General features: G+C 70.9%; 57 protein-coding genes and 1 pseudogene (2 of these 58 cut by a window edge). 36 read left to right on the forward strand and 22 right to left on the reverse strand.

Annotated features, from left to right (window positions below; genetic code table 11):
• Nucleotides 1-1,719, forward strand: the 3' portion of a protein-coding gene (locus ACZ4WQ_RS37810) for an ABC transporter ATP-binding protein (RefSeq protein WP_311724645.1). The gene continues 180 nt to the left of window position 1, outside the view; only the last 1,719 of its 1,899 coding nucleotides appear in the window; its start codon lies off the left edge, out of view; it ends in the stop codon at nucleotides 1,717-1,719.
• Nucleotides 1,720-1,761: 42 nt separating this feature from the next.
• Here ACZ4WQ_RS37810 and ACZ4WQ_RS37815 read toward each other — a convergent pair whose 3' ends face one another.
• Nucleotides 1,762-2,718 carry an alpha/beta hydrolase gene (locus ACZ4WQ_RS37815; RefSeq protein WP_398377650.1) on the reverse strand — a complete coding sequence of 319 codons (957 nt, stop codon included), beginning with the start codon at nucleotides 2,716-2,718 and terminating at the stop codon, nucleotides 1,762-1,764.
• Between the two features lie 304 nt (nucleotides 2,719-3,022).
• On the opposite strand from ACZ4WQ_RS37815, the gene ACZ4WQ_RS37820 reads away from it, so the two are divergent.
• From ACZ4WQ_RS37820 to ACZ4WQ_RS37845, 6 genes are all read left to right on the forward strand, one after another.
• Entirely contained in the window at nucleotides 3,023-3,826 is an 804-nt protein-coding gene (locus ACZ4WQ_RS37820) for a response regulator transcription factor (RefSeq protein ID WP_398377652.1), read from the forward strand.
• A gap of 24 nt (nucleotides 3,827-3,850) precedes the next feature.
• Complete coding sequence (locus ACZ4WQ_RS37825; RefSeq protein WP_311724565.1) at nucleotides 3,851-4,873, forward strand: LacI family DNA-binding transcriptional regulator; 1,023 nt, start codon at nucleotides 3,851-3,853, stop codon at nucleotides 4,871-4,873.
• A 110-nt stretch (nucleotides 4,874-4,983) separates the two neighbouring features.
• Entirely contained in the window at nucleotides 4,984-6,108 is a 1,125-nt protein-coding gene (locus ACZ4WQ_RS37830) for a S1C family serine protease (protein WP_398377654.1), read from the forward strand.
• Between the two features lie 106 nt (nucleotides 6,109-6,214).
• The gene (locus tag ACZ4WQ_RS37835) at nucleotides 6,215-6,958 is read left to right on the forward strand and encodes a response regulator transcription factor (protein WP_311724563.1); all 744 of its coding nucleotides are present in this window, start codon (nucleotides 6,215-6,217) and stop codon (nucleotides 6,956-6,958) included.
• A complete protein-coding gene (locus tag ACZ4WQ_RS37840; protein ID WP_398377657.1) occupies nucleotides 6,955-8,379 on the forward strand; it encodes a sensor histidine kinase in 1,425 nt (474 codons plus the stop codon). The genes ACZ4WQ_RS37835 and ACZ4WQ_RS37840 overlap by 4 nt, the downstream gene beginning before the upstream one ends.
• Nucleotides 8,380-8,443: 64 nt before the next feature.
• Nucleotides 8,444-9,196: a response regulator transcription factor gene (locus tag ACZ4WQ_RS37845; RefSeq protein ID WP_385347031.1), complete on the forward strand. Its 753-nt coding sequence runs from the start codon at nucleotides 8,444-8,446 to the stop codon at nucleotides 9,194-9,196.
• 64 nt (nucleotides 9,197-9,260) lie between these two features.
• Here ACZ4WQ_RS37845 and ACZ4WQ_RS37850 read toward each other — a convergent pair whose 3' ends face one another.
• From ACZ4WQ_RS37850 to ACZ4WQ_RS37870, 5 genes are all read right to left on the reverse strand, one after another.
• Nucleotides 9,261-11,207, reverse strand: coding sequence for an ABC transporter ATP-binding protein (locus ACZ4WQ_RS37850; protein ID WP_468022754.1), 1,947 nt, complete (start codon nucleotides 11,205-11,207; stop codon nucleotides 9,261-9,263).
• 171 nt (nucleotides 11,208-11,378) lie between these two features.
• Nucleotides 11,379-11,504: a hypothetical protein gene (locus tag ACZ4WQ_RS37855; protein ID WP_311724559.1), complete on the reverse strand. Its 126-nt coding sequence runs from the start codon at nucleotides 11,502-11,504 to the stop codon at nucleotides 11,379-11,381.
• Between the two features lie 268 nt (nucleotides 11,505-11,772).
• Complete coding sequence (locus ACZ4WQ_RS37860; protein WP_311724558.1) at nucleotides 11,773-11,895, reverse strand: hypothetical protein; 123 nt, start codon at nucleotides 11,893-11,895, stop codon at nucleotides 11,773-11,775.
• Between the two features lie 155 nt (nucleotides 11,896-12,050).
• Nucleotides 12,051-13,169, reverse strand: coding sequence for a DUF2993 domain-containing protein (locus tag ACZ4WQ_RS37865; RefSeq protein WP_398377662.1), 1,119 nt, complete (start codon nucleotides 13,167-13,169; stop codon nucleotides 12,051-12,053).
• A gap of 80 nt (nucleotides 13,170-13,249) precedes the next feature.
• The gene (locus tag ACZ4WQ_RS37870; protein WP_385347093.1) at nucleotides 13,250-13,504 is read right to left on the reverse strand and encodes a hypothetical protein; all 255 of its coding nucleotides are present in this window, start codon (nucleotides 13,502-13,504) and stop codon (nucleotides 13,250-13,252) included.
• Here ACZ4WQ_RS37870 and ACZ4WQ_RS37875 point away from each other — a divergent pair.
• The 3 genes and pseudogenes from ACZ4WQ_RS37875 to ACZ4WQ_RS37885 form a co-directional block, all read left to right on the forward strand.
• Nucleotides 13,436-13,852, forward strand: a pseudogene (locus ACZ4WQ_RS37875) (alpha/beta fold hydrolase); the annotation flags it as partial. The gene ACZ4WQ_RS37870 and the pseudogene ACZ4WQ_RS37875 sit on opposite strands and share 69 nt — an antisense overlap.
• 5 nt (nucleotides 13,853-13,857) lie before the next feature.
• A complete protein-coding gene (locus tag ACZ4WQ_RS37880; protein ID WP_468022755.1) occupies nucleotides 13,858-14,619 on the forward strand; it encodes an SDR family oxidoreductase in 762 nt (253 codons plus the stop codon).
• Nucleotides 14,620-14,654: 35 nt separating this feature from the next.
• Nucleotides 14,655-15,044, forward strand: coding sequence for a hypothetical protein (locus ACZ4WQ_RS37885; protein ID WP_385347019.1), 390 nt, complete (start codon nucleotides 14,655-14,657; stop codon nucleotides 15,042-15,044).
• Here ACZ4WQ_RS37885 and ACZ4WQ_RS37890 read toward each other — a convergent pair.
• Nucleotides 15,041-15,736: a TetR/AcrR family transcriptional regulator gene (locus ACZ4WQ_RS37890; protein ID WP_385347017.1), complete on the reverse strand. Its 696-nt coding sequence runs from the start codon at nucleotides 15,734-15,736 to the stop codon at nucleotides 15,041-15,043. The genes ACZ4WQ_RS37885 and ACZ4WQ_RS37890 overlap by 4 nt on opposite strands.
• A gap of 146 nt (nucleotides 15,737-15,882) precedes the next feature.
• Between ACZ4WQ_RS37890 and ACZ4WQ_RS37895 the strand changes: the two genes are divergently transcribed.
• Nucleotides 15,883-16,401, forward strand: coding sequence for a hypothetical protein (locus tag ACZ4WQ_RS37895; RefSeq protein WP_385347015.1), 519 nt, complete (start codon nucleotides 15,883-15,885; stop codon nucleotides 16,399-16,401).
• 99 nt (nucleotides 16,402-16,500) lie between these two features.
• Entirely contained in the window at nucleotides 16,501-16,920 is a 420-nt protein-coding gene (locus ACZ4WQ_RS37900) for a RidA family protein (protein ID WP_361194235.1), read from the forward strand.
• A gap of 49 nt (nucleotides 16,921-16,969) precedes the next feature.
• On the opposite strand, the gene ACZ4WQ_RS37905 is transcribed toward ACZ4WQ_RS37900, so the two are convergent.
• Nucleotides 16,970-17,416, reverse strand: a complete 447-nt coding sequence (locus ACZ4WQ_RS37905; RefSeq protein WP_311724551.1) for a DUF1772 domain-containing protein — start codon at nucleotides 17,414-17,416, stop codon at nucleotides 16,970-16,972.
• Between the two features lie 91 nt (nucleotides 17,417-17,507).
• On the opposite strand from ACZ4WQ_RS37905, the gene ACZ4WQ_RS37910 reads away from it, so the two are divergent.
• Entirely contained in the window at nucleotides 17,508-18,086 is a 579-nt protein-coding gene (locus ACZ4WQ_RS37910; protein ID WP_311724550.1) for a TetR/AcrR family transcriptional regulator, read from the forward strand.
• 65 nt (nucleotides 18,087-18,151) lie between these two features.
• On the opposite strand, the gene ACZ4WQ_RS37915 is transcribed toward ACZ4WQ_RS37910, so the two are convergent.
• Both ACZ4WQ_RS37915 and ACZ4WQ_RS37920 read right to left on the reverse strand, forming a co-directional pair.
• Nucleotides 18,152-19,171 (reverse strand): LLM class flavin-dependent oxidoreductase, encoded by a 1,020-nt coding sequence (locus ACZ4WQ_RS37915; protein WP_311724549.1) that lies wholly within the window; start codon nucleotides 19,169-19,171, stop codon nucleotides 18,152-18,154.
• Between the two features lie 82 nt (nucleotides 19,172-19,253).
• Nucleotides 19,254-21,278, reverse strand: coding sequence for a transposase (locus ACZ4WQ_RS37920; RefSeq protein WP_468022756.1), 2,025 nt, complete (start codon nucleotides 21,276-21,278; stop codon nucleotides 19,254-19,256).
• 389 nt (nucleotides 21,279-21,667) lie between these two features.
• Between ACZ4WQ_RS37920 and ACZ4WQ_RS37925 the strand changes: the two genes are divergently transcribed.
• Nucleotides 21,668-22,318, forward strand: coding sequence for a transposase (locus ACZ4WQ_RS37925; RefSeq protein WP_468022757.1), 651 nt, complete (start codon nucleotides 21,668-21,670; stop codon nucleotides 22,316-22,318).
• Between the two features lie 21 nt (nucleotides 22,319-22,339).
• Here the strand turns inward: ACZ4WQ_RS37925 and ACZ4WQ_RS37930 are convergent, their stop codons facing one another.
• Nucleotides 22,340-23,218 carry a helix-turn-helix transcriptional regulator gene (locus ACZ4WQ_RS37930; RefSeq protein ID WP_468022758.1) on the reverse strand — a complete coding sequence of 293 codons (879 nt, stop codon included), beginning with the start codon at nucleotides 23,216-23,218 and terminating at the stop codon, nucleotides 22,340-22,342.
• A 118-nt stretch (nucleotides 23,219-23,336) separates the two neighbouring features.
• On the opposite strand from ACZ4WQ_RS37930, the gene ACZ4WQ_RS37935 reads away from it, so the two are divergent.
• The 4 genes from ACZ4WQ_RS37935 (at nucleotide 23,337) to ACZ4WQ_RS37950 (ending at nucleotide 26,099) form a co-directional block, all read left to right on the forward strand.
• Nucleotides 23,337-23,987, forward strand: coding sequence for a short chain dehydrogenase (locus ACZ4WQ_RS37935; RefSeq protein WP_468022759.1), 651 nt, complete (start codon nucleotides 23,337-23,339; stop codon nucleotides 23,985-23,987).
• A complete protein-coding gene (locus ACZ4WQ_RS37940; protein WP_468022760.1) occupies nucleotides 23,944-24,633 on the forward strand; it encodes an isochorismatase family protein in 690 nt (229 codons plus the stop codon). Before ACZ4WQ_RS37935 ends, ACZ4WQ_RS37940 begins: the two co-directional genes overlap by 44 nt.
• 100 nt (nucleotides 24,634-24,733) lie before the next feature.
• Nucleotides 24,734-25,417, forward strand: coding sequence for a DUF4232 domain-containing protein (locus ACZ4WQ_RS37945; RefSeq protein WP_468022761.1), 684 nt, complete (start codon nucleotides 24,734-24,736; stop codon nucleotides 25,415-25,417).
• A gap of 112 nt (nucleotides 25,418-25,529) precedes the next feature.
• A complete protein-coding gene (locus tag ACZ4WQ_RS37950; RefSeq protein WP_468022762.1) occupies nucleotides 25,530-26,099 on the forward strand; it encodes a hypothetical protein in 570 nt (189 codons plus the stop codon).
• Between the two features lie 5 nt (nucleotides 26,100-26,104).
• On the opposite strand, the gene ACZ4WQ_RS37955 is transcribed toward ACZ4WQ_RS37950, so the two are convergent.
• On the reverse strand, nucleotides 26,105-27,196 hold the full coding sequence (locus tag ACZ4WQ_RS37955) for an epoxide hydrolase family protein (protein ID WP_311724541.1): 1,092 nt from the start codon (nucleotides 27,194-27,196) through the stop codon (nucleotides 26,105-26,107).
• A 99-nt stretch (nucleotides 27,197-27,295) separates the two neighbouring features.
• On the opposite strand from ACZ4WQ_RS37955, the gene ACZ4WQ_RS37960 reads away from it, so the two are divergent.
• Nucleotides 27,296-27,772, forward strand: coding sequence for a MarR family winged helix-turn-helix transcriptional regulator (locus tag ACZ4WQ_RS37960; protein ID WP_468022763.1), 477 nt, complete (start codon nucleotides 27,296-27,298; stop codon nucleotides 27,770-27,772).
• A 278-nt stretch (nucleotides 27,773-28,050) separates the two neighbouring features.
• Entirely contained in the window at nucleotides 28,051-28,242 is a 192-nt protein-coding gene (locus tag ACZ4WQ_RS37965; protein ID WP_468022764.1) for a transposase, read from the forward strand.
• Nucleotides 28,243-28,332: 90 nt separating this feature from the next.
• Here ACZ4WQ_RS37965 and ACZ4WQ_RS37970 read toward each other — a convergent pair whose 3' ends face one another.
• From ACZ4WQ_RS37970 to ACZ4WQ_RS37985, 4 genes are read right to left on the reverse strand one after another with little or no spacing between them, the layout of a single operon-like run.
• Nucleotides 28,333-28,920 (reverse strand): class IV adenylate cyclase, encoded by a 588-nt coding sequence (locus tag ACZ4WQ_RS37970; protein WP_468022765.1) that lies wholly within the window; start codon nucleotides 28,918-28,920, stop codon nucleotides 28,333-28,335.
• Nucleotides 28,917-29,585 (reverse strand): class I SAM-dependent methyltransferase, encoded by a 669-nt coding sequence (locus tag ACZ4WQ_RS37975; protein WP_468022766.1) that lies wholly within the window; start codon nucleotides 29,583-29,585, stop codon nucleotides 28,917-28,919. Before ACZ4WQ_RS37975 ends, ACZ4WQ_RS37970 begins: the two co-directional genes overlap by 4 nt.
• Nucleotides 29,522-30,145 (reverse strand): P-loop nucleotide/nucleoside kinase family protein, encoded by a 624-nt coding sequence (locus ACZ4WQ_RS37980; RefSeq protein WP_468022767.1) that lies wholly within the window; start codon nucleotides 30,143-30,145, stop codon nucleotides 29,522-29,524. The genes ACZ4WQ_RS37975 and ACZ4WQ_RS37980 overlap by 64 nt, the downstream gene beginning before the upstream one ends.
• Nucleotides 30,138-31,040: a radical SAM protein gene (locus tag ACZ4WQ_RS37985; protein ID WP_468022768.1), complete on the reverse strand. Its 903-nt coding sequence runs from the start codon at nucleotides 31,038-31,040 to the stop codon at nucleotides 30,138-30,140. The genes ACZ4WQ_RS37980 and ACZ4WQ_RS37985 overlap by 8 nt, the downstream gene beginning before the upstream one ends.
• Before the next feature lie 264 nt (nucleotides 31,041-31,304).
• On the opposite strand from ACZ4WQ_RS37985, the gene ACZ4WQ_RS37990 reads away from it, so the two are divergent.
• Both ACZ4WQ_RS37990 and ACZ4WQ_RS37995 read left to right on the forward strand, forming a co-directional pair.
• Nucleotides 31,305-32,078: an XRE family transcriptional regulator gene (locus tag ACZ4WQ_RS37990; protein ID WP_468022769.1), complete on the forward strand. Its 774-nt coding sequence runs from the start codon at nucleotides 31,305-31,307 to the stop codon at nucleotides 32,076-32,078.
• Nucleotides 32,065-32,532: an NUDIX hydrolase gene (locus ACZ4WQ_RS37995; protein ID WP_468022770.1), complete on the forward strand. Its 468-nt coding sequence runs from the start codon at nucleotides 32,065-32,067 to the stop codon at nucleotides 32,530-32,532. The genes ACZ4WQ_RS37990 and ACZ4WQ_RS37995 overlap by 14 nt, the downstream gene beginning before the upstream one ends.
• Here ACZ4WQ_RS37995 and ACZ4WQ_RS38000 read toward each other — a convergent pair.
• The gene (locus ACZ4WQ_RS38000) at nucleotides 32,520-33,095 is read right to left on the reverse strand and encodes an HD domain-containing protein (RefSeq protein ID WP_468022771.1); all 576 of its coding nucleotides are present in this window, start codon (nucleotides 33,093-33,095) and stop codon (nucleotides 32,520-32,522) included. The genes ACZ4WQ_RS37995 and ACZ4WQ_RS38000 overlap by 13 nt on opposite strands.
• 60 nt (nucleotides 33,096-33,155) lie before the next feature.
• The gene (locus ACZ4WQ_RS38005; protein ID WP_468022772.1) at nucleotides 33,156-33,677 is read right to left on the reverse strand and encodes an ATP-binding protein; all 522 of its coding nucleotides are present in this window, start codon (nucleotides 33,675-33,677) and stop codon (nucleotides 33,156-33,158) included.
• 126 nt (nucleotides 33,678-33,803) lie between these two features.
• Here ACZ4WQ_RS38005 and ACZ4WQ_RS38010 point away from each other — a divergent pair, with 126 nt between their 5' ends.
• Both ACZ4WQ_RS38010 and ACZ4WQ_RS38015 read left to right on the forward strand, forming a co-directional pair.
• On the forward strand, nucleotides 33,804-34,655 hold the full coding sequence (locus ACZ4WQ_RS38010; protein ID WP_468022773.1) for a helix-turn-helix domain-containing protein: 852 nt from the start codon (nucleotides 33,804-33,806) through the stop codon (nucleotides 34,653-34,655).
• Between the two features lie 11 nt (nucleotides 34,656-34,666).
• On the forward strand, nucleotides 34,667-34,858 hold the full coding sequence (locus ACZ4WQ_RS38015) for a DUF397 domain-containing protein (RefSeq protein WP_468022774.1): 192 nt from the start codon (nucleotides 34,667-34,669) through the stop codon (nucleotides 34,856-34,858).
• An 83-nt stretch (nucleotides 34,859-34,941) separates the two neighbouring features.
• Here the strand turns inward: ACZ4WQ_RS38015 and ACZ4WQ_RS38020 are convergent, their stop codons facing one another.
• Complete coding sequence (locus tag ACZ4WQ_RS38020; protein ID WP_468022789.1) at nucleotides 34,942-36,669, reverse strand: bifunctional metallophosphatase/5'-nucleotidase; 1,728 nt, start codon at nucleotides 36,667-36,669, stop codon at nucleotides 34,942-34,944.
• 277 nt (nucleotides 36,670-36,946) lie between these two features.
• Here ACZ4WQ_RS38020 and ACZ4WQ_RS38025 point away from each other — a divergent pair, with 277 nt between their 5' ends.
• The 5 genes from ACZ4WQ_RS38025 to ACZ4WQ_RS38045 all read left to right on the forward strand — a co-directional run bounded on the left by ACZ4WQ_RS38025 (nucleotide 36,947) and on the right by ACZ4WQ_RS38045 (nucleotide 43,495).
• A complete protein-coding gene (locus ACZ4WQ_RS38025) occupies nucleotides 36,947-38,020 on the forward strand; it encodes a PDDEXK nuclease domain-containing protein (RefSeq protein ID WP_311724533.1) in 1,074 nt (357 codons plus the stop codon).
• 62 nt (nucleotides 38,021-38,082) lie between these two features.
• Complete coding sequence (gene mshD, locus ACZ4WQ_RS38030; protein ID WP_385346927.1) at nucleotides 38,083-39,018, forward strand: mycothiol synthase; 936 nt, start codon at nucleotides 38,083-38,085, stop codon at nucleotides 39,016-39,018.
• Nucleotides 39,019-39,256: 238 nt separating this feature from the next.
• Entirely contained in the window at nucleotides 39,257-41,521 is a 2,265-nt protein-coding gene (locus tag ACZ4WQ_RS38035) for an RNA degradosome polyphosphate kinase (RefSeq protein WP_398374848.1), read from the forward strand.
• A gap of 85 nt (nucleotides 41,522-41,606) precedes the next feature.
• Nucleotides 41,607-42,983: a CHAD domain-containing protein gene (locus ACZ4WQ_RS38040; RefSeq protein WP_468022775.1), complete on the forward strand. Its 1,377-nt coding sequence runs from the start codon at nucleotides 41,607-41,609 to the stop codon at nucleotides 42,981-42,983.
• Between the two features lie 38 nt (nucleotides 42,984-43,021).
• The gene (locus ACZ4WQ_RS38045) at nucleotides 43,022-43,495 is read left to right on the forward strand and encodes an NUDIX hydrolase (protein ID WP_311724529.1); all 474 of its coding nucleotides are present in this window, start codon (nucleotides 43,022-43,024) and stop codon (nucleotides 43,493-43,495) included.
• Between the two features lie 22 nt (nucleotides 43,496-43,517).
• On the opposite strand, the gene ACZ4WQ_RS38050 is transcribed toward ACZ4WQ_RS38045, so the two are convergent.
• Nucleotides 43,518-44,564, reverse strand: a complete 1,047-nt coding sequence (locus ACZ4WQ_RS38050; protein WP_468022776.1) for an aldo/keto reductase — start codon at nucleotides 44,562-44,564, stop codon at nucleotides 43,518-43,520.
• Between the two features lie 167 nt (nucleotides 44,565-44,731).
• On the opposite strand from ACZ4WQ_RS38050, the gene ACZ4WQ_RS38055 reads away from it, so the two are divergent.
• Nucleotides 44,732-45,580: a helix-turn-helix transcriptional regulator gene (locus ACZ4WQ_RS38055; protein WP_468022777.1), complete on the forward strand. Its 849-nt coding sequence runs from the start codon at nucleotides 44,732-44,734 to the stop codon at nucleotides 45,578-45,580.
• 43 nt (nucleotides 45,581-45,623) lie between these two features.
• On the opposite strand, the gene ACZ4WQ_RS38060 is transcribed toward ACZ4WQ_RS38055, so the two are convergent.
• Entirely contained in the window at nucleotides 45,624-46,832 is a 1,209-nt protein-coding gene (locus ACZ4WQ_RS38060) for an ROK family transcriptional regulator (RefSeq protein ID WP_311724526.1), read from the reverse strand.
• Between the two features lie 54 nt (nucleotides 46,833-46,886).
• Between ACZ4WQ_RS38060 and ACZ4WQ_RS38065 the strand changes: the two genes are divergently transcribed.
• Nucleotides 46,887-48,464 carry an APC family permease gene (locus ACZ4WQ_RS38065; protein WP_468022778.1) on the forward strand — a complete coding sequence of 526 codons (1,578 nt, stop codon included), beginning with the start codon at nucleotides 46,887-46,889 and terminating at the stop codon, nucleotides 48,462-48,464.
• Here the strand turns inward: ACZ4WQ_RS38065 and ACZ4WQ_RS38070 are convergent.
• Nucleotides 48,433-49,257, reverse strand: a complete 825-nt coding sequence (locus ACZ4WQ_RS38070) for a class I SAM-dependent methyltransferase (protein ID WP_468022779.1) — start codon at nucleotides 49,255-49,257, stop codon at nucleotides 48,433-48,435. The genes ACZ4WQ_RS38065 and ACZ4WQ_RS38070 overlap by 32 nt on opposite strands.
• Nucleotides 49,258-49,438: 181 nt before the next feature.
• On the opposite strand from ACZ4WQ_RS38070, the gene mshA reads away from it, so the two are divergent.
• From mshA to ACZ4WQ_RS38095, 5 genes are all read left to right on the forward strand, one after another.
• Nucleotides 49,439-50,800 carry a D-inositol-3-phosphate glycosyltransferase gene (gene mshA / locus ACZ4WQ_RS38075; RefSeq protein WP_358846065.1) on the forward strand — a complete coding sequence of 454 codons (1,362 nt, stop codon included), beginning with the start codon at nucleotides 49,439-49,441 and terminating at the stop codon, nucleotides 50,798-50,800.
• Nucleotides 50,793-51,335: a type III secretion system chaperone family protein gene (locus tag ACZ4WQ_RS38080; RefSeq protein WP_468022780.1), complete on the forward strand. Its 543-nt coding sequence runs from the start codon at nucleotides 50,793-50,795 to the stop codon at nucleotides 51,333-51,335. Before mshA ends, ACZ4WQ_RS38080 begins: the two co-directional genes overlap by 8 nt.
• A 171-nt stretch (nucleotides 51,336-51,506) precedes the next feature.
• A complete protein-coding gene (locus tag ACZ4WQ_RS38085) occupies nucleotides 51,507-51,782 on the forward strand; it encodes a hypothetical protein (protein WP_468022781.1) in 276 nt (91 codons plus the stop codon).
• Nucleotides 51,775-52,401 (forward strand): RNA polymerase sigma factor, encoded by a 627-nt coding sequence (locus ACZ4WQ_RS38090; protein ID WP_311724519.1) that lies wholly within the window; start codon nucleotides 51,775-51,777, stop codon nucleotides 52,399-52,401. Before ACZ4WQ_RS38085 ends, ACZ4WQ_RS38090 begins: the two co-directional genes overlap by 8 nt.
• Nucleotides 52,398-53,755: the 5' portion of a M48 family metalloprotease gene (locus ACZ4WQ_RS38095; RefSeq protein ID WP_468022782.1), read on the forward strand. Its footprint extends 637 nt past the window's final position; 1,358 of the gene's 1,995 nt are visible here — the first part of the coding sequence; it begins with the start codon at nucleotides 52,398-52,400; its stop codon lies beyond the right edge, outside the window. Before ACZ4WQ_RS38090 ends, ACZ4WQ_RS38095 begins: the two co-directional genes overlap by 4 nt.

The following is a 53,755-nucleotide window of genomic DNA, read 5'->3' on the forward strand; positions in this document are numbered from 1 at the left end:
GGCATCATCGGGCGGCAGCTGCCCGCCGACGTGACGAAGGCGGAGGCGGTCGAGGGGCTGCGGCGGCAGGGCCAGGACACGGTGGCCGACATGGTCGCGTCCATGGACGTGGTCCCCGGCCAGGGCATCGACTTCGGCGCGGTCGGGACCGTGCTGATGTGGGTGACCGCGATTTACGTCATCTCCTCGCTGTTCAATCTCTTCCAGGCGCGCGTCGCCACGGTCGTGGTGCAGCGCGCGGTCTTCCGGATGCGCGAGGACGTCGAGCGGAAGCTGGCCCGGCTGCCGCTGTCGTACTTCGACAAGCAGCCGCGCGGCGAGGTGCTGTCGCGGGCCACCAACGACATCGACAACATCCAGCAGACGCTTCAGCAGACCCTCAGCCAGCTCATGGCCTCGCTGCTGACCATCGTGGGCGTGCTGGCCATGATGTTCTGGATCTCGCCGCTGCTTGCGCTGGTCGCGCTGGTGACCGTGCCGGTCTCGGTGGTGGTCGCCACGAAGGTGGGCAAGCGGGCGCAGCCGCAGTTCGTGGCGCAGTGGAAGACCACCGGCAAGCTCAACGCCCATATCGAGGAGATGTACACCGGCCACTCGCTGGTGAAGGTCTTCGGCCGCCAGAAGGAGTCCGCCGAGCTCTTCCGGGCGCAGAACGAGAAGCTGTACGAGGCGGGCTTCCGCGCCCAGTTCATCTCCGGGATCATCCAGCCCGCGATGATGTTCATCGGCAACCTCAACTATGTGCTGGTCGCCGTGGTCGGCGGGTTGCGGGTGGCGAGCGGGGCGCTGTCGATCGGCGACGTCCAGGCCTTCGTCCAGTACTCGCGCCAGTTCAGCCAGCCGCTCACCCAGGTCGCCTCCATGGCCAACCTGGTGCAGTCGGGTGTCGCGTCCGCCGAGCGGGTCTTCGAGCTGCTGGACGCGCCGGAGCAGGAGGCGGACGCGTCGCCGTCGGCGCGGCCGGAGCAGGTGCGCGGCCGGGTCGAGTTCGAGGACGTCTCCTTCCGCTACGAGCCCGACAGGCCGCTGATCGAGGAGCTGTCGCTGGCGGTGCGGCCGGGCCAGACGGTGGCCATCGTCGGCCCGACCGGCGCGGGCAAGACCACCCTGGTCAATCTGCTGATGCGGTTCTACGAGGTCAGCGGCGGGCGGATCACGCTGGACGGGGTGGACATCGCCGCCATGAGCCGGGAGGAGCTGCGCTCCAACATCGGCATGGTGCTCCAGGACACCTGGCTCTTCGGCGGGACGATCGCGGACAACATCGCGTACGGGGCGGAGGGCGCGTCGTTCGACAAGATCGTCGAGGCGGCCAGGGCCACGCATGTCGACCGCTTCGTACGGACCCTGCCGGACGGCTACGACACGGTGATCGACGACGAGGGCTCCAACATCAGCGTCGGCGAGAAGCAGCTGATCACCATCGCCCGGGCGTTCCTGGCGGAGCCGGCGATCCTGGTCCTGGACGAGGCGACGAGCTCGGTCGACACCCGTACGGAGGTGCTCATCCAGCACGCGATGGCCTCCCTGCGGACCGGCCGCACCAGCTTTGTGATCGCCCACCGGCTGTCGACGATCCGCGACGCGGACGTGATCCTCGTGATGGAGGCCGGGCGGATCGTGGAGCAGGGCACGCACGAGTCGCTGCGGGAGGCGGGCGGAGCGTATGCGCGGCTGTACGAGGCGCAGTTCGCGGAGCCGCTGGCCGAGGCGGAGTGAGCCGGGCCGGGCCGGCTGAGGTGGAGCGAGCCGGCCCGGGGGTCAGACGCGGCTTGTCGCCCAGGCGGCGATCCGGTCGAGCAGCTCGGCGTCGGCCGCGTTCTCCGCGTGGCCGAAGCCCGGCTCGATCCACAGCTCTGTGGATGACGGATCCGCCGCCTCCGCCAGCGACCGCGGGTGGTCCAGCGGGAAGTACGGGTCCCGGTCGCCGTGGACGATCAGCAGGGGCGTGGGCGCGATCAGCGGGGCGGCGGCGACCGGCGGGAGCGGTTCGGGGTCCCAGCCGCGGGCGTCGATGCGGGTGCGCAGCCCGTAGCGGGAGACCAGCCGCCCGGCCGGCCGGGTGATCGCCCAGTGCACCCGGCGCATCGGGGCGGTTCCCCGGTAGTACCAGCGGGCAGGTGCGCTCACCGCCACTGCGGCGTCCGTGTGCGCCCCTTCGCGCTCCCTCGCGCCCCCTTTCGCTTCGAGTGCCCCCGTGCCCGCCCCTTCCTCGGTGCCTGCCCCGTACAGCGCCGCGTGCCGCAGCACCACCGAGCCGCCCATCGAGAACCCGACCGTGGCGACCCGCCGGTGTCCGAGCCGGCGCGCCCACCGCACCGCGGCGGCCAGGTCCAGGACCTCCCGGTCGCCGACCGTGGAGCGCCCGCCGGACCGGCCGTGGCCTCGGAAAGAGAAGGTCACCACGGCCGCGTGCCCGCCCAGCGCCGCCGCGGCGCGCCGCAGCGCGGGGCGCTCCAGGGCGCCCGTGAAGCCGTGCGCGACCACGATCGCCGGGCCGCTCACGCCCGCGGCCGGAGCGGATGGGGACGGCCCGGCAGGGGGCTCGGCAGGGGGCGCGGCGAGGGGCCCGAACGGCTCATACGCGGCCTCGATCGGCACCCCGTCGTCCGTCAGCAGCACGGCCCGCTGCCAGGCCTCTTGCCTGGTCCGGCGCCCCCGGTCGGTGATCAAGGAAACAGAAGACGGCGCGGATGCAGCCTTAAGCCCACGTGTCATGTGGGTTATTCTTCTGGGAAGAGGATCCGGGCAAAGCAGCCCCCGGGTCCTTTTGTGCTTTCAAGCGCGTTCTGCGCGTTTGAGCGCACACGCGCTCCAGGGCGCGGAGCCGCAGCCGACACGACGTAGTGCCGAGCCGCAAGAAGTGCAGTACGAGCCAGTCAGGTACGAAGCAGTAGCCGCATACTCCCCCAGGCTCGGGCCTGGGAGGTGCCCCCTCTCGCAGGGACCGAGGAGGAACCGACGTAATGGGCGAGCGAAGCGTGTCCGACCGCAAGACGACGGCCAGGGCGGGTGATGACCGATGAGCTCCCTCCTGCTGCTGACCAACGCGCTACAGCCCTCCACCGAGGTGCTCCCCGCGCTGGGACTCCTGCTGCACAGCGTGCGGGTGGCTCCGGCCGAGGGCCCGGCTCTGGTCGATACCCCCGGCGCCGATGTGATCCTGATCGACGGCCGGCGCGATCTGCCCCAGGTGCGCAGCCTGTGCCAGCTGCTGCGCTCCACCGGGCCCGGCTGTCCGCTGATCCTCGTGGTGACCGAGGGCGGCCTCGCCGCCGTCACCGCGGACTGGGGCATCGACGATGTGCTGCTCGACACCGCGGGCCCGGCCGAGGTCGAGGCCCGGCTGCGGCTGGCGATGGGCCGCCAGCAGATCACCACGGACGACAGCCCGATGGAGATCCGCAACGGCGACCTGTCGGTCGACGAGGCCACGTACAGCGCGAAGCTCAAGGGCCGTGTGCTGGATCTCACATTCAAGGAGTTCGAGCTCCTCAAGTACCTGGCGCAGCACCCCGGCCGGGTCTTCACCCGGGCGCAGCTGCTCCAGGAGGTCTGGGGCTACGACTACTTCGGCGGCACCCGCACGGTCGATGTGCACGTACGGCGGCTGCGGGCCAAACTCGGCCCGGAGCACGAGTCCTTGATCGGCACCGTGCGGAACGTGGGCTACCGGTTCGTCGCCCCGGAGAAGGGCGACCGCGGCACCGAAGAGGCGAAGCGGAGGGCGGACACCGCGAGGGCGGCGCGCGAGGAGGCTCCGGCCGACGGGGCGCCGCTCGCGGAGAACGTGAAAGCCGGTGCCGCACGCTCGGCCAACACATAGCTGGACCCGCGTAGACTGCCGCGCGTGGCCAAGGTGACGCGGGATGATGTGGCAAGGCTGGCGGGGACTTCCACCGCGGTCGTCAGTTACGTCATCAATAACGGACCAAGGCCGGTCGCCCCGGCCACGCGCGAGCGGGTACTCGCAGCGATCAAGGAGCTCGGCTACCGGCCGGACCGGGTCGCGCAGGCGATGGCCAGCCGGCGGACGGACCTCATAGGACTGATCGTCCCGGACGCGCGCCAGCCGTTCTTCGGCGAGATGGCGCACGCCGTCGAGCAGGCCGCCTCCGAGCGCGGAAAGATGGTGCTGGTCGGCAACTCCGACTACCTCGACGAGCGCGAGGTGCACTATCTGCGCGCCTTCCTGGGCATGCGGGTGTCCGGGCTGATCCTCATCAGCCAGGGCCTGAGCGAGAACGCCGCCGCCGAGATCGAGGCGTGGGACGCCCGCGTGGTGCTGCTGCACGAGCGCCCCGAGGCGATCGACGACGTGGCGGTGGTGCTGGACGACATCGGCGGCGCGCAGCTGGCCGTGCGGCATCTGCTGGAGCACGGATACGAGTACGTGGCGTGCATCGGCGGCATCGAGATCACCCCGACCGTCGGCGACCCGGTCACCGACCACGTCGAGGGCTGGCGCCGGGCGATGCTGGAAGCCGGGCGGTCCACGGAGGGACGGCTCTTCCAGGCCCCGTACAACCGGTACGACGCCTACAAGGTCGCCCTGGGGCTGCTGTCAGGACCCGACCGGCCGCCGGCCATCTTCTGCGCGACGGACGACCAGGCGATCGGCGTCCTGCGGGCGGCGCGCGAACTGCGCATCGAGGTGCCCGGAGAGCTGGCGGTCGCCGGCTTCGACGATGTGAAGGAGGCGGGGCTCACCGATCCGCCGCTGACGACGGTCGCCTCCGACCGGCCCGCGATGGCGCGTGCGGCCGTCGACATGGTGCTCGACGACGCGGTACGGCCCGCGTCCTCGCGGCGGGAGCGGGTGCGGCAGTTCCCGTCGGCGCTGGTGGTACGGCGGTCCTGCGGCTGCGCGTAACCTCCGCGCGATCCGGCCCGGGCCGTCTTTATCTCGGGCATACCGACTTCTGTCGGGCTTCTCAGCGGGCACTCAGAAAGTTCTCATACTCGCTGAGCACAGTCATAGGCATGACGGAGAACACGCCCCGCAGCGGCGATCACGAGCCCCCGCAGCACCCGCAGCCCCCCTACGGCGGGCACTCGTACGGCGCCTGGTCCGGTGGCTACCCCACGCCGCCCCCGCACGCGCCCCAGCAACCCGTCACCACCCCCTCGGGGATCACCGTGTGGCCCGGGAGCGCTGACGGGAGCGGCGGCGGGAGCACCGGCGGGAGCGGCGGTCGCCGCAAGCGGCGCGTCCCCAGGTCCGCCCTGCTGATCGCGGCGGTGGCGGCGGTCTCGGCGCTCGTGGGCGGCGGGGCGGCGGCGCTGGTCACGAACGCGGCCCAGAAGTCGGACAGCTCCACCACGACCACCGTCGTCAACGCCACGTCCAGCAAGGTCGGCGGGGTCACCGCCGTCGCGACGGCGGTCAGCCCGAGCATCGTGGAGATCAGCGCCACGTCCAACAGCGGTCAGTCCACCGGCTCCGGCGTGGTCATCACCAGCGGCGGCGAGATCATCACCAACAACCACGTCGTCGCCGGTGCCGACACCATCAAGGTCACCTTCAGCGACGGCAGCAAGAAGAGCGCGACGGTGGTCGGCACGGACAGCGGCAAGGACCTGGCCCTGATCAAGGTCTCGGGCGCGAGCGGACTCAAGCCCGCCACGCTCGGCGACTCCAGCGCCGTCCAGGTCGGCGACCAGGTCGTGGCCATCGGCTCGCCCGAGGGGCTGACCGGCACCGTCACCAGCGGCATCGTCTCCGCGCTCGACCGCGATGTGACCGTCTCGACGGACGAGAGCCAGGGGCAGGGGCAGGGGCAGGGGCCGGGCGGCAACGGTCGCGGGCAGTGGCCGTTCGAGTTCGGGGGCGGCCAGTACAACGGCGACGTCGGCTCCTCGACCACCACCTACAAGGCCATCCAGACGGACGCCTCGCTCAACCCCGGCAACTCAGGCGGCGCGCTCATCAACATGAAGGGCCAGATCATCGGGATCAACTCCGCCATGTACTCCTCCGCCGCCGACCAGGGCTCCAGCAGCGCGGGCAGCATCGGCCTGGGCTTCTCCATCCCCATCAACACCGTCAAGGCCGACCTCGACAACCTGCGCAGCGGCGGCAGCGGCGGCGGCACCAGCAACAGCTGACCGGCCCGCGCCCGTCCGCCCGTGCGAGGCTGAAGGCAGCGGATCCACCCACCGCTCCGCCCTACCGCTGCCGCGTTCCGTCGACTCCGAGTGAGGAACCCGTTCCATGAGCCCCGCCGAGCACGGCGACCAGCCCGCCCGCATCCTGATCGTCGACGACGAGCCGGCCGTCCGCGAAGCCCTTCAGCGCAGCCTCGCCTTCGAGGGCTATGTGACCGAGACGGCCCTGGACGGGCTCGACGCGCTGGAGAAGGTCGGCGCGTACGACCCCGAGCTGATCGTGCTCGATGTGCTGATGCCCCGTATGGACGGGCTGACCGCCGCCCGGCGGCTGCGCGCCACCCAGGTGACCGTGCCCATCCTGATGCTCACCGCGCGCGACACGGTCGGCGACCGGGTTACCGGGCTCGACGCGGGCGCCGACGACTACCTCGTCAAGCCGTTCGAGCTGGACGAGCTGCTGGCCCGGATCCGCGCCCTGCTGCGCCGCAGCTCGTACGCCGCGGCCGCGGGGGCCGTCCCGGAGACCGGCGACAACGAGCTGACCTTCGCCGATCTGCGGATGAACCTCGCCACGCGCGAGGTGACCAGGGGCGGGCGCCGGGTCGAGCTGACCCGCACCGAGTTCACGCTGCTCGAGATGTTCCTGGCCCATCCGCGCCAGGTCCTCACCCGCGAACAGATACTCAAGGCCGTCTGGGGCTTCGACTTCGAACCGTCGTCCAACTCGCTGGACGTGTATGTGATGTATCTGCGGCGCAAGACCGAGGCGGGCGGTGAGCCGCGGCTCGTGCACACCGTGCGCGGCGTCGGCTATGTGCTGCGCGCGGCCGGGGGCGGCACACCGTGACGAACCGCTTCCGCAGGCTTCCGCTCCGCTCGCGGCTGGCGCTGCTGACCGCGGTGGCGGTGGCGGTGGCGGTCGCGGTGGCGGCCTTCGCGTGCTGGTTCCTCACCCGTCAGGAGCTGACCGGCGCGCTGGACCAGAAGCTGCGCGACAGCGTGTCCCCGGACCGCATCCAGCGACTGGTCGGCCTGTCTTGTTCGTCTCAGCCGCAGACCAGCGACCACCTGGGGCCCGGCGCCGCCGGGGTGCAGTTCGTCAGTCAGGACGGCGAGCGGTGCGTCATCGGCTCGACGGCGGTGAAGGTGACGGACAAGGACATCGCCGTCGCGGCCGGCCGGCTGCGGGAGGTCATGCGCAACGGCACGACCACATCCGGCGACGCCGTCCGCGTCTACACGAGGCAGATGCCGGTCCGGGTGGACGGCGGCCCCGGCGTGCTGACCGTGTCCGTCTCCCGTCCCCTCGACGAGGTGACCGGTCCCCTCAACACCCTGGCGCTGGTCATGCTCCTGGTCGCGGGCGCCGGTGTCGTCGGGGCCGGGGCGGCCGGCCTGTGGATCGCCAGGACCGGACTCAAGCCCGTGGACCGGCTGACCGAGGCGGTCGAGCATGTGGCCCGCACGGAGGACCTGGCCGTACGCATCCCCGCCGAGGGAGACGACGAGATCGCCCGGCTGTCCCGCTCCTTCAACTCCATGACCGCCGCCCTCGCCTCCTCCCGCGAACGGCAGCAGCAGCTGATCGCCGACGCCGGCCACGAGCTGCGTACGCCGCTCACCTCGCTGCGCACCAACATCGAGCTGCTCGCGCGCAGCGAGGAGACCGGCCGTCCGCTGCCGCCCGACGACCGCAAGGCGCTGATGGCCAGCGTCAAGGCGCAGATGACCGAGCTGGCCGCGCTCATCGGCGACCTCCAGGAGCTGTCCCGCCCGGACGCCCTGCCCGGCGCCGGACCGCTCCAGGTGGTCGGGTTGCACGAGGTGGCGGGGGCCGCGCTGGAGCGGGCGCGGCTGCGCGGCGCCGACCTCACCATCAACGCCTCGCTGGCGCCCTGGTACGTACGGGGAGAGGCGGCGGCGCTGGAGCGGGCCCTGGTCAATCTGCTCGACAACGCGGTGAAGTTCAGCCCTTCGGGTGGTGTGATCGACATCGTGCTCAAAGACGGCGACTTCACCGTTCGCGACCATGGCCCCGGCATCCCCGCCGACGAACTGCCGCATGTCTTCGAACGGTTCTGGCGCTCGCCGTCCGCCCGCGCCCTGCCCGGCTCCGGCCTCGGCCTGTCCATCGTGGCCCGCACCGTGCAGCAGTCCGGCGGCCAGGTGGGGCTCCAGCCCGCGCCGGGCGGAGGGACGGTGGCCTGGATCCGGCTCCCGGGCGCGCCCACGGAGCCGCCGGAGGGACTGGAGCCTTCGGGGCCCTGACCTCTCAGCCGCCGTACACGCCTGACTCAGCGTGCGCACAGGCTCGGGCGCGAGGTTGGAGCCCATGCATGAGACAGCCCGGATTCTGGTCGTGGACGACGATCCCGCGGTGCGGGACACGCTCGGCAGAACCCTGAGAACCGAGGGGTACGCGGTCGACACAGCCCAGGACGGCCTGGAAGCCCTGGACCGTCTCGAACAGGGACCGCCCGACCTGGTGCTGCTCGATGTGATGATGCCCGGCCTGGACGGGCTGACGGTCGCCCGCCGCATCCGGGCCGCCGGCGACACCGTGCCGATCATGATGGTCACCGCGCGGGACTCGATCGGCGACCGGATCGTCGGCCTCGACAACGGCGCCGACGACTATCTGACGAAGCCCTTCGCGGGCGAGGAGCTCCTGGCCCGGGTGCGCGCCCTGCTGCGCCGCGGCGCCCACCGCCCCGCCCCGGCCCCCGCCCTCGCCTCTGCCCTCGTACCGGCGGCCGGTGCCGCGCCGCAGCCGCCCGCGCGGCTGTCCTTCGAGGACGTGATGCTGGACCCGGGCACCCGCCAGGTCACCCGGGCCGGGCGGCTGCTGGAGCTCACCAAGACCGAGTACGCGCTGCTGAAGCTGTTCCTCACCCGCCCCCGCCAGGTGCTCACCCGGGCGGTGATCCTGCGCGATGTGTGGGGGTTCGAATTCGAGCCGGCCTCCAACACCCTGGACGTGTATGTGATGTACCTGCGGCGCAAGACGGAGGCGGGCGGCGAGCCGCGGCTGCTGCACACGGTGCGGGGGGTTGGCTATGTGCTGCGCGCCCTGGTGGGGGAGTAGCGAACGCCGAACGCCGGGCGGGCTGGATGGTTCTCATCCAGCCCGCCCGGCGTTCGGCGGGGCGTCAGCTCCCCGCGAGCGGGGCGGGGAACTGCCCCGTGTCCGTGGGTTCCGCGAGTCCCGTGCCGTTCTGCGAGCCGTGCAGCCGCGCGTACGCCCCGCCCAGGGCCAGCAGCTCCCGGTGCGTACCCGTCTCCACCACCCGCCCGTGGTCGAGGACGAGGATGCGGTCGGCGTCCGGGGCCAGGTTCAGATCGTGCGTGATCATGATCGTCGTACGGCCGGACATCAGCCGCCTCAGCGGCCTGACCACCCGCCGGGCGGCCAGCGCGTCGAGCCCGGTGGTGGGCTCGTCCAGGACCAGGACGGGCGCGTCCCGCAGCATCGCGCGGGCGATCGCCACCCGCTGGAGCTGGCCCCCGGACAGCCGGGCGGTGTGCGGGTCGATACGGGTGTCGTAGCCCTCGGGCAGGGCGGTGATGAAGTCGTGGGCCGCCGCGTCGCGGGCCGCCTGGACGATCTCGTGGTCCGTGGCCCCCGGCCGGCCGCAGGCGATGTTCTCGCGGAGGGTGTCGTGCAGGATGAGCGTCTGCTGCGGCAGGAGCGTGACGTTCTCGCGCAGGAAGGCGAGCGGCATGGTGTGCAGCGGCACCCCGTCCAGGCGTACGGAGCCCTCGGCGGGGTCGTAGAAGCGCAGCAACAGCTTCGAGACGGTCGACTTGCCCGCCCCGCTCGCGCCGGTGATCAGCACGAACTCCCCCGGCCGGGCCGTGAGCGAGACCGCGGCCAGGGTGCGCTTCCCGGCGCCCGGGTAGCGGAAGCCGACCCCGGCGAACTCCACCGTGCCGTGCACCCGCCAGGGTGCGACGGCCGCTCCCGGCGGCGGGTCGGCCACGGCGGGCTCGGCGTCGAGGATGTCCAGCAGCCGCTCGGCGCCCGCGGTGGCGGCGGTGAGGTTGAGGCCGAGCTGCCCGAGGTTGCGGATCGGCGGGTAGAGGTAGCCGAGGAAGGCGGCGAAGGCCAGCAGCTGTCCGATGGTCATCCGGCCCTGGGAGATCTCCCAGGCGCCGAGCCCGATGACGGCGAGGACGCACAGCGTCTCGATGACCTCGACCAGCTGCTCGTACAGCTCGCTCATCCGCGCCCCGGCCACCGACGCGCGCATCCAGGCGCGCGCCTCCCGGCGCAGCCGCTTCTCCTCGGCGGCCTTCCGGTTGTAGGCCTGGGTCAGCACGATGTTGCCCAGCGACTCCTCGACGACCGAGGTGATCGCGCCGTCGGCGACGCGCTCCTCGCGCGCCACGGTCTTGATCCGCCCGGAGAAGCGCCGGGCCGCCAGCCAGAACAGCGGCGCCAGCACAAAGGTGGCCAGCGCCAGATCCCAGCGCAGCCAGAAGGCGGCGGTGGCGAAGAAGACCGTGCTGAACAGGGCGGACACGGTGCCCACGACGCCGGAGACCACCATCTGCTCGATGGCCTCGACGTCCCCGGTGAGGCGCTCGACCAGATCGCCCTGGCGGTGGCGCTGGAAGAAGTGCGGCGGCAGGTCCTGGACATGGCCGAAGACGCGGGCGCGCAGGCGCAGCACGAAGCGCTCCGCGGTCCACACCGCGAGCGAGTTGCCGGTGTATCCGACCGCCGCGCCGATGACCGCCACGGCGAACCACTGCCCGGCGGGGGACCAGAAGGCGCTGAGCGAGCCCTCCTGGAGGGCGTGGTCGGTCAGGTCGGAGAACAGCAGGATCGCGGCCGTCTCGGCGAGCGCGGCGGCGACCACGCAGGCGCAGATCAGCACCAGCCAGCGGCGGTCGCCGCTGGTCAGCGGCCAGAAGCGGCGGAAGGCCTGGCGCGCGGGCAGCTGGGGGGTGGTCTGCTCCGTCGGCTCCTCCTCGCCCGCGCCGCCCTCGTAGGCGTACGGCTCGGCGTGGCGGCCGTACGGGCGGGGCCGTCCGGAGCGCCGGTGGCGGCCGCGCCCGGGGGCGGGCTCGGCTCCGACCGCCCGCAGCCGCATCGTCGGCTGGTCCGGCGGTTGTACTGAGGGTTGTGCTGGGGGCACAGTCGAGGTCACTGTCTCTCCCGCTCCTGGCGTCGGTCGGCTTCCGAGTCGGTGGCCGTGCCGGGGCCGGACACGGCCGAGGCGGGCCCGTGGCACAGTGCCGCGGGCCCGCCTCCGGTATGTGGGTCAGCCACCGATCGGGCGCCGGTGCTGGTGCTTCTTGTGCTTCTTGGGCGCCGGCTTCGCGGGCTGGTGCTTCTTGTCCTCGGGCTTGCGGGCGGGCTTGACCGGAACGACCTTGCGGATGCTCATGGTGATTTCCTTTCGGGTTCTTCTTTTTCGGTGTCTCGCCGTTCGGCTTCGACACGGAAAACATTAGGAGGGGTTTCCGTGAGTGGGATCGGAGGAGCCTGTGTGTTTGCCAAGACCCGCATGAACAAATTCTCAGACGATTCCTGGAACCGCGGGCGGGGCGGCTGTGTCCACGCGTGTACGCGCACGTCGAAGGGGCCGGTGGCGTGTGCCACCGGCCCCTTCCGTGACCTGTCCCGACCTGGGTTCAGATCGGCCCTGCCTGTGCTCAGCCCTCGATCGGACGGCGCGGGGGCTTCTTCGGGCCCTTCTTCGGCTTCGGCAGCGGCTTCGGGAGCGGCTTGCGCGAGTGCTTGGGCTTGGGCAGCGGGGCGACCTTCTTGAAGCTCATTTCAATTCCTTTTCCGTGTTCCTCTGCCGCACCTGTCCGGCGCGGCAAGAAAGACACTACCGAGGAATTCGGCAACGGAAAGCCAAATGCGATGAGACCTGGTTAAGGAAACAATGAGCTTCCTTCATGTGCTGTTTGAGAATCCTCATCGAGGGTCAGCCGTCCGCCCGGCGGGCGGTGCCCACGGCCAGCCCGGAGCCCGTCAGGTCGGCCCGGATGCCCTCGCGTTCGACGGTGATGTTCCGCAGCCGCAGGCCCTTGGCCTGCTTGGGGAGGTGGAAGGAGAACGCGACCCGCTCCGACAGCTCCCGAACCGGCAGCCGCATCAGGGCCCGGGCCGCCACTGGGTCGACGCCCGCCCCCTCCAGCGCCTCGGGGTGGTCCGAGACCAGGTCCACGAGGTTGGCCCGCATCAGCCTGTCCGTGAACCCCGGCCGTTCCATGATCCGGCTCAGCGCCTTGTCGTCCCGCAGCGCCAGGCGGGTGGCCTCGGGCGCGACGCCGAGCTGCCGCGCCACCGACGGCACGGCGAGCAGCGCCCGCGCCTTCGTCCTGTCGCGGCTGATCCGTTCCGCCGCCTCCGAGTGCAGCCGCAGCCGGGCGGGCCGTCCGGGCCGGTAGGTGGCGATGCCGGGGACGTCGAGCCACATGCCGCTGACGCTGGTGGCGACCCCGCGGTCGCCGTCCCGCCGGAGGTGCGCCAGGGCGTGGATGCGCACCTGCCATCCGGCCACGGGCAGTTCGCCGGCCGCCCGTACCGAGTTGCCGTCCAGCGCGCTGAACCGCACGTGCGAGGCGCCTATGTCGCGCTCCAGGTCGTCGAAGGAGAGCAGTACGTCCCCGTCGACCTGGGCCGCCCTGGCCCCGTCGACGGGCAGCGGCAGGTCCCCGAACAGGCGGATGTCCGTGGCCTCGGCCCGTATCTTGGCGAGCGACACCTGGTCGGCCGGTACGTCGCGGAGGGTGACGTCCACCCCGTCCAGGCGCTTGCCCAGCACCTGGGTGAGGAACGGGAACCCGTGGATGTTCACCTCGGGCGCCGCCGCCAGCCCGAGCTTCCGCTGGAGCGTCTGCTCCGCCCGCTGCTCGGCGTACAGCACGGCACAGCGGTCCACCAGCACCAGCAGCGCGGCGCCCAGCAGAAGCCCGATGACCACCTTTCTGGTGCGCGGTACGCGGGCGAACCCCCGGGGAACCTTTCGCTCCGGGTCCGGGTGGTCGCTTTGGGGGGATGGGCGGGACAGGGGGGAGAACATGCGCACGGGGGATCGCATCACTCCATCCCAACACGCCCGCCCGGCTTGAACGCAAGCTCTGCCGGAGGTTCGTGGCGAACAGCACGGAGCCTCCGGCGTCAGTCCGGGCCCGCGTCGTCGGGCGTGCCGTGCGCCAACTCCGCCAGCACGCCGAGCGCGTGGGAGAGGGTGTCCGGGGGCGGCGAGGAGAGGGCGAGCCGTACGGCGTTGGGCGCGTGGCCCGGCCCGACGGCGAACGCCCCGGCCGGTGTGACCGAGATGCCCCGCCGGGCGGCCGCGGCGACGAACGCCTGCTGCGGGAGGGCATGGGCGGCTACGCCGACGAGGTGCTGTCCAAGATGGTGGCACCGCACAACATCCAGGCACTGCCCGCGGTCGCCGAGCACGTCCTGGCCATGATGTCCGGCACCTCTCCGGAGGGCGCCGCGGCCGCGCTGCGCGGCCGGGCCGAGCGGCGGGACTACACCGACACGCTGCGGGACATCGCGGTGCCGACCCTGGTCGTGGTCGGCAGCGACGACGAGTTCACCCCCGTCGGCGACGCCCGCCTCATCCACGAACGCGTCCCCGACTCCACCCTGGCGATCATCGACGGGGCGGCGCACATGCCGAACCTGGAGCGTCCCGACGAGTTCAACGCGGCGCTGGGACGCTTCCTCGACGCGCTGCCCGCCACCGCCACCGCCACCTCGGCACGGTGATCGCTGTGAGCACACCACCGACCACGGTTTGGGTCACGGGCGCCAGCAGCGGTTTCGGCGCCGCGATCGTACGGCGGTTCGCGGCGGACGGCGCCCGTGTCATCGCCTCCGCCCGCCGGGCCGAACGACTCGGGGAACTCGCCGCGGAGCTCGGCTCCCATGTCCTTCCCCTGGAACTCGACGTGCGCGACCAGCAAGCGGTCGAGCGCGCGATCCACGCCCTGCCGGGGGATTTCGCGGACATCGACATCCTGGTCAACAACGCCGGCCTCGCCAAAGGTCTCGAACCGGCCCACGAGGCCGATGTCGACGACTGGCAGCAGATGCTCGACACCAACTGCAAAGGGCTGCTCCACTGCACCCGAGCAGCCCTGCCGGGCATGGTCGCACGCGGCCGGGGCCATGTGATCAACCTCGGCTCGGTCGCCGGGACCTACCCCTACCCGGGCGGCAACGTCTACGGCGCCACCAAGGCGTTCGTGCACCAGTTCAGTCTCAACCTGCGCAGCGACCTGCATGGCACCGGCGTCCGCGTCACCTGTGTCGAACCCGGGATGTGCGGCGGAACCGAGTTCTCCACCGTGCGGTTCCAGGGCGACCAGGAGAAGGCCGACGCCGTCTACGCAGGGATGCGGCCGCTCGGTGCCGACGACATCGCCGAGTCGGTGCACTGGGCGACCTCGCAGCTGGCGCACGTCAACATCAACACCATCGAGCTGATGCCTGTCGCCCAGAGCTTCGCGGCGTTCCAGGTGCACAGGGCCTGAGGGCCTGAACGGGCGGGGCGAGTAGCGTGTCGTCCATGGCCCGTTCCAGCCCCACCCGTCGGCTCGTCGTCGGCGCCGACACCTACCTGTGGTCGGTGCGCCACCTCCACGAGGGCGGCAAGCGGCCGGACATCTCGACCTGCCGGGAAACCCTGTCCCTCCGCCAAGAAGGAAGCAGTGGCCGCCTGGTGCTCGCCTTCCACCAGCCCCCGGCCATCGGCCCCACGAGCACGGTCGGCGACCCCGACCGCGGCTGGCTGAACCTCCACGAGCCGGGCGTGGTCCGCGCCTTCCTCGACGCGGCCCTCGCCCAGGGCTGGCAGCCCGGCGCGAAGTCGGGACAGGAGATCGACGGCTGGACCCTCTTCCCCGAGGCGCTGCGCGCCCGCCGCGCCCAAAGCGATGGTGGGGCGGACACCCCCTAGCTGCCGCCGGCGCTGCCGGGGGCCGGGAGTTGGGCTTCGAGTCCGGCGAGGAGGGCGCGAAGGCCGCGTTCGAGGGTCTGCTCGGGGGCGGCGGCGTAGTCGGCGGCGTACGGCTCCGCCAGACGCGCGCGAAGGCGGGGGAATTCCTGGGCGACCTCCGCCGCCTTGACCATGGTGGCCCCGATGAGCTCCTGCGCGTCCTGGCCGTCCCGGGTCAGGCGCCGGTTGAGGGAGACCATGGCCGCTCCGCCGAGCGCGTTGCCGAGTACGTAGGTGAAGACAGCCGCGGCGACCTGGTCGGCGTCGCCGGGGGCGAAGCCGGCCCGCTCGTACAGGGCGAGGCAGTGGTCGTCGTACCGTGCCTTGCCCGGGCCGTGGAAGAGGTACGAGCCGAATGCCTGCACCAGCCACGGATGGCGCTCGAACATGGCGTGCAGATCGACGGCGAGTGACACGGCCGCGGAGCGCCAGTCGGTCGCGTCCGGTTCCGGCAGCTCGATCTCGTGCCAGACCAGGTCTCCGGCCAGCAGGACGAGATCGTCCTTGTTCTTGACATGCCAGTAGACCGCGGTGGCCGCGCTGTCCAGGCGCTTGCCGAGGCTGCGCATGTTCAGGCCCTCGAGGCCTTCCTCATCGAGCAGTTCGACGGCGGTGCGGACGATCTGATCGCGGGTGAGCGTGTTGCGTGGCATGGGCTCACGATAGGGCGGCCCCGGTCTCTTGTACAAAGTTCAGGAACCGTCTTGCACTTAGTTCAAGTCCCTGGCTAACGTGTACTTGCACTTAGTTCAAGAACTCGGCGCCGGGACCGGCGCACCGTCCCGAGGGGGAACCAGTCATGAACGTCTTCATCGCCGCCCTGCAGCTGTCCGTCGCCGGCGCCTTCGTCAGCATCCCGGCCGTCCGGGCCCGCTTCGGGGCGATCGCCACCTCCGCTGCCAAGGCCGAGCTGAACCGTCAGGGCGTGCGCACCTCCGTGCTGGAGGAGAACGGGATGCGCTTCGACGCCGGCGGCCATGAGACCTGGGCCCCGGTGTCCATCGCCGCGGTCCTGGCCGCCGCCGCGGTGCTGAACCTCATCGGCGACTCCTGGGCCGGGATGCTCAGCTGGATCGTCCTGGGCCTGGTCCTGGCCATCAACTGCGTGATCCTCTACAGCAACCTGACCGCCACCGCCTCGGTCCAGGCCGCCTTCGCCCGCAAGGGCGACCCGGAGCTGGCCCGCATCGACGTCGCTGCTTTGCTGAAGGCCGCGGAGTCCGGCTTCCCCCGGTGGGTCTGGGTCCTCCAGAACGCCCGCCACGTCATCGTCTTCGGCGCCAGCGGCCTCGCCCTCGCCACCCTCGCCCTCGTCTGACCCCACCCCGTGACCCCACCCCGTGATCCCACCCCGGTGCCCGCCCTCGCCGCGCGAAAAGCGATGGTGGGGCGGGCTCTCAGGGGTGAGGATGCCGCCATGAACAAGAAGCGGCTCACGTATATACCGGCTCCGGAGGGCGTCGCCCCCGGGACGGGCTACACCAACGTCGTCATGGGCTCCGGCCGCCTGGTCGCGGTGTCCGGGCAGGTGGCGTTCGACGCGCAGGGCGAGCTCGTCGGCGCGGGCGACCCCGCGGCGCAGGCCCAGCAGGTCTTCGAGAACCTGCGCCGCTGCCTGGCGGCGGCGGGCGCCACCTTCGACGACGTCATCAAGCTCACCTACTACGTCACCGACGTGGCCCACCTGCCCGCGATCCGGACCGTACGCGACACCTTCGTCGACATGGCGCACCCGCCCGCCAGCTCCGCCGTCCAGGTCGCGGCCCTGTTCCGTCCCGAACTGGTCCTGGAGGTCGAAGCCTTCGCGCTCGTGGCCGAGCCGACAGTGGGAGAGTGAACGGTGCGCCACCGGCGCGGTGTCGGTCCGCGGGCTCAGGGCTCAGGGCTCAGGTGAGGGCGGCGACCAGCAGGGCGAAGGCGGCGATGATCACGGCGACGCGGACGTAGTGGTAGCGGTCCCAGCGGTTCATCTGCTCCTTCCAGTCCTCGGGCCGGTTCTCGGGGGTCCACGTCTTGCCCCGGTTGTTGATCGGGACGAGCAGCAGGATCGACATGATCACGCTGAGGATCAGCAGCGCGCCGGCGGTGACGACGAGGCCGGCGCCGTGGTGGTGCCATCCGGCGACGGCCCAGACCGCGACGAGGACGAGCGAGCCGATGTACCAGAACGGCATCACGGCGCCGAGCATCCGGCCCCCGTGGGCGCGGCCGAGTTGGCCACTGTCCTCGGGGAGTGCGTTGAAGATCCGGTTCATGACGAAGGCGACGGAGAACTCCACCCCCACCATCACTCCGACGACCACGGTGGTGAAGACCTCAAGCGCGTCGAGCATGACGACCCCTCCTGGGATCTAGCGTTGATAGCTGATGTGGCAACGCTAGTACTATCGCAGCTTGCTTGTCTAGCGGTGCTAGGATCGAATCATGTCGGTACAGGAACGCAAGCAGCGCGAACGGGTGGAGCGCGAGCGCCTCATCGTGGCGACGGCCCGCGAACTCGCCGAGCAGCAGGGCTGGGACGCGGTCACCACCCGTCGGCTCGCCGAGCGCATCGAATACAGCCAGCCCGTCCTCTACAGCCACTTCCGCGGCAAACGGGAGATCATCGGCGCCGTCGCCCTCGAAGGCGCCGCCGAATTGGCCGCCGTAGTGCGGGCCGCGACCGCCGCCGCGGACGGCCCGCGCGCCCGGGTCACTGCCCTCGCCCGCGCCTACCTCGACTTCGCCGAACGCAACCCGGCGGTCTACGACGCCATATTCCAGCTCGACGGCGGCCTGGCGTACGCACAGGAGGACACCCCGGAACCTCTCAAGGACGCCTTCGCCGCCCTGCTGGAGACCCTCGACGAGGTCGCCGGGGACGGCGTCCACCCGGGGCTGTTCACCGAGACGTTCTGGGCGGCCCTGCACGGGCTGGCGACCCTGACCCGGACGGGACGGCTGCCGCCGGAGGACACCGAGTGGAGGACGGAGCTGCTGGTGGACCGGCTCGCCATGCTCTGACGCACCGTCCCGGCGGGCACGCGGCCGGGGCTGCGACGCTCATTGATCACGACCCGATACGTGCCCTAGACGGCCCCCCGCCAGCCCAGCGCCGGGCCCAGCCGGGTGGCGATGTCGGTGAGGATCTGCACGTAGTCGTCGTGCTCGAAGGTGAACGGCAGCGCGAACGCCACCTCGTCGACCTCCCGGAACCCGGCGTGCGCGTAGAGCCGTTCGGCGATCTCGGCCGAGGTCCCGACCAGATCGGGCGCGAACATCATCCGCGCCGGCCCCTGCGGCGCGGCGGTGCGAGGCGTCCGCTTCCGGGCGTACGCCTCGTACTTCGCCCGCTGCTCCGGCGAGGCGGTGTCCGTCGGGATGACGACGAGCCCCTGGGACACGCGGGCGCGGTCGCCGTCGGGGTGGTGGGCGCGGAAGGCCCGGATGTGCGACAGCTGGATCTCGGCGAAGTCCTCGGACTCCTCCGCCTTGACGACGCTGCTGGTCAGGAAGTTCATTCCGTGCTCACCGGCCCACTTCGCCGACCGCAGGCTCCCGCCGCCGTACCACAGGCGACGGCCGAGGCCGGGGGAGTGCGGCTGGACACGGTCGGAGAAGGCTTCGAAGCCCTCCACGCCGCTGAAGCCGGTGGCCGGTTCGCCGCGCACGAAGCCCAGCAGCCGCCGTACGCGCTCGAAGCTGAAGTCCTCGCTGTCGGCGGTGTCGGGATACAGGGCGCCCTTGACCTCGTCGTAGCGCATCGGCGGACCGACGCTGACCCCGGGGTTGAGGCGGCCCCCGGACAGGAGGTCGACCGTCGCCAGGTCCTCGGCGAGACGGAGCGGGTTCTCCCAGCCCAGGGGGATGACGGCCGTGCCCAGCTCGATGCGGCGGGTGCGCTGCGAGGCCGCGGCCAGGACGGCGACGGGGGAGGAGATGCCGTACTGAAGATGGCGGTGGCGCACCCACGCGCTGTCGAACCCCAGCCGCTCGCCCAGCTCGATGATCTCGAGGGTGGACTCGTGGCCCCGGCGGGGGTCGGCCTCGTCGAACAGGCCGATGGTCAAGAAGCCCAGCTTCCGCAACGGCTCCGAGGTCAGCGGCACAGCGCCCTCCATCGTCCGCGGTGTGCTCTGCCGTACACCGACGCCGTCCCGATTCTGGCAGCCGGTTGTTGCACAAACCTGTCTAAGACTTATCCCGTATGTGTGTGCGGGGGCGGCCGGTGTGCGGTCGTGTCGTTCCGGCGTGGGCCTTGGGCCGCTGGGGTGCGGGTCTGGTCTCATCCGGGGTTGCCACGGTGTACTTTCCGGCGTTTCGCCGAGCAGAGGCCGTCTGTTGCCGGGGAAGGGTGTTCCCTCGGGGTTCGGCTGCCGCGCGGGTCCGGCCCGAGGGCGGGGACTTCGGTGCGGTTGACTCGGACAGGGCTTCTTGCAGCCCTTGGGCGAAGAGAATCTGGGCGGCCCGGGCCCGATGGTGGTCGAGGCGGGCGGTGGTGGGGTCGTCGGGGTCGGTGAGGATGGTGAAGGCGGCCAGGGCGGCGGAGACCAGGTCACGGTCGCCGCGCAGCCCGCATCCGCCTTCGGCCGGGTCGCAGTGGTGGAGCCGGTCGCGCAGGGATTTGGGGGCTCGTCGGCCGCACAGGCAGTGCTGGGACAGGGCGGTGGTGAAGGTCGAGGCGCGCAGGAGGCGTCCGCCGGTGGCCGTGCACTCGGCGGCGAGCGCGGTGATCAGCCGTCCGGGGGCGGTGGCCGAGCAGGTACGGCCCCACAGGCGGAACCAGGTGCGGATGTCGCAGTCCTCGACGGTCAGGTGCGGGCCGTGGGCGGCGACCAGATGAGCGGCGATCTTCTTCGCGCGGTGACGGGAGGCCTCGGCCGCGCTCGCGGCCATGGCACTGTGGCGGGCCCGCAGATTCCGGTAGCCGGTGCTGAGCGTGTCGCGGCAGTAGGCCTGCCGGGGTGTTCCGGTCGTGGTGGTGCGCCGGGGCCCGGCCGGGACGGTCACGGTCTTGACGGGCAGGCCTGCCGCCCGCCGGCGTTCGTCGCGGGCCTTCTGACGCCGGGAGCGCTGGTACTGGGCGGAGTTGGTGGCGCGGCGGGAGCGGTCCAGGGCGCGCTGGCGTCCCCGGGCCTTCTTGCGCGCTGCGGCCAGAGCGTGCTGCTCGGCTTCGGTGAGGGTGATCCGGGAGGAGCGTACCGGCCCGTCACCTTCGTCACCGGTGGCGGGGAAGGAGACGACGGCGAGGTTGGAGACGTTGCCGTCCACTCCGCCGACGCGCTGGAGGGTGGCGGCCTGGCGGCGCCGGGTATGGGTGGCGGGGGAGGCGTGGCCGGGGGCGAGGACCATCAGATGGGCCTCGTAGGCCCAGCCGCCCGGGGCGGCCGGATCCCGCCGTCGCACCAGGTCGATCTTGTGCCACCGGCTCGGGTCGTCCAGGTAGTGCAGCAGATAGGGCCAGCGTCCCGCGCCCTGCGGCAACCGTACCGGCAGGACGATGTCCCCACCTCCGGTGGCCCCGCCGGCGAAGACGACGGTCAGCGGCCCGTTGTGGTCGAACCAGGACGCCGCCCTGCTGCGACCGCGCCCCCGGACGTCGGTGGTCCCGGTCGGGACGCCTCCCATGGGCCGGGCGGGGGCGGGCATGCGGCGCGGCTGGGCCAGCACCCGTATGCCCGGTACCAGCCGTGCGGCCTGGGCGGGGGTGGTAACAGAGGGCGGCAGCGCCGGGTGCCGGAATGCCTCCAGGTGTCCGGCGAGGGTGCCGTGCAGGCGGAAGGTCTCCCACTTGCGCTCCGTGGTGTGCGAGCGGGCCCGGCCCGGGATACGGGTGTACTCCCACCAGGTCCCGGTCCTGGGACGCCCGGCCCGCCGCCCGGACGCGTCCGGGTGCAGATGCCGGGCCACACCGGCCCACACCTCGTCGGCCTGATGCATCACCAACGCCTTCGACACATGATCGCTCAACCAGCATGAACGCTCCAGATGCCGATACGCGCGCCGTTCCAGCCCGGTGCGGGACAGGCCCAGGTCGGCCCGCCAGGCCTTCACGTCCCGCTCGCGCCGCACACCACCGGCCCAGTAGGCGCCGGCCACGTCTCGCGCGTCACGCTGCAGGGCGCGTTTGACCTGCCACATCGCCGAAAACAACTGCTCGACCCGGCGGCGGACACTCGCGTCGCCGACGACCAGCGGCAGCCGGATCACCGACACCGGCGCATCCTTTGCCCGCCGCCACACCTCACCCCGATTCGGCCCCCGAAACCGCCGCCCCGACCCAGGCGCAGGAGCAGCCGATGATTGACCCGCCACCTCATCCCCCCTCTCCCGGACCAGCGTCAGCGTCAGCGTCAGCGTCAGCGTCAGCGTCAGCGTCAGCGTCAGCGTCAGCGTCAGCGTCAGCGTCAGGCATAACGTCATGAAGTCTGTTCGGGTTACGGTCAGTTGTATGGAACTTCGTCTCGCCATCTGCCGTTCAGCTCATTTGAAGGCGTGGGGCGGGGCTGTCCGGGCCGCAGCTGCACGCCCTGATCGCCCGTTTGTGGCGGCGCCGTCCTGACAGCGGGTGCGGTCGGCCCTGGTCACTTGCCTTCGGGGACCGGGTGCTGCTGGTCGTCCTGGGCTACCGCACCAACCTCACCATGGAGCAGCTGGCCGCGCTGTTCGCCACCACGGACTCCACCGTGCACCGGGTCACCGCCGACCTCGCGCCGCACCTCGCCGCCCTGCCCGGCTCGCCGCCCACCGACCGGCGGAAGCTGTGGCTGGTGGACGGCACCCTGATTCCGGTGCACGACCAGCAGAAGACGAAGAAGCCGAAGAACTACCGGCGCAGTGTGAATGTGCAGATCGTCTGCCGGGCCCGTGACCGCCGTATCGTCGCGGTCGGCGACGCCTCGCCGGGCAACCGCAACGATGTGGTGGTCTTCCGGGAGACCGCCGGCAAGACCCTGCCCGATCATCCCCGCCTGTCCGGCGATGGTGGTCATCAAGGGATCGAACGGATCCGCCCGCCCCGGCGCGGACCCGACCGGAAGATCATCAAGGATCAGGCCTACCGCCGCTTCCGCAAACGCCGCGCCGTCGCCGAACACACCCTCGCACGCCTCAAGGACCACCAAGTCCTCCGCCAGTGCCTCCGCAAGGGAGAAGGGATCAACCACGCCGTCGCCGGCAGCTGCCCTGCACAACCTGAAACTGGAGATCAACAGCTGACCACGAACCGGCAACTGTCCACAGGAAAACACGCCTGACCTGGCATTACGGGATATCTCTTAGGACATGTCCGGGCCCGCCGGGGACGCGGTGGCGGTCAGGTCGGCGAGCAGCCGGAGGGCCGCCTCGGACGGCGAGCCGGGCTCGGCGTTCATCACGGCCACCCGCTGCCCGTCGTCCTCCGGGAGCGCCAGCAACTCGCACATCAGCGTCATGGTGCCCACCACCGGGTGGCGGTAGGTACGGGTGGCGGTGCCGCAGTCGCCCACCGTGTGAGCGGCCCACAGCGTGGCGAACTCCGCGCTGCCCACGGTCAGTTCGCCGATGAGCCCGGTCAGCGCGGGGTCGCCCGGGTACCGCCCGGCGATCAACCGCAGGTCGGCGACGGTGGCGCGGGCCTTGCGGATCCAGTCGGCGTACAGCTCGCGCGTGTGCGGGTCGAGGAACAGCATCCGGGCGATGTTGGGGCGCTCGGCGGGGCGGTTCGGCGAGTCGTAGTCCAGGTGCCCGGCCATCAGGGCGTGGGCCATCGGGTTCCACGCGAGGACGTCACAGAAGCGCCCCATGACCAGCGCGGGCACATCCCCGAACGACTCGATCATCACGCGCACCCCCGGCCGCACCCGCTCCGGCCTCGCCGCCCGGCGGCGGGCCCTCGGCTTGGGCCGGGCCAGCGAGTACAGATGCGTGCGCTCCGCCTCGTCCAGCCGCAGCACACGGGCGACCGCGTCCAGCACGGCGTCCGAGGCGTTGGGGCTCTGCCCCTGTTCGAGCCGCGTGTAGTAGCCGGCGCTCACCCCGGCGAGCTGCGCCAGCTCCTCACGCCGCAGGCCGGGCACCCGGCGCCGTCCCCCGTACGAGGGCAGCCCCGCGTCCTCGGGCCGCAGCCGCGCCCGCCGCGACCGCAGGAACTCCCCCAGCTCCTCACGCGTCTCCATGCGCCCCAGTCTTACCCGACCCGCGCCCGCCGAGCCTGCACCTGTCAGGTGTAGTCACCGTGGGTGTATCCCTGGCAGGGGCCTGGGTACGGCCCGCCGCCCATCGCAGCCTGAGCCGGTGAAGATTCTTGTGATCGGCGCGACGGGAACCATCGGCGGCGCGGTCGCCGACGCGTTGGCGGAGCGCCACGAGGTGGTACGCGCCTCGCGCCGCGGCCCGGTACGTGTGGACATGGCGGACACCGCGTCGATCGACGCCCTGTTCGCGGGCGTCGGGGACGGCCACCTGGACGCGGTGGTGTGCTGCGCCGCGAGCGGGGGCCTCACCCCGCTGGACGCCGCGTCGGACGACCGGTTCTGGAGCGGGCTCGACGGCAAGCTGATCGGGCAGGTCACTCTCGTACGGCGAGCGCTCGCCCACGTACGGGACGGGGGCTCCGTGACCCTCACCAGCGGACGGTTCACCGAGCCCGTCCCCGGCAGCTCGCTCGGCTACCTGGTCAACGCGGGCCTGGAGGCGTTCGTGCACGCGGCCGCCACGGAGATGCCGCGCGGCATCCGCCTCAACGCGGTCAGCCCCGGCTGGGTCCGCGAAACCCTCGTCACCCTGGGCATGGACCCGTCCACCGGCACCCCGGCGGCGGACGTCGCCCGCGTCTACGTGGACGCGGTGGAGGGCGACGCCCATGGTGTGAAACTTTCTGTGCCGAGGATCGGAGGGACAGTTGCTGGAGGAGTCCGAAGCACCGCGGCACGCGTGGCGGATTGAGAGCCGGGAGTACGCCCGGCAGGAGCGGCGTCGTGGCCGCCGGTTCGCCTTCACGCACCTGGTCCCGGCGCGCACCGCGCTTGTCGTCGTCGACATGGTGCCGTTCTTCGTGTCGGAGAACCCGTACTGCCGCGGCATCGTCCCCAACATCGCCCGTCTCGCCGACGCTCTTCGTGCGGCCGGCGGCACCGTCGCCTGGGTCCTGCCGGAAGTGGGTGAACGGACGGCGGTGGCCGACGAGTTCTTCGGCCCCGAGGTGGCCGAGTCGTACCGCACCTCCGGGGGCACCGGGCCGCCGGCCGAGCGGCTGTGGCAGGACTTCACCGTGCAGCCCGGCGATCTCCTGGTGGAGAAGTCCGCTGCCAGCGCGTTCTTCCCGGGGCGCTGCCCCCTGCCGGAGCTGTTGAAAGACCGCCGGATCGACACCGTCCTGATCACCGGCACCGTCACCAACGTGTGCTGCGAGTCATCCGCGCGCGATGCCAGCACTCTCGGCTTCCGGGTCATCATGGTCGCCGACGCGAACGCGGCACGCCGGGATCAGGACCATAACGCCACCCTGTACACGATCTATCGGTCGTTCGGCGACGTCCGGCCCACGTCCGAGGTGCTGGGCCTGATCCATTCCCAGCCACGGTCGTGTTAGCGGGATGTTAGTGGGGCGGCAGTGGTGCGGTAGTGGGCCGGGCCAGAGTTGTTGTCGTACCGAGCAGACGACGACACCAACCGCCCTTGGGGGACCCGAAATGCGCTCCAACACCACTGCCCGCATCGCTCGCCGCCGTTCCTTCCGCGTTGCCGCCGCGGTCCTGACCGCGGCCGCCGCGCTGACCCTGACGGCCTGCAACAACGACACGGGCGCGGCCGGGTCCGGCAGCTCCTCGGGTTCCTCGGGTTCTTCCGGTGGTGCGCAGGGTTCCGACGCCAAGGGCAAGGGGGGCTCGGGGGCGGACGCCGCGCAGGCCGATGCCGAGGGCAGTGGCAGGGCGCACGCGGGTGTCGAGCGCTGCCGCACCGAGAACCTGGAGGCCGCGTTCGCCACGGGTGAGGACGCGCTCCCGGACCGGGACGGGGACGGGGGCGCGACGACCGCCTCGATCGTGCTGATCAACAAGAGCTCCAGCTCCTGCCGGATCGGCGGTTTCCCGGGGGTGGACCTGACCTCGATCAACGGTGGCGAGCGCTGGTCCCTGGCCCGGTCCTCGCAGAAGTGGAGCTCGCTGGAGCTGGAGGGTGGCCAGAGCACCTCGTTCACTCTCAACCTTGCCTTCACCAAGGAGGAAGAGGGCTTCTACCAGCCGGCCTGGGTCGAGATCACCCCGCCCAACGAGACCAAGTCCCTCAAGATCGAGTGGCCCTGGGAGAACGACTCCCTCGTCGACCAGCGCGGCGCCACCCGCCCCGCCACCTTCGTCAACCCCATCGGCTGACCAACCCACAGCCGTGCCATAAACGTCCGTTGCCCCGGTGCGTCACACCAGGGCAGCGGACTTAGTGGTGCGGGCGAGTCGGGTCCGAAGCTCAGTTCCTTATGGTTCCGGGATGAGTAACTCTGCTGGGGCTGCGGTCCTCACAACCACTGACCTGTCTGAAGCGATACGTGCGGTGCGTACCTTGCTGGGCATCGCAGACATCGGTCAGGGAGAGGTCGACTTCGAAGCCGTGATCAGGTCGCCGGATGTCCTGGCGCAAGTACGTCACGTACTGCCCGACCTCGAGTGGTGGGCGTTGGCCGGCAAGGAGCACGGTTCGTCGGAGGTCGGCGACGACCCTGCGGACTGCCTGCCGATCCGAGTGTTCGACTGGGGTCGTCCGCTCGACCGCGCCGAGCCCTTCATCGCCGCTCTGGGGCCAGATCCCGCGGCTGTCCGGTGGGATCTGGACGCATGGCCCGCGGTTCCCGAAGCGGGACTGGAGGCGATCTCGCAGAAGTACGCGTACCTCACGCTGACAGTCAACTCCCGGGACCTCTACCAGGACGAGCTGTCGCAGGACCACACCATTTACGTGCACGTCCGGGATCGGAACAGCGACCAGACCGCCCGCGTCCATTGGCTCGCCGATCAAGTGGGTGGCCGGTTCACCGGCAGGGTGGAGTTGGCACCCCTGTAACCCCCCTAGTCGTGCTTGGTGTGGGTGAGGAAGAACTCCCGGACGTCCTCAGCGAGCAGCTCGGGCACTTCCATCGCGGCGAAGTGGCCGCCGCGCTCGAACTCCGACCAGTGCCTGATGTCGTACAGCCGCTCGGCCAGCGGGCGCACCGACAGCGTGATGTCGTGCGCGAACACCGCCACGCCCACCGGCACCGGGCACGGCAGGGGCCCACCCCGCGGAGCGTCGTGGTGCAGCCGCGCCGAGGACGCCGCGGTGGCGGTCAGCCAGTACAGCGAGATGTCGGTGAGCATCCGGTCGTCGCTGATCTGCGAGCGCGGGTCGGTCCAGTGGGCGAAGCGCTCGGCTATCCAGACCAGCTGGCCGACCGGCGAGTCGGTCAGCGCGTAGCCGATGGTCTGGGGCGTGAGGGCCTGGAGGGCCTGGTACGGCGGGCGGTTGGCCATCAGCTGTCTGACCTTGTCCAGCCGGGCCTCATCCGTTGCGGACAGTTCGACGCCGGCGTCCGGGTCCGGCCGGGTCGGCAGATAGTTGATGTGGGCCCCGACGACCTGCTCGGGTGCCACCGCGCCGAGCGCCAGGGAGATGCCCGCGCCGAAGTCGCCGCCCTGCGCGCCGTAGCGCTCGTATCCGAGGCGGCGCATCAGCTCGGCCCAGGCCCGCGCGATCCGGACGGCGTCCCAGCCGCGCTCGTGGGTCGGCCCGGAGAAGCCGTACCCCGGGATGGACGGAATCACCAGGTGGAAGTCGCGCGACAGCGGCTCGATCACGTCCAGGAACTCCAGGAACGAACCGGGCCAGCCGTGGGTGAGGATCAGCGCGAGCGCGTCCGGCTTCGCGGACCGGACGTGGACGAAGTGGATGTTCTGGCCGTCGATCTCGGTGGTGAAGTGCGGAAGCTCGTTGAGCTCGGCTTCCTGCGCACGCCAGTCGTAGCCGGTGCGCCAGTACTCGGCGAGCTCCTTCAGCCGCGCCAGCGGGAAGCCGTAGTCCCACCCGGCGTCGGCGACCTCGTTGGGCCAGCGGGTGCGGGAGAGGCGGTCGTTCAGGTCGTCGAGGTCGGCCTGGGGGATGTCGATGCGGAACGGCTTGATCATGGTCTGCACTCCAGGGAGATTCGTTCGCCACATAAACGTTCGCGGCACTAACGACGTTAGACTGTTAGTGAAACTAACGCAAGAGGTGGAGGATCTCCCATGAGCCCGACCCCCGAACCCGTCCCGGCCCGGCTGCGCGCCATCCCCAGCCGCCTGCTCGCCGGGGCCGCGCTCGTCGCCGACCGGCTCGTCAGCGAGCGCCTGGCCGCCGAAGGCGCTCACAAGTGGCACTTCGCCGCACTGGTCGCGCTCGCCGAAGCCGGTGCCGCCAGCCAGGCCGAACTCGGCCGCCGCACCTGCATCTACCGCAGCGACATGGTCGCCGTCCTCAACGAGCTCGCCGATGCCGGATGCATCCGCCGCGAACCCGACCCCGTCGACCGCCGCCGCAACGTCATCACCCTCACCCCCACCGGCCGCCGCCGCCTGGAGCGCCTCGATACGGTCATCGCCGACGCCCAGCGCGAACTCCTCGCCCCCCTCACCCCCGCCCAGCGAAACGAACTCCCCCGCCTGCTGGCCGTCCTGACCGAGCACCACCGACCCCCGCACCCCCGCCCGCACGACGCGCGATAGCGCATCTGTCCCACTCCGTCCCGGGTCTCGCCCCACCACGGACGGCTCCTCGGGGCAGTTCTTGCTGGTGCCCGGCGTGATCCTTTCCCGTTGGGCGCCCAGCCTTAGGGGAGCGCTGTGCGAAGGCGTCCCGACGAAGCTCGATCTTGCCTGTCAACTGTGGTGCGAGAGCGACAGGTGGAAGGTCCGACTCGACCGGCTCTCCTGGATCTTCCCCCCCCGAGTGGTGGACACCTCTGGCCCCGACCCCGGTGGGGGTTGGGGAGGGGGAGTCACATATGGCCATGAAGGTGTATTCGCCCGAGTTCAAGGTCGATGCTGTGGCCTTGTATCACCCGGACCCGGACCTCACGATCGCCCAGGTGGCCCGTGACCTGGGAATTCGGCGTGACACACTGCGCCGGTGGATCGACACCGCCGACGCCCACACGGCACGACTGCGAGGAAGAGCACGAAGGATGACCGGGTGAGCGAGCGGACCAAGGAGGAGCTCGAGGCTGGAGGCGAGTACATCCAGTCACCTTCTGCGGTCTCGAAACCGTGAGAGGTGGCCCTCTGGGTCAGTTGGCGTCGGCGGCAACGGGGGCGGATCCGCTCTTCTCAGCGGCGGCGAAGAGAAGCGTGGGTTCGGCGAGGATGTCGCGGCCTGCCTCACTCTTGTAAATCTCATCCACGCTGCCGAACCTTGCCTGGGAGTAGTCGAGGTCGAGCAGGGCAGCGGCTTGCCGGACCGACGCCTCATCAGGCCCCTCGATCTCGACGAACGTGGAAAGGTCCGGCCAAGTGTCGAAATCGAAGACGACCTCTCCCAGGTGCCATTCCTCGCGGTAGTTCTCCTGGTAACGGACCTCACGAAGGCCGAGGATACGGAGGATCTCGGCCATGGCGTGCAAGTCCGTGACCTCGGTCTCGACCTCGGTGGTGCCGTTGATGGTGGTGGCGTCGGAGACCTGCTTGAGCGTGAGCGTCGATCGGGTGCCCTCGTTCCGCAGGCGGAGCCAGGCACCGCCGTCGAGGGCGTCGTTCTCGAAGATCTTTCGGGTGAGGAGGGTGCGCGGGAAGGCCTGGACGGCGCCGAGCTTGGTCAGCTTGGACTGGAGGTCAGCGACGTCGATGGCCAGGAACTTCGCCTCGTACTCGTGCTTCATGTGTCCTTCTTCGCCTGGTAGGTGGACGTACGGGCCGCGAGGAGCAAGCCCATGCGGTGGGTGTGTTCCTGGAGCTGGCCTATGTGGGCCCGCTCGGTGAATTCGTTCGTGCGCAGAGTGAGCAGTACGTCCCAGTCGCCGAAGAAGTGACGCCGTAGCTTCTCTGGAGACGTGTAGTGCTCGATCATGTGGTGACGCTGCTCCACGGGCATCATGAACTCCGCGCCGAACACGCCGCCCGGGCGAACCAGACGCTGCATGCGGTCGATGAACTCTGCGAGCGGACGGCGATGGTTGGCACTGTAGTGCCACGAGCAGCTCGTCCAGATTGCGTCACAGGGCCTGCCCAGCGGCTCGGCTTGTAGGAAATCCCCCTCTACGACCTGCACGCGGTCGTAGAGCTCTTCGAGCTTGAGCCGGTCGATCAGGCCCATCGCGTGGGCGCGCTCATCACCCGGAAGGTGGACCTCACCGCCGTGCAGGGCGAGCGCATCGCGTTCGATGGCGACAACGCGGTAGCCGGCGGCGGCCAGTGGCAGCACGAACTTGCCGTCGCTCGCGCCAACGACCGCGACGGTGGCATCAGGAATGGCGTGCTCTTTCACCATGGTGAGGAACTGAGGGAAGAAGGTGAGGGTGTGCTCCCACAGGCTTTGTGTCCGCATCGTGGTGTACTCCTTGCGGTGTCGGTGGCGAGGATCACCTCTACGACGTTGTCGGGGCTGAGATCTGTAGTGTCCACTCGATGCATGGCGAACTGGGCGTAGGCATCGGTGACCTGGTTGCCAGCGGTCTCGACGAGGGCGTCCCAGCGTGAGACCGGCTTGTCTCGCGCCGCGAGGCGACGTTGGCGCTCGTCCTCGGTGCAGACCAGCTGGTAGGTCACGGGCTGTGGCAGGTCGGGCGGCAGTGTGATGCCGAGACCGACGCCGAGGGCACGATGGTTGGCCAGGCAACGGGCGAAGTAGCTTTCCACGACGACCGAGATGCCAGCGGACAGGTACCGCTGTATGTCATCGACCGCGGTGAACAGTGCGGAGAGGTAGAAGCACATCCGCGCCTCGACGTTCTCCTGTTGGTCCACCATGCGGCGCAGCGGCTGGTAGAAGGGCGGTACGGTAGGGACGAGAACAGCCTCGCGGGCTTGGGCCAGCAGGGGCGCAATGGTCGACTTGCCGGTGCCGCGGAGCCCTTCGATGCTCTCGAACGATGGGTGGTCAGACACGGGCGTACACCACATCTGGGACCGCCAAGGTCAACTCATCGGTACAGGTGGGCCGGTGGACGATGTGGTCGGCGAGCTTGTCGTACCAGAAGGCGTGGGAGTCTTTGCCGACGGCCTTGCACGACATCGTGAGCGCGCCGCGCGGGTCGGCCTCGATCCGCTCAATGTCGGAGGGGTGTCCCGCAGAGGCCCGGATCTCCGGGGCGCCGTGTTCGGACAGATCCTCGTCGACGATCACCTCGATAGCGAGCTCTACTGCTTGGAGTTGCTCACGCAGGCGTGCGTACGCGGCGGGGTCGGTGACCAGGAGTTCGGGATGGGCGGCGGCGTTGCCGACCGGCCGCAGACAATGGAGCTTCAGCTGACTTGCTCCGAGCTTCTCCAGGGCGCGGGCCAGCGGCAATACTTCATCGATGTTCCGGGAGGTAACTGTCATGGTCGCTCCCGTGTGGACGCCGAGGTCCCGGGCAGCAGTCAGGGCGCTCAGTGCGCTCTGGTAGCTGCCAGATTTCCGGATGTGATCGTTGGTCGAGCCGATGCCCTCCAGCGAGATCCGCAGCAGGTCCAGATACGGGGCGATCTCAGTCAGCCGACGCTCGATCCGGTAGCCATTGGTGCAGATCTCTACTCGCATGCTCAGGTCGTGTTTGGCATACTTTGCGACCTGGGCGAGGCCCTTATAGATGAACGGCTCGCCGCCGAGCAGAGTGACGGCCTCTGTGCCGTACTCCTCGTGCATGAGGCTGAGGAGGTTGATGGCCTGCTCGGGAGTGAAGGCATCGGCGTGCTGGAGCCGCGTGCCGTGGAAGCAGTGCTCACACACGAAGTTGCAGCGGTACAGCAGTTGCAGGTATAGCATCCGGATCTTGCGGATCCCGGCGACTTCCCCGATCACGTTTGGTTCCCTTCGGCCAGTTCCCCAGTTGGAGGACCTGATGGTGGCCGAGCGTGCGGGGACCGCATCACCGCGTATGCGGACGCTCACGAGGACGTCCTGGGACGTTTTCAATGCCGTGAAGGTCTCCAGAAATGTGATCGATATCCCACAGGGCGATGAGCCGCATGCTCGTCAGGGTAGGGATGTCCCACAGACTCGACTCATGGGAACGTCCCAAAACGTCCTTGCTGGATCAGGTCCGCCTCGACTTTTATTGCGTCCGTGAACGAGCGACTTCACTCCGTACTCGCCCAGCGCGGCGTCTCACCTGAGTCGCTTGCTGAAGTGTGCGAGGTGGACCCCAAGACCGTCGGCCGTTGGCTCGGCGGGCGCGTGCCTCACCCGCGGCATCGCTTCCGTGCCGCGCAGTACCTGCGTGTGGAGGAGACATTCCTCTGGCCCACCCCACAACAACGCATCGGCCGACCTGGCGCCGGGTTAGGCGCCGAGCTTGTCGGCACCTACCAGAACCGGGCCAGTGTCCCCCGGGACGTGTGGCTCCAGTTGCTGGAGGAGGCTCAAGAGCAGATCAATGTACTTGTCTTCTCCGGGACCTTCTTCGCGCAGTCCAACCCCCATGTTGCCAAGATGCTGTCCGAGCGCGCGGCCGACGGCGTCCAGGTTCGTCTCTGCTTTGGTGACCCATGTGGTGACGCAGTCGCCCTCCGGGGCCGTGAGGAAGGTATCGGCGACACCCTCGCTGCCAAGATCCGCGCCTCCCTGACGTACTACCGAGCCCTGCTGTCCGAGGCAGGGTGCGAGGTGCGGCTGCACGACACGACGCTGTACTCGTCTCTGTTCCGCTACGACGACAACCTGTTGGTCAACCCGCACGTCTGGGGCCAGCCGGCAAGTGCCAACCCGCTCCTTCACCTCAAGCGGGCCGATGTCGCAGGGTGGTTCGACGACTACGTTCAAAGCTTCGAAGCAGTCTGGGTCGGTGCACGGGCCTGGACTCCCGACCAGGAGGAGACCGCCGTACATGGGCAGGACTGAGTACTACAACGACCCCACCGCCCCGAAGGCGAACACCCTCATCCCCGCCAGCAACCTGCTTGTCGTCGACGACAACGGCGCCGTCCTCCTTCAGCGCCGTCGCGACACGGGTCAGTGGGCCCTGCCCGGTGGCGCCCAGGACATCGGCGAGACCGCGGCGCAGTGTGCGGTACGCGAATGTCTGGAGGAGACTGGCATCGTCGCCGAGATCACCGGGTTCCTCGGCGTCTACACCAATCCCAACCACATCGTCGCCTACAGCGACGGCGAGATTCGCCAGCAGTATGAGAACACGTACATCGGCCGCCCAGTGGGCGGTGAGCCCACCATCAACGACGAGGCCGACGGTGTCCGCTTCGTTCAGCCTGCGGACCTCGACCAGTACGACATCCACCCCAGCATGCGCCAACAGGTCGGCGACTACCTCGCCGGCACGTACCCCTACCTCGGCTGAACCGCCAACACTGCCTCCACCCGCTCCACAGCGGCGAAGATCTCTGGCGACGCCCGACGGATGAACCGCCCCACAACGCTTTCCGCCCCGTAGCGGCTCACAATCTCCGCCACCCGCTCGTGGACGGTCGTCTGGTCCCCGTTGGGCGTTGTCGTCATGTCGCAGTAGACCAGCGCATCCACCAGCAGCGGCTCCTCCAACAACGGGAACTCCGCCTCCAGAACCTCACGCAGCCCCCGTTCCTCGGCCTCCAGCAACGCGAACGAATGGTTCGCCACCAGCCTCACCAGCCGCTCATCAGCACCGTGCACGGCACGGAGGAACCGGGCACCGTCGAGCGGATGGAATCCCGTCGCCGCCAGCCGGGGCGCATAGCCCACGTCGTGCAGCGTTGCAGCAGCCACCAGTAGGCCGGCATCCCCTCCCAGGATTCGCCCAAGATCGGCCGCTCGACGAGCGACCCCTACGGAATGCGCCCACCGCCGAGGAAGCGCAGCACGGAGCTCCGTATCTGCTACGCACATCGCCCAGTCCACCATCGGCCCGTCCATGGCTTGGTTCATGCCCCCAATGGCATTGTGGCCAGTCGTGCGCGGCGTCATCAAGGAGTGCCGTCCCGAGCCTCAAGCCGCGATGTCGAACGCGTCGCGCTGTGGGGTGAGCTCGAACCACAGCAGCTTTCCGCTGATGCCGAAGATATCGTCGGCGAGTGGGTAGCCGCCCCAGTTGTCCGCGCAGAGCCGGACGATGAGCAGGCCGCGGCCGTTGGTGTCGTCGATCTTGGCGGCGGCTTCGGTGAGAGCGGTGAAGCGATCGAGGCGGCCGGGCGGGGTGTCGAAGGGCGCCGGGATGAGTGGGTTGGTGTCCCAGATGCTGACCCGGAGGCGGCTATCGCAGAGGTGACGCAGGCGGAGTTGGGCGGGGCCGTCGGAGTGGCGGATGGCGTTCGTGACCATTTCGCTCGTGAGCAGCTCGGCGGTCTCGGTCAGTTCGGCCATGCCGTGGCCGGATAGGACCGCCTGGAGGGTGACCCGCGCGATCCGGGCGGCCCTTGGGTCGTTGGGAAGGCGGAGGGTGTATGTCCAGGGCTGTTCGGCCTCGTCGGATGCGCCGGGGTCGGAGTTCTGCGGCGACGCGGTGGCCATGCGAGTCTCCCTCGGTCGGGTGGAGTTGAGTGGCTTGGCTCACACCATAGAGCAGCCTGTGATACTTCTATCTCGAATCACAGATACAGCTCTCAATTGACCCCGTGTGGGTGACAAGGGAGACCGATGGCGACGACCAACATCCCTACGCTGAAACAGCGCCGACTGGGGATTGAGCTGCGCAAACTCCGTGAGCGGGCCGGACTGTCCTCGACGGCTGCCGCAGCGCGCATTGGGGTTCAACAGGCCCGCGTGAGCATGATGGAGGCTGGACGGTACGCCGTGAGCGCGGATCGCGTACGGGCCATGGCCCGTAGCTACGCCTGCTCTGATCCGCAATTAGTGGATGCCTTGGCGGCCATGACAGGTGGGCGCACACGAGGCTGGTGGGACGAGTATCGGGAGTATCTCCCGGCGAGTTTCGCGGACTTGGCCGAACTCGAGCATCAGGCCCGCGGTGTGCGTGTCGCCCTCGTTATCCACATCCCTGGGCTGTTGCAGACCGTGGACTACGCCCGCGCGGTGATCCGGGAAGCGGCTCCGCCGCTGAGGGCCTTCGAGGTCGAGCATCGGCTGACTCATCGCATGAAGCGGCAGGAGATCCTTTACCGTGACAGTCCGGTGCCTTACACCGCGATCATCCATGAGGCCGCGCTGCGGATGGGGTTCGGCGGTGCGGAGGTTGTCCGCGCACAGCTGGAGCACCTGCTTGAGATGAGCGAGATGGACAACGTCACCGTCCAGGTCATCCCATTCAGCAGCGGGACCTTTCCGGGGTCCGGGCAGTCGATCGACTACGTCCTTGGCCCTGTGTCGCAGCTCGACACGGCGCAACTCGACCTGGCGTGGGGGTGCCAGTTCGTCGATGCTGAGGCCGAGTTGGCCAGGTATAAGGCCGTCGTCGACCGTATGGAGGCGACCGCCCTCAAGCCGGAGGAGTCTCGTGACTTCATCCACGGCATCGTGCGAAGCATGTGAAAGGTGAAGCGGTGTCCAGGTACCAGTGGCGAAAGTCGTCGTACAGCCCGAACTCATCCAACTGCGTGAACGTCGCCGCGAGCGATCACGCGGTCTTCCTACGCGAGAGCGATGACCCCGACGTCGTCCTGACCACAACCCCCGCCGCCCTGCGCAGCTTCATACGCGGCACCAAGGCGGGGCGGCTCGACCACGTCAAATAGCGCGCAAACGCGCGCCCGCGCACGACGCGGCCCGCCCCCCAGCGGGAAACCGCTGGGAGCCGGGCCGTGTGGGACTTGAAGGGTTACTTCACGATCGTGATGCGGTCCGCCGCCGGCGGGGCCAGGGGCGAGCCGGCCGAGGAGTGGGCGCCCAGGTAGGCCGTGAAGGCATCCAGGTCCGACGCGCCGACCAGCTTGTTCTTGCCGTCCTTGAAGGCGGGGAAGCCGTCGCCGCCGCCCGCGAGGAACTCGTTCATCGCGACGCGGTAGGTCTTGGCCGGGTCGATCGCCTCGCCGTTCAGCTTCACCGAGTCCGCGACGACGCGATCCGCGCCGGTCTTGGTGAGGTCGAGGGTGTAGGTGAGGCTCTTCGAGACCTGGAGGATCTTGGGAGAGGCCTCGTTCGAGCCGCTGACCTGCTGCTTCAGGGCGGTGATGAGCTGCTCACCGGTGAGGTCGATGACGTTCATCATGTTGGTGAACGGCTGCACGGTGAACGCCTCGCCGTACGTCACGACCCCGTCCCCCTCGCTGCCGGACGCCGCGTAGGCGAGGTCGGAGCGGATGCCGCCGGGGTTCATGAGGGCGAGCTGGGCGCCGCCCTTGTCGGCGGGGGAGAGCGCTTCGAGCTGGGCGTCGGCGATGACGTCGCCGAGCGGTGACTCGTACGCGGTGGATCCGCGGCCCGGGATCTCGGCGGAGATGTAGCCGACGGGCCGGTTGGCGATCGGCGCGGCCAGCTTGTTCCAGCGGCTGATGAGCGAGGTCATGTCGTCGGCCTTGGGCTGCTGCCGGTCGACGACGTGGTTGGCCGACTTCACCTTCGTGCGCACGATGTCGCCGGTGGCGCGGTCGTAGGTGAGGGTGGTGTCGGTGTACAGGCGGCCGAAAGAGGCGGCCGAGGTGACCGTGCGCGGCGCGCCGGAGGGGTCCGGGATGGTGCACGCGTAGGCCGCGTGCGTGTGGCCGGTGATCAGGGCGTCGACCTTGGGGGTGACGTTCTTGGCGATGTCGACGATCGGGCCGGAGATGCCGGAGCCCGGGCCGCCGCTGTCGCAGTTGTAGTTGTACGAGGAGGAGGCGGGCAGCCCGCCCTCGTGGATCAGCGTGACGATCGACTTGACGCCCTGGCGGTCGAGTTCCTTGGCGTACTTGTTGATCGTCTCGACCTCGTCGTGGAACTTCAGGCCCTTGACGCCCTCGGCGGTGACGATGTTGGGGGTGCCTTCGAGCGTGACGCCGATGAAGCCGATCTTGACGCCGTTGTGCTTCCAGATCGTGTACGGCTTGAGGATCGGCTTGCCGGTCTTCTCGTCCGTGACGTTCGCGGCGAGGTACGGGAAGTCGGCGCCGGGGAAGGTCTTGCCCTTCTCGTAGCAGCCTTCCGTGGGGTGGCAGCCGCCGTTCTGGATGCGGTTCAGCTCGGCGCGGCCCTCGTCGAACTCGTGGTTGCCCACGGCCGTGACGTCCAGGTCGAGCTTGTTCAGCGCCTCGACGGTCGGCTCGTCGTGGAAGAGGCCGGACAGCAGCGGGCTGGCGCCGATCATGTCACCGCCGGCGGCGGTGATGGAGTACGGGTGGCCCTTGCGCGCGGTGCGCAGGGAGTTGGCGAGGTATTCCACGCCGCCCGCGGGGACGGCCTTGGTGGTGCCGTCCGGCTGGGTCTCGGTCACGGTGCCGGAGGAGCCCTGCGGGGGTTCCAGGTTTCCGTGGAGGTCGTTGAACGACAGCAGCTGCACATCGACGGTGCGGGCTGGGTTCGGCTTCGCGGGGGCGCTGGTGTTCGCGCCTGCCGTGTCCGCGAAGGACATGATTCCGGCTGCGGCGGCCAGCACCGCCGCCGCGGCGGTCAACCGGCGGGCCGCGCGGCGCCGTTGGGCTATCGCTGGCATGTGGTCCCCTCTTGTACGGGTCTGTGCAGTGGTCGAGCGTCGGCGGCAGCTTACGGTCAACGCGCGTAGCAGGGCAGGGGGGCCGAGGTTACGAGCTGATTGCGCGTGGGCGACTCGTGGGGTGACATTCATCTGTTCGGATGACATGCCCGGCAAACCATGACTGCTGCGGAAAATGTGTGTGCGCGTGTGCAGCGTGCAGAACGAACTCGCGCGTCACGCATCCATCCCCGCGCAGGGGGCCGAGCTTCCTCATGGTTTCTTCGAGCTGATTGACGATCTCAAGGCGGTCGTCAAGCGCGCGAACGTGCGCGCTCAGTTGAAGGTCAACACCGAGATGATCGCGATGTACTGGGAGATCGGGCGAACGATCCTCGAACGCAGGGAGCGGGAGAGGTGGGGCGCCAAGATCATCGACCGGGTTGCGGTGGAGTTGCGGACAGCCTTCCCGGGGCAGAGCGGTTTTTCCCGCAGCAATCTCAAGTACATGCAGCAGATGGCGAGCCTGTGGCCGGAGCCAATTGGCCAACAGGCTGTTGGCCAATTGCCATGGGGGCATATCACGGTGCTCATGGCGCGTTGCAAGAACCGTGCTGAGCTGGACTTCTACGCCCGGCAGGCCGTGCAGCACGGCTGGTCCCGAGGTGTGCTCGGGTCCTGGATCGGTGCGCAGCTGCATCTCACCCAGGGCGCAGCGCTCAACAACTTCGACGCCACGGTTCCAGAGGACTCCGACGTCTTACGTGAGATCGTGAAGGACCCCTACCGCGTCGAGTTCACCCGGCTGTCCGGCAAGGTGGCCGAGCGCGAGTTCGAGGACGCGTTGGTCGAGAACCTCGTTCGGTTCCTGACGGAGCTCGGCGTCGGCTTCGCCTTCCTCGGGCGGCAGTACCCCGTCAAGGTCGGCGACCGGGAGTTCCGTATCGACCTGCTCTTCTATCACTGCCGACTGCACCGCTATATCGTCGTGGAGCTGAAGACGAAAGAGGCCGAGGCCGCGCATGTGGGCCAGCTCGGTTTCTACGTGACAGTGGTCGACGACGTGATCCGCGACAAGGAGCGGGACGACCCGACGCTCGGCATCCTGATCGCGGAGAGCCGCGACCGGGGTGTCGTCGAGTACGCCCTGCGGAGCAACAACGCGCCGCTTGCCGTGAGCACGTACGCGGGCCTTCCGCCGGAGGTCCGGGAGCTGATGCCCAGCGAGGAGGACCTGTCCCGCCTTGCGGACGGCGTGCGCCGTGGTGACGGGGATCCATCAGCCGGGTGACTCGCTGGTAATAAATTGGCCGGCAAGTTGCCGGTCAATTCGGCGGTCGTAGGCTCGGCCCCATGAATGACGTGCTGAACGAGGGGCCCGCCCCCCGCCGGATCGATGTCCTCGATGAGGTGACGCCCGCCGTGGCCCAGGACGTGCTGCGGCTCGTCGAGGAGTCCGCGCGCACCGACGGGCAGCAGGCCGTGTCCGAGCAGGGACGGCTCCAGCTGCGGGGGCGGCGGGAAGGGGTCCGGCATCTGCTGCTGTGGGAGGAGCCGGACGGGAAGATCGTGGGGTATGCGCAGCTGGAGGACACCGACCCGGTGGAGGCCCCGGCCGCCGAGCTGGTCGTGCACCCCGCGCACCGGGGGCAGGGGCACGGGCGGGCGCTGGGCGTGACGCTGCTGCGCGAGTCCGGCAAGCGGCTGCGGGTGTGGGCGCACGGCGGGCATTCCTCGGCGCGCCATCTCGCGCAGGTGCTGGGGCTGACGCTGTTCCGTGAGCTGCGGCAGATGCGTCGGCCGCTGGGCCCGCTGGAGGGGCTGGACATCCCCGAGCCGGTGCTGCCGGAGGGCGTGACCGTACGGGCCTTCCGGCCGGGCCAGGACGAGGCCGGCTGGCTGGCGGCGAACGCGGCGTCCTTCGCGCACCACCCCGAGCAGGGCTCGCTGACTCTCCGCGATCTCGAGGACCGGATGGGGGAGCCGTGGTTCGACCCCGAGGGCTTCTTCCTCGCCGAGCGGGGCGGGGAGATCGTCGGATTCCACTGGACCAAGGTGCATGCGCAGGAGCGGCTGGGCGAGGTGTACGTGGTCGGGGTGCGGCCCGACGCGCAGGGCGGCGGGCTCGGGCGGGCGATGACCGCGATCGGGCTGCGGCACCTGGCGGGGCAGGGGCTGCCGACCGCGATGCTGTACGTCGACGCCGACAATTTCCCCGCCGTCGCCGTATACGGGCGGCTGGGCTTTACGACGTACGAGACCGATCTCATGTACCGCACGGAGACCTGACCGGAGGTCTGACCGGGGCCCGACCGGGGTATCGGGGGCGCGTCGGGGGCGTGGGTCGCCTGCGGGATGGATCGCGATTTCCTACGCGCCATGTCTCCGTTACCGGCGATTCAAACTCGGTTGCGAGCATCGCTGAATGCAGCCCGCCGCGCCGACCCCCTCGAACCGGAGGCTCCGTGCCGCTTCAGCACCGTCTTCCGGGACGCCGTTCCCGCCTCCGGCGCGGAACAATGAGGACATGAACCACTCCAGCGGTCAGGCATCCGTCCACGAGCAGACTCACCCGCAGCACCAGCCTCAGCCCTCGGTCGGTTCGATCGCGGCGCACCGGCCGCATGCCGTCGCCGCGCCGCCGGTCCGGAATCTCGACCCGGACCTCGACGGCGACCTGGACTCGTACGAGGTCGACGACGCCGAGGGCGTGGAGGGCGAGGAGCAGCTGCCCCAGGGGCGGTTCCTCGACCGTGAGCGGAGCTGGCTGGCGTTCAACGAGCGGGTGCTCGAGCTCGCCGAGGACCCGAACACGCCGCTGCTGGAGCGGGCGAACTTCCTCGCGATCTTCGCGAGCAACCTGGACGAGTTCTTCATGGTGCGGGTCGCGGGGCTCAAGCGGCGCATCGCGACGGGCGTCGCGACCCGCTCCGCCTCCGGGCTACAGCCCCGCGAGGTCCTTGACCTGATCTGGAACCGGTCGCGCGAACTCATGGCCCGGCACGCGGCCTGCTTCCAGCAGGACGTCGCGCCCGCGCTCGGCGACGAGGGCGTCCATCTGATCCGCTGGCGTGATCTCACGGAGGACGAGCAGTCCCGCCTCTTCACGCTCTTCCGCCAGCAGATCTTCCCGGTCCTGACGCCGCTGGCCGTGGACCCGGCGCACCCCTTCCCGTATATCTCCGGGCTCTCCCTCAACCTCGCGGTCGTGGTGCGCAACCCGGTGAGCGGGCATGATCACTTCGCACGTGTGAAGGTTCCGCCGCTGCTCTCGCGGTTCCTGGAGGCGTCGCCGCAGCGGTACGTCCCGCTGGAGGACGTGATCGCGGCGCACCTGGAGGAGCTGTTCCCCGGCATGGAGGTGCTGGCGCACCACATGTTCCGGGTGACCCGCAACGAGGACCTGGAGGTCGAGGAGGACGACGCGGAGAACCTGCTCCAGGCCCTGGAGAAGGAGCTGCTGCGGCGTCGCTTCGGGCCCCCGGTGCGCCTGGAGGTCGAGGAGTCCATCGACCCGTACGTCCTCGACCTGCTGGTACGCGAGCTGAAGATCTCCGAGGCCGAGGTCTATCCGCTGCCGGGGCCGCTGGACCTGACCGGGCTGTTCGGGATAGCCGCGCTGGACCGGCCGGAGCTGAAGTACCCGAAGTTCGTGGCCGGGACGCACCGGGACCTCGCCGAGGTCGAGTCCGCCTCCGCGCCCGACATCTTCGCCGCGATGCGCGAGCGGGACGTGCTGCTGCACCACCCGTACGACTCCTTCTCCACCTCCGTCCAGGCCTTCCTGGAGCAGGCGGCCGCCGACCCCGACGTGCTCGCGATCAAGCAGACGCTCTACCGCACCTCCGGCAAGTCGCCGATCGTCGACGCGCTCATCGACGCCGCCGAGTCCGGCAAGCAGGTGCTGGTCCTCGTCGAGATCAAGGCCCGCTTCGACGAGCAGGCGAACATCAAGTGGGCGCGCAAGCTGGAGGAGGCCGGCTGCCATGTGGTCTACGGCCTGGTCGGGCTGAAGACCCACTGCAAGCTGTCGCTGGTGGTCCGCCAGGAAGGCGAGACGCTGCGCCGCTACTGCCACGTCGGCACCGGCAACTACCACCCGAAGACGGCCCGGCTGTACGAGGACCTGGGGCTGCTGACCGCCGACCCGAAGGTCGGCACCGACCTGTCCGACCTGTTCAACCGGTTGAGCGGCTACTCCCGGCGGGAGAACTACCAGCGGCTGCTGGTCGCCCCCAGGTCGCTGCGCGACGGGCTGATCAGCCGGATCAACCGGGAGATCACCCACCACCGGGCGGGGCGGCCCGCCTACGTGCGGATCAAGGTCAACTCGATGGTCGACGAGGCCATCGTCGACGCGCTCTACCGGGCTTCGCAGGCGGGTGTGCCGGTGGATGTGTGGGTGCGCGGCATCTGCGCGCTGCGGCCGGGGGTCCCCGGACTCTCGGAGAACATCCGGGTCCGCTCGATCCTGGGCCGGTTCCTGGAGCATTCGCGCGTCTTCGCGTTCGGGAACGGCGGGGAGCCCGAGGTGTGGCTCGGCAGCGCCGACATGATGCACCGCAATCTGGACCGGCGGATCGAGGCGCTGGTGCGGGTCACCGACCCCGCCCACCGCGCCTCACTCAACCGTCTGCTGGAGACCGGCATGTCCGACTCCACCTCCTCCTGGCACCTGGGCCCGGACGGCGAGTGGACGCGGCACGCGACGGACGCGGACGGACAGCCGCTGCGGAACGTACAGGAAATGCTCATAGACGCCCGGAGGCGACGGCGTGGTACAGCGACATGATCTGTCGTCGCCGGTCGGGGTTACGAGGGCCGGCCGGCCGCAAGGCGCTCCACCCGCCGCTGCCTTCGGCCCTGGGGGGTACGACATGACGGACGGTGTGATGGGGGCCGAGGCAGCGGCTGGGCCGGCGGTCGGGCCTGCGGTCGGACCCGCGCTCGCGGCGGCGACGGCGGGCGATGTGCTGTCGTGGTACTTGAACGCCCAGGCCGGGGACTTTCTGCGCAGCCTGCGGCAGCAGCGGGAGAGCGGGGTGGACGCCGAGGAGGCGGCCGAGGCCGCCCGGCTGCTGCGCCGCTGCGCGCGGCGGATCAGCGGCACGCTGTGGGTCTACCGCCCGCTCGCCGACACGGCCTGGGCCGATCACCTCCGCTCCGAGCTGGTGTGGCTGTCCGCCACGCTGGCCCTGGAGCACGCCTACGCGGCGCGCCTGAACCGGCTGCGCGGCGCGCTGCACCGGCTCTCGGGCGCGGGCGCCCCGGCGGATGAGGCGATGGACGGGCTGGGGGACGCGGCGGGGGATGCGCGGGCAGATGCGGGGGCGGGGGACGCGGCGGCGCAGCGCTCGCCCCGCGCGGCCCGGCGCAGCGTCTCCCTGACGGCCGACGCCCCGCAGGACCCGCCGCCGGACGCGGGCGGTGACGCCGTACGGGACATGGCTCAGCCCCCGGCCGCCGCGGCACCGGCGCAGCGCGAGGCCGGGACGACGACTGCGGCCGGGCAGCGCGGCGGCGGGGGGAAGCAGCAGCCGGGCGGCGGCGCGGACGAGGCCAGGGGCGGGGCGCTGACGGTCGGGGCCGCGCGGGCCGGGGCCCTTCTGGAGCGCCAGCTCACCCTCGCGCGGACCCGCGCGCACACCGCGGCCCTCCAGGCTCTCGGCTCCTCCCGCTTCCACGCGGTGGCCGACGCCGTCGCGCTGCTGGCCTCCGAGGTCCCCCTCGACGCGGCCGCCGCGACCCGTCCCGCCGAGCTGTCGCTGCCCCCGCTCGCGGAGCTGGCGCACCGGCGGCTGGTGGAGGCGGCCGAGACGCTGCCGCTGGGCCGGGCCGGGCATCCGTACAACGCGGAGGCGCTGGTCCACGGCCTCGCCGCCACCCCGGCCGCCGATGCCCCGCCCGCCAGCGAGCGGCAGGACGCGCCCTGGCACCAGGTGCGGCAGCTGGTGCGGTTGCGGCGCTACGCGCTGGAGGTGCTCGACGCGGGGCAGCGGCCGGAGGGCACCGGGCCGGTGGACGCCGACCCCTCGCTGTCCGTACGGCTGCTGGCCGCCGGGCAGGCCCTCGAACGGCACCGGGACGCGTCCGAGGCGGCGGCCGCCGCGGCCGCCGCGGCGCGGACGCCCAGGATCGCCCCCGCCACCGCCTACGCCCTCGGCGTGCTGCACGCCGACCAACGACACGAGGTCGAGGCCGCCCGCTTCGCCTTCGGGCGGATCTGGCACCGGCTGGTGGTCTCGGCGTCCTGACGGACCGAGCTGGACAGGCTGGACAGGGAGGTCGGCGCATGGTTGAGAACTCGGTGATCCGCGCGGCGGGGTGCGTCCTGTGGCGGCGTTCCCCGCGCGACGGTCGGCCGGAGATCGCGCTCGTCCACAGACCGCGCTACGACGACTGGTCGCACCCGAAAGGCAAGCTCAAGCCGGGCGAGGAGCCGCTGGATGGCGCGCTGCGCGAGGTGCTGGAGGAGACCGGCGTGGTCTGCGTCCCGGGGGCCGCGCTGCCCACCGTGCGCTACCTGGCCAAGGGCCGCCCCAAGGAGGTCGATTACTGGGCGGCGGAGGCGGCTGGGGTGGCTGAGGCGGCGGATGGTGCGGCCGACGCGGCGTTCGTACCCAACGACGAGGTCGACCTGCTCGCATGGCTCCCCCCGGACGCGGCCCGTGAGCGGCTGACACATGACCACGACCGGGTGCTGGTCGATGCCTTCCTGGACACGCTGCGCTCACGGACGGCTCCCCGCCCCGGCGGGGCGGAGTGAAAGGTCCGGGTGGGCCGGTCCCTCAGGCCGCCCCCGCCCCCGGCCGCCGCCGACGCCGCGCCTTGTCGGCCAGCGCCGGCGGCACGTAGTAGCTGTCGGCCCGGTTCAGGTCCGTGCCGGGCGGCACGATCTCGTCGATGCGGTCGAGGACGTCCTCGCCCAGCTCCGCGTCCGCCCCCGCGAGCAGGTCCTCCAGCTGCTCCATCGTGCGCGGCCCGATGATCACCGAGGTGATGGCCGGGTGGGACCGTACGAACGCGATGGCCAGGTGTGGCAGCGAGAGCCCGGCGTCGGAGGCCAGCTCGGCGAGCTCGCTGACGGCCTCCAGCTTGCGCGCGTTCTCCGGCAGCGAGGGGTCGAACTTGTGCTTCTCGATGGCCGCCCGGCCGCCGGTCAGGTCGATGTCGGAGGCCTTGGTGTAGCGGCCGGACAGCCAGCCCGCGGAGAGCGGGCCCCAGGTCAGGACGCCCATCCCGTACTTCTGGGCGGTCGGCAGCACCGCCGCCTCCACCGAGCGGGCCAGGATCGAGTACGGCGGCTGCTCGCTGCGGAAGCGGACATGGCCGCCCCGCTCGGAGGCCCACTGGGCCTCCACGATCTGTTCCGCCGGGAAGGTGGAGGAGCCCACGGCCCGCACCTTGCCCGCCCGGACCAGGTCGGACAGGGCCGCGAGGGTCTCGTCGATGTCGGTCGTCGGGTCGGGCCGGTGGATCTGGTACAGGTCGATGTAGTCGGTGCCGAGACGGCGCAGGCTGTTCTCGATCTCGCGGACGATCCAGCGCCGCGAGTTGCCGCTGTGGTTCTCGTCCGGCCCCATCGAGCTGTGGACCTTGGTCGCCAGGACGACCTCCTCGCGGCGCCCCTTGAGCGCCTTGCCGACGACGACCTCCGACTCGCCGGAGGAGTAGACGTCGGCGGTGTCGACGAAGTTGATGCCGGCGTCCAGCGCGCGGTGGATGATCCGCACCGAGTCGTCGTGGTCCTGGTTGGCCCAGCTCCCGAACATCATCGCGCCGAGGGCGTATTCGCTGACCGAGATGCCGGTGCCGCCGAGAATTCTGCGCTTCATGGGATTCCGCCTCACGTGGATGGGTTCGCTGGATGCGTTCGCCTTATGCGTTGGCTTCGGTGACAGCCTTCAGCCCGTGCCGTAGAGGGACCAGGCCCGGTTCAACCTGGGTCCGGCAGAACCACCTGGATGGGTGCCTTCCGGGTACCCGCGCGGATAATGGAGCGATGGGCGATGCCGAACCGGAGATCAAGGCGTTCCTGAGAGTGCGGCGCGCGGCGCTCGACCCCGCGGAGCTGGGGCTGCCCGACGGGGTCGTACGGCGCCGGGTGCGGGGGCTGCGCCGTGAGGAGGTCGCGCAGCTCGCGGGGATCAGCGTCGATTACTACACGCGCATCGAGCAGGGCCGCGCCCCGACTGTGTCCGACTCGGTGGTGGACGGCCTGGCCCGGGCGCTGCGGCTGACGCCGCCCGAGCACACATATCTGCGCAACATCACGCTGCCCGGGCGGCACGGCCGGACGCTGGACGCCGGTCCCCGGCCGCGCGTGCGGCCCGAGGTCCGGCTGCTGCTGGACGCCATGGACGAGGCCGTGCCCGCGTTCGTGTTCGGGCCTGGCGGGGACATCCTCGCCTGGAATCTGCTGGGCGGCCGGGTCTCCTTCGACTACGCCGCGCTCCCGGAGCGGGAGCGCAACTCCTCCCTGCTGGTCTTCCTCCACCCGGACGCCAAGGCCCTGCACCCGGAGTGGGACAAGGTCGCCGACGAGACGGTGGCGAGCCTGCGGGCGGAGGTCGGGCGCCACCCCGACAGCCTCCGGGTGTGCCAGGTCGTCCATGAGCTGCTGGACCGGAGTGAGGAGTTCCGGCAGCGGTGGGAGACCCAGACGGTGCAGGAGCGGACCAGCGGTACGAAGCGGATCTGGCACCCGGTGGTGGGGGACCTGGAGGTGACGTACGAGGCCTTCGTACTGCCCTCGGACCCCGGCCAGGTGCTCTGCACCTACGCGGTGCGGAAGGGGTCCCCGACGGCCGAGGCGCTGCGGGCGCTGGCCCGCGCGGTGCCGGTGGGGTAGGCGCGGCGAGTAGGGCAGTGGGGTAGCGGGACGGCTCCTCGCGCTACTCGCCGCCCTCCCGGGTGCGGGTGAACACCCGCTCCCGGGCCGCCTCAAGACCCGTCGCCACCGCGCCCAGCAGCACCGCGTCCTCCCCGAGCGCGCTCGCCGCCACCTTCGGCCGCAGCGGCCCGATCCGCTGGAGGGTCGGCTCCACCGTCCGCAGCAGCAGGTCCGCGCTGTGGCCGACGCCGCCGCCGAGCACCACCAAGTCCGGGTCGAGCACGGCCGCGACGGCCGCGACCACGTGGGCCAGCCGCTCGGCCTCCTGCCGTACGGCCTCCAGCGCGGGCGCCACGCCGTCCCGTGCCGCGTCGAAGACGGCCTTGGCGGTCAGCGGCTCGGACCTGGTCCCTGACATGCCGAGCTCCCGGGCGGCCCGTACGACCGCCTCGGCCGCGACGGCGCCCTCAAGCCCCTGCCGTTCCGGAGCGCTGTCGGGGCCGCCCACCCGGGGCAGCAGCGGCAGGAAGCCGATCTCCCCGGCGGCCCCGTGCGCGCCGGTGAACAGCCGCCCGTCGGCGACCACGCCCATGCCCAGGCCGGTGCCGACCAGCACGTAGACGAAGAGCCTGCTGCCCTTCCCCGCGCCGAAGGTGTACTCGCCGAGCGCCGCCAGGTTCGCGTCGTTGTGCACCGACAGGGGCGTGCCCAACTCCTCGCGCATCCGGTCCAGCAGGCCCGCGCGCCCCCACCCCGGCAGGTTTCCGGCGTAGCGCACCCGCCGCCGCTCGGGGTCGTACACGCCGGGTACGCCGACGACGGCGTGCGCGACCAGGGCCGGGTCCACCCCGGCGTCCGCGACGACCCGGTGGGCCGCGGCGACGGTGAGGTCCGCCATGGCGGCGGCGCTGCGGCCGCGGTTGCGCACCTCGGCGCGCGCGACGACGGTGCCGTCCAGGTCGGCGGCGGCCACGCGCAGCCAGGCCCGTCCGATGTCCAGCCCGAGGACGTAGCCGGCGGTCGGGTCCGGCTCGTACAGCACGGCGACCCTGCCCCGCTCCGGCGGCGCCTGCCGGCCCGCCTCGCGTACAAGACCGGCCTCTTCGAGGGCGCCCAGCGCGCTGGAGACCGTCGGTTTGGACAGGCCCGTGTCGCGGGCGAGCTGGGCCCGGGAGGCGGGGCCCTCGGCGCGTAGCCGGGCCAGCAGCAGGCGCTCGTTGTTGCTGCGCAGCCGCTGTCGGTTCCAGGGCTGTTCCGACCCTTGACTCATCAAGTAAGGCTCCTTAACTTAATCACACTCGCACGGCGAGCCAGGGAGGTCCAGATGGCTGGAGGACCAGCGCTGAGCAAGACCCCGCCGGGCGGGGGGAGCGGCGGGGGCGGCGGAGACGGCGGGGGTGGCTTCGTCCGCCGTATCGGGCTGTTCCAGGCCACGGCCATCAACATGAGCCAGATGTGCGGCATCGGCCCGTTCGTGACCATCCCGCTCATGGTCGACGCCTTCGGCGGGCCGCAGGCCGTCATCGGGTTTCTCGCGGGCGCGGTGCTGGCGCTGGCGGACGGGCTGATCTGGGCCGAGCTGGGCGCCTCGCTGCCGGGGGCCGGGGGCAGCTATGTCTATCTGCGCCAGGCCTTCCAGTACCGCAGCGGCAAGCTGATGCCGTTTCTGTTCGTCTGGACGGCGATGCTGTTCATTCCGCTGATCATGTCCACCGGCGTGGTCGGTCTTGTGCAGTACCTCGGGTATCTGTGGAGCGGCATGACGCAGACGCAGGGCGACCTGGTCGGGCTCGGCGTCATCGTCCTCGTCGTGGCGCTGCTGTGGCGCGGCGTGGAGCACATCGCCAAGATCACCGCCGTGATGTGGGGCGTGATGATCTGCTCGGTGGTGCTGGTGATCGCCGCGGCGCTCAGCGACTTCGACGCGGACAAGGCCTTCACCTACCCCGCGCACGCCTTCGACCTGGGGTCCGGAGCGTTCTGGACCGGCTTCGCGGCGGGGCTGACCATCGGCATCTACGACTACCTCGGCTACAACACCGCCGCGTACATGGGCGCCGAGATCAAGGACCCCGGCCGCACCCTGCCGCGCGCGATCGTCGCCTCGATCCTCGGCATCATGGGCATCTACCTGCTGCTCCAGATCGGCACCCTCGGCGTCGTCGACTGGCATCAGATGCTCGATCCGAATTCGGTGGCGTCCAAGTCCGTCGCGTCCGCGGTCCTGGAGGAGACCTGGGGGAAGGGCGCGGCCGATGTCGTCACGGTCCTCATCCTGGTCACGGCCTTCGCGTCCGTCTTCGCTGGGCTGCTCGGCGGCTCCCGCGTCCCGTACGACGCCGCCCGCGAGCGCGTCTTCTTCCGCCCGTACGGCACGCTCCATCCGCGCCATCGGTTCCCCGTGCTGGGCCTGGCCACGATGGGCGTGGTCACCGCCGTCGGCTTCCTCATCGGCCGCCACACCGACCTGGCCACGCTCATCCAGCTGCTCACCACCGTGATGGTGATCGTGCAGGCGCTGGCGCAGATCCTCGCCCTGACGGTGCTGCGCCGTCGCCAGCCGTCGCTGCGGCGCCCGTACCGGATGTGGCTGTATCCGGTGCCGAGCCTGGTCGCGCTGGTCGGCTGGCTGGTGATCTACGGGTACGCGGACAAGAACTCGCCCGGGCGCCACCCCGTCGAATGGTCGCTGGCGTGGGTCGCGGCGGGGTGCGTGGCGTTCGTGCTCTGGGCGCGGTTCGAGAAGGTGTGGCCGTTCGGGCCCAAGGAGATCAGCGAGGAGTATCTGGGCGGAGGCGCCCAGGGAGCGGGCGCGGGTACGGGGGCGGCGCCGGGCACGGGGCCGGGCACGGGGCCGGGCACAGGCGGGGTCACGAGCGTGGCGCCAGAGCCTCCCAGCTGACGGTCACCTCGCCCTGGCGCCAGCGCCGCGGGCCGTCCACGAGCGGCCAGCCCGCGGCGCGCAGCGCCTCGGCGCTGCGTATCCAGCGCTGGCGCGCGCTCAGCGCGGCGTACGGGGCGGCGGCCGCCCAGACGCGGTCGAAGTCGCGCAGGAAGGCATGCACCGGCTCGCCCGGCACATTGCGGTGGATGAGCGCCTTCGGCAGCCGTTCGGCCAGGTCGGACGGGCGGTCCAGGGAGCCGAGCCGCGCCGCGAAGGTCACGGTGCGCGGGCCGCGCGGGGTGAGGGCGACCCACACATGCCGCCGCCCTATCTCGTCGCAGGTCCCCTCCACCAGCAGCCCGCCCGGCGCCAGCCGTGCGCACAGCCGCCGCCATACGTCCGCGACCTCGCCCTCGTCGTACTGCCGCAGCACATTGGCCGCCCGGATCAGCGCGGGCCGCGCGCCGTCCGGCAGCGGCACCTCGAACCCGCCGTGCGCGAAGTCCAGCCCCTCCCGGCGGTAGGGGCGGGCGGCGGCGACGCGGTCCGGGTCGATCTCGACCCCCACGACCCGGGCGTCCGGTCGCACCGTACGCAGCCTGACCAGCAGCTCGACGGCGGTCCACGGCGCGGCCCCGTACCCCAGGTCGACGGCGACGGGCGCCTCGGCGCGGCGCAGCGCGGGGCCGTGGGCGGCGGCGATCCACCGGTCCATGCGGCGCAGCCGGTTGGGGTTGGTGGTCCCCCGGGTCGCCGACCCGATGGGCCGGCCCGGCGGCGGGGAGGGCTGCGGGGGGACGCGGACAGACATGCGCCGAGCCTAAGCGCCGCAGTATCCAGCCCCAGAACCCCCGCCCCCCGGAGCATCTGCCCCTCAGAACGTCACGCTTTGGCAAAGCGGAAATGGGAACGAGAGGTTCCGGTGTTGTGGGGTTGGCAGGGCACGTCCGGATTCCGCTACCCGAGTCAGCCCCGGCAAGGAGGATCGCGCGGTGAGCCAGCCTATTTCCCGGCTCGGCGGCTTGCGAGGCCGTTCGCACGGAGTTCTCGGCAAGCCGCACCATCAGCGCCTGAGACGCGTCGGGCGCCGGCCACGCCGGATCGCGATGCTCAGCGTGCACACCTCGCCGCTGCACCAGCCCGGCACCGGTGACGCGGGGGGCATGAACGTTTACATCGTGGAGCTCGCCAAGCGGCTGGCCGCCATCGACATCGAGGTGGAGATCTTCACCCGCGCCACCACCGGCACACTCCCGCCCACCGTCGAGCTCGCGCCAGGCGTGCTCGTACGGCATGTGGACGCGGGGCCGTACGAGGGACTGGCCAAGGAGGACCTCCCGGCCCAGCTGTGCGCGTTCACCCACGGGGTCATGGGGGCCTGGGCGGGGCACCGCCCCGGGTACTACGACCTCGTCCACTCCCACTACTGGCTCTCCGGCCACGTCGGCTGGCTGGCCGCCGAGCGCTGGCGGGTGCCGCTCGTCCACGCCATGCACACCATGGCCAAGGTCAAGAACGCCGCCCTCGCGGAGGGGGACACCCCGGAGCCCGCCGCCCGGGTCATCGGCGAGGAGCAGATCGTCGGGGCCGCCGACCGGCTCATAGCCAACACCGCCGAGGAGGCGGCCGAGCTGGTGCGCCACTACGGAGCGGACCCCGAGCTGGTCGCCGTCGTCCACCCCGGGGTCAACCTCGAACGCTTCCGGCCCGCCGACGGCCGCGCCGCCGCCCGCGCCCGCCTGGGCCTGCCGCCCGACGCGCTGATACCCCTGTTCGCCGGGCGCATCCAGCCGCTGAAGGCGCCCGACATCCTGCTGCACGCGGTGGCCCGCCTGCTGGACGAGGACCCGCGCCTGCGCGAGCGGCTCGTCGTCCCGGTGGTCGGCGGGCCGAGCGGCAGCGGGCTGGCGAAGCCGGAGGAGCTGCACAAGCTCGCGGCCCGGCTCGGCGTCAGCGACGTGGTCCGCTTCCGGCCGCCCTGCGCGCAGGACGAGCTGGCGGACTGGTACCGGGCGGCGTCCGTGCTGGTCATGCCCTCCTACAGCGAGTCGTTCGGGCTGGTGGCGGTCGAGGCGCAGGCCTGTGGCACACCGGTGGTCGCCGCCGAGGTGGGCGGCCTGCCCGTGGCCGTACGGGACGGGCGCAGCGGCATCCTGGTGTCCGGCCACGACCCCGCCGACTACGCCCGGGCGCTGCGCCGCCTCGCCGACGACCCCGGTCTGCTGAAACGTTTGGGCACCGGCGCCGCCCACCATGCCGAGCGCTTCGGCTGGGACAGGGCCGCCGCGGCGACGGCGGACGTCTACGCGGAGGCGATGCGCGGGTACCGTCGCCTACGATCGGTGCATGGGTGACGCCGAGGCCAGGAACGACACCAGGAACCAGACCGGGAACCAGGCCGGGAACGAAGCCGCCAGGGCCGTGATCGAGCGGACGCTGCGCGATGCCGAGCTGGAGTGGGAGACCCCGGCCGACGGCACGTACGTCGTCACGCTGCCCGGCACCCGCAAGCTGTCCACGACCTGTTCGCTGCGCCTGGGCCGCCACTCGTTGTCGGTCAACGCCTTCGTCGTCCGCCGCCCGGACGAGAACCACGAGGCCGTGCACCGCTGGCTGCTGGAGCGCAACACCCGCCTGTACGGGGTGAGTTACGCGATCGACCAGCTCGGTGACATCTATCTGGTGGGGCGGCTGCCGCTGGCGGCGGTCACGCCGGATGAGCTGGACCGGGTGCTCGGCACGGTGCTGGAGAACGCCGACGGCAGCTTCAACACGCTGCTGGAGATGGGATTCGCGAGCGCGATCCGCAAGGAGTACGCGTGGCGTACGGCGCGTGGCGAGTCCACGCGGAACCTGGCGGCGTTCGCCCATCTGACCCGCGAGGCCTGAGCGCGGCACCCGGCCGTCCCCCCCCGCACACCCTCACCCCCCCCCGCGACCTGCGCTGACAAGTCGCCCAGAATTTCTGGCGATTCGCCGTAAAGAATTCCGGCCGTCGAGGTCTCTTCCTGGTGAACCGGTCGCCGACCGGGAAGCGTCAAGGGAGACAAGACGGTGTTCATGGACAATCCGTGGCTGATGATGACAACGGTCGTGACAATGGGGGTGCTGCGGCTGATAGGGGATGTCATCCGCTGGCTGGCGGCGCGCTCGGGCGAACGGGTCCGCGCGCGCATGCTGGTCGAGTTGATGACCAGGTCGGGGCCGGGCACCGTGCTCACCGATCACCGTGCGGACGGCGCGGCGCTGACCGTCCGCTCCGGCTCGTCCGGCTCGTCCGGCTCCTCCCCTGAACCGGCCGTCGGCGCCCCGGGGAGAGGGGCCGGGCATGAGTGAGGCGGTCGAAGGGACCACGGCCGACGAGGGGTTCGAGGAGTTCGAGGAGTTCTACGCCCGCACCTACCCCTGGCTCGCCGCCCGCGCGGTGATGCTCAGCGGCAATCGGCAGAACGCCGAGGACGCCGTCCAGGAGGCGTTCATCGAGGCGATGCGCCGCTGGCCGACGGTGCGGGCGTGCGCCTCACCGGAGGGCTGGGTCGCGACCACCATGCGCCGCAAGCTCTCGCGCGACGGCCGGCGCTGGTGGTTCCGGTGGAAGCCGACCGAGCTCACCGTGCCGGCCGCCACCGGCGCCACCGTGGAGGAGACCGCGGAGGCGCTGGCCGCGCTGCGCGCGCTCGGCATGCTGCCGCCGCGCCAGCGCCAGGTGGTCGTGATGCACTCCCTGGAGGGCATGAGCTACGCGGAGATCGGCGCCGCACTCGGCATCAGCGCGGGGAGCGTCGGCAGCAATCTGCACAAGGCCCGCGCCCGGCTCAGCCTGCTGCTCGACGTCTCCCCGGAGCTCGGCCGGCCCGGCGACTCCCTGGTCCCCGGCGTACGGACGGACCCGCTGTCCACGGCGCTGCGCGGCGCCGCCGAGTGGCTGCTGGACGGCTTGCGGGGGCGCAGATGATCGCCACCGCGCTCGCCGCCGCCATTGCCGCCGCCCGTGCCGTGCTGGCCCTGGCGCTGCTGGTCGTCTTCTACGCCCTGGTCGCGCTGCTGGTGCTGGTGTGGCTGGCGTTCCTGGTGCTGGGGTTATGGAGCGCCGGGGCGCCGGAGAGCCAGGCGCCGCCGACCTCGGTCATCCTGGCGTGCGCCGCCTTCGCGCCGATCGTGTGGGGCATGGTGTGGGCGGTGGTGCGTACCGCGCGGCCCGCCGCGCCGCCGGAGGACACGGTGTGGGTGAGCCGGCGCAGGACCCCGGCGCTGTGGGCGGCCGTCGATGAGCTGGCCGGGAGCGTGGGCACCGCCCCGCCGGACGCCATCCGGCTGACCGCCGAGGTCAACGCCTCGGTCACCGAGCACGCCTCGTTCCTCGGGCTGCTGCCCGGCCGCCGCACCCTCTACCTCGGCCTGCCCCTGCTGGCGGGGCTGCCGCCCGCCGAGCTGCGCGCGGTGCTCGCGCACGAACTGGGCCACTTCTCCCGCCGCCACGGCCGCTTCGGCACCCTCGCCCACCGCGGCACGGCCGGGCTGGCCGCGGCCTGTGACGCGGTCCGGAGCGCGGCGGCCGCCAACGACCTGGTGCGGCTGTACGCGGGCGGCCCGCTGCTGCTGCTCCGCGGCTATACGCGCGTCTTCCGCCTGCTCACCCGGCCGGTCCGGCGGCGGCAGGAGATCGAGGCCGACCGCGAGGCCGCCCGGGTGGCCGGGGCGCGGACCGTCGCCGACGCCCTGCGCTCCGCTGCCGCGCTGGAACAGGCCTGGCTGGAGTTCGGCGCGGGCTTCCTCACCCCCGTACGCCGGGCCGAGGGGCGCGTACCGGACGATCCGTTCCGCGCCTTCGCCCACATGGTGGAGGCCCCCGAGCTGCGCGAGCCGTTCGCCGCGCTCCGGGCGCGGGCCGCCGAGCGGCCCGCCGACCGCGACGACCCGCACCCCGACCTGGCCACCCGCCTCTCCCGCCTGGCCCGCCTCCCCGACCGGCCCGCCGGGGGCGGCGTCGGCGTCGGCGTCGCCGAGCCGCTCGACGTTCCGTCGGGGTACGCGGTGGAACTGGGCCGCACGCTGTACCCCGGCCTGGGAACAGCTCGGACGATGCCGTGGCGGGAGTGGCTCGGGCTGCTGGCCGAGCACCGGGCGACGCGGCTGCTGACGCCGCTGGCGGAGGCGGTCCGTACGGTCGAGAAGGCCGCGGGGATCAGCGGATCGTCCGGGCTGACCATCCACCAGGTCCTGCGCCTGCTCGACAGCGGACGGCGGATGCCGCTCGCCCGCGCCCTGGGCGGCCGTGTGCCGGACGTCGAGAGCCCGGCCGGGCGGGA

This window comes from Streptomyces sp. NPDC028305 (genome assembly GCF_055569495.1).

Bases quoted from the DNA above. Each gene is read 5' to 3' on its own strand.
- ACZ4WQ_RS38065 (WP_468022778.1), top strand. From the start codon at position 46,887: ATGGCTGGAGGACCAGCGCTGAGCAAGACCCCGCCGGGCGGGGGGAGC.
- ACZ4WQ_RS37855 (WP_311724559.1), bottom strand. From the start codon at position 11,504: ATGAGCATCCGCAAGGTCGTTCCGGTCAAGCCCGCCCGCAAGCCCGAG.
- ACZ4WQ_RS38085 (WP_468022781.1), top strand. From the start codon at position 51,507: ATGGACAATCCGTGGCTGATGATGACAACGGTCGTGACAATGGGGGTG.
- ACZ4WQ_RS37965 (WP_468022764.1), top strand. From the start codon at position 28,051: ATGGCCATGAAGGTGTATTCGCCCGAGTTCAAGGTCGATGCTGTGGCC.
- ACZ4WQ_RS37970 (WP_468022765.1), bottom strand. From the start codon at position 28,920: ATGAAGCACGAGTACGAGGCGAAGTTCCTGGCCATCGACGTCGCTGAC.
- ACZ4WQ_RS37835 (WP_311724563.1), top strand. From the start codon at position 6,215: ATGAGCCCCGCCGAGCACGGCGACCAGCCCGCCCGCATCCTGATCGTC.
- ACZ4WQ_RS37910 (WP_311724550.1), top strand. From the start codon at position 17,508: ATGTCGGTACAGGAACGCAAGCAGCGCGAACGGGTGGAGCGCGAGCGC.
- ACZ4WQ_RS37890 (WP_385347017.1), bottom strand. From the start codon at position 15,736: ATGCCACGCAACACGCTCACCCGCGATCAGATCGTCCGCACCGCCGTC.
- ACZ4WQ_RS38020 (WP_468022789.1), bottom strand. From the start codon at position 36,669: ATGTCCTTCGCGGACACGGCAGGCGCGAACACCAGCGCCCCCGCGAAG.
- ACZ4WQ_RS37955 (WP_311724541.1), bottom strand. From the start codon at position 27,196: ATGATCAAGCCGTTCCGCATCGACATCCCCCAGGCCGACCTCGACGAC.
- mshD (WP_385346927.1), top strand. From the start codon at position 38,083: ATGAATGACGTGCTGAACGAGGGGCCCGCCCCCCGCCGGATCGATGTC.
- ACZ4WQ_RS38055 (WP_468022777.1), top strand. From the start codon at position 44,732: ATGGGCGATGCCGAACCGGAGATCAAGGCGTTCCTGAGAGTGCGGCGC.
- ACZ4WQ_RS37945 (WP_468022761.1), top strand. From the start codon at position 24,734: ATGCGCTCCAACACCACTGCCCGCATCGCTCGCCGCCGTTCCTTCCGC.
- ACZ4WQ_RS38040 (WP_468022775.1), top strand. From the start codon at position 41,607: ATGACGGACGGTGTGATGGGGGCCGAGGCAGCGGCTGGGCCGGCGGTC.
- ACZ4WQ_RS37950 (WP_468022762.1), top strand. From the start codon at position 25,530: ATGAGTAACTCTGCTGGGGCTGCGGTCCTCACAACCACTGACCTGTCT.
- ACZ4WQ_RS38000 (WP_468022771.1), bottom strand. From the start codon at position 33,095: ATGAACCAAGCCATGGACGGGCCGATGGTGGACTGGGCGATGTGCGTA.
- ACZ4WQ_RS38050 (WP_468022776.1), bottom strand. From the start codon at position 44,564: ATGAAGCGCAGAATTCTCGGCGGCACCGGCATCTCGGTCAGCGAATAC.
- ACZ4WQ_RS37845 (WP_385347031.1), top strand. From the start codon at position 8,444: ATGCATGAGACAGCCCGGATTCTGGTCGTGGACGACGATCCCGCGGTG.
- ACZ4WQ_RS38045 (WP_311724529.1), top strand. From the start codon at position 43,022: ATGGTTGAGAACTCGGTGATCCGCGCGGCGGGGTGCGTCCTGTGGCGG.
- ACZ4WQ_RS37895 (WP_385347015.1), top strand. From the start codon at position 15,883: ATGAACGTCTTCATCGCCGCCCTGCAGCTGTCCGTCGCCGGCGCCTTC.
- ACZ4WQ_RS38010 (WP_468022773.1), top strand. From the start codon at position 33,804: ATGGCGACGACCAACATCCCTACGCTGAAACAGCGCCGACTGGGGATT.
- ACZ4WQ_RS37830 (WP_398377654.1), top strand. From the start codon at position 4,984: ATGACGGAGAACACGCCCCGCAGCGGCGATCACGAGCCCCCGCAGCAC.
- ACZ4WQ_RS38005 (WP_468022772.1), bottom strand. From the start codon at position 33,677: ATGGCCACCGCGTCGCCGCAGAACTCCGACCCCGGCGCATCCGACGAG.
- ACZ4WQ_RS37820 (WP_398377652.1), top strand. From the start codon at position 3,023: ATGAGCTCCCTCCTGCTGCTGACCAACGCGCTACAGCCCTCCACCGAG.
- ACZ4WQ_RS37960 (WP_468022763.1), top strand. From the start codon at position 27,296: ATGAGCCCGACCCCCGAACCCGTCCCGGCCCGGCTGCGCGCCATCCCC.
- ACZ4WQ_RS37815 (WP_398377650.1), bottom strand. From the start codon at position 2,718: ATGACACGTGGGCTTAAGGCTGCATCCGCGCCGTCTTCTGTTTCCTTG.
- ACZ4WQ_RS38035 (WP_398374848.1), top strand. From the start codon at position 39,257: ATGAACCACTCCAGCGGTCAGGCATCCGTCCACGAGCAGACTCACCCG.
- ACZ4WQ_RS37860 (WP_311724558.1), bottom strand. From the start codon at position 11,895: ATGAGCTTCAAGAAGGTCGCCCCGCTGCCCAAGCCCAAGCACTCGCGC.
- ACZ4WQ_RS38080 (WP_468022780.1), top strand. From the start codon at position 50,793: ATGGGTGACGCCGAGGCCAGGAACGACACCAGGAACCAGACCGGGAAC.
- ACZ4WQ_RS37930 (WP_468022758.1), bottom strand. From the start codon at position 23,218: ATGGAGACGCGTGAGGAGCTGGGGGAGTTCCTGCGGTCGCGGCGGGCG.
- ACZ4WQ_RS38090 (WP_311724519.1), top strand. From the start codon at position 51,775: ATGAGTGAGGCGGTCGAAGGGACCACGGCCGACGAGGGGTTCGAGGAG.
- ACZ4WQ_RS38060 (WP_311724526.1), bottom strand. From the start codon at position 46,832: ATGAGTCAAGGGTCGGAACAGCCCTGGAACCGACAGCGGCTGCGCAGC.
- ACZ4WQ_RS37995 (WP_468022770.1), top strand. From the start codon at position 32,065: ATGGGCAGGACTGAGTACTACAACGACCCCACCGCCCCGAAGGCGAAC.
- ACZ4WQ_RS37885 (WP_385347019.1), top strand. From the start codon at position 14,655: ATGGCCCGTTCCAGCCCCACCCGTCGGCTCGTCGTCGGCGCCGACACC.
- ACZ4WQ_RS37865 (WP_398377662.1), bottom strand. From the start codon at position 13,169: ATGCGATCCCCCGTGCGCATGTTCTCCCCCCTGTCCCGCCCATCCCCC.
- ACZ4WQ_RS37975 (WP_468022766.1), bottom strand. From the start codon at position 29,585: ATGCGGACACAAAGCCTGTGGGAGCACACCCTCACCTTCTTCCCTCAG.
- ACZ4WQ_RS37850 (WP_468022754.1), bottom strand. From the start codon at position 11,207: ATGCGGCTGCGGGCGGTCGGAGCCGAGCCCGCCCCCGGGCGCGGCCGC.
- ACZ4WQ_RS37900 (WP_361194235.1), top strand. From the start codon at position 16,501: ATGAACAAGAAGCGGCTCACGTATATACCGGCTCCGGAGGGCGTCGCC.
- ACZ4WQ_RS38070 (WP_468022779.1), bottom strand. From the start codon at position 49,257: ATGTCTGTCCGCGTCCCCCCGCAGCCCTCCCCGCCGCCGGGCCGGCCC.
- ACZ4WQ_RS37905 (WP_311724551.1), bottom strand. From the start codon at position 17,416: ATGCTCGACGCGCTTGAGGTCTTCACCACCGTGGTCGTCGGAGTGATG.